Origin of the sequence: Streptomyces sp. NPDC090499 (assembly GCF_044769305.1) — a bacterium.
Classification (GTDB): Bacteria; Actinomycetota; Actinomycetes; order Streptomycetales; family Streptomycetaceae; genus Streptomyces.
In genome coordinates this window covers 445,593-500,167 of the sequence record NZ_JBIVXP010000007.1, presented here as the reverse complement: position 1 = coordinate 500,167, position 54,575 = coordinate 445,593, and the positions used below count along the sequence as shown (strand labels likewise).

52 protein-coding genes and 5 pseudogenes (1 of these 57 only partly in view) are annotated in these 54,575 nt (G+C 71.5%); 29 read left to right on the top strand and 28 right to left on the bottom strand.

Features of this window, described 5'->3' with window-relative positions; genetic code table 11:
• Positions 1-396 precede the first annotated feature (396 nt).
• Positions 397-546 (bottom strand): annotated as a pseudogene (locus ACIQVL_RS27575) (site-specific integrase); the annotation flags it as partial.
• 266 nt (positions 547-812) lie between these two features.
• Between ACIQVL_RS27575 and ACIQVL_RS27570 the strand changes: the two are divergent.
• The gene (locus ACIQVL_RS27570; RefSeq protein ID WP_403427147.1) at positions 813-1,208 is read left to right on the top strand and encodes a hypothetical protein; all 396 of its coding nucleotides are present in this window, start codon (positions 813-815) and stop codon (positions 1,206-1,208) included.
• A gap of 789 nt (positions 1,209-1,997) precedes the next feature.
• Complete coding sequence (locus ACIQVL_RS27565) at positions 1,998-2,522, top strand: hypothetical protein (protein WP_403476617.1); 525 nt, start codon at positions 1,998-2,000, stop codon at positions 2,520-2,522.
• Between the two features lie 657 nt (positions 2,523-3,179).
• Here ACIQVL_RS27565 and ACIQVL_RS27560 read toward each other — a convergent pair.
• Complete coding sequence (locus ACIQVL_RS27560) at positions 3,180-3,602, bottom strand: hypothetical protein (RefSeq protein WP_403476628.1); 423 nt, start codon at positions 3,600-3,602, stop codon at positions 3,180-3,182.
• 263 nt (positions 3,603-3,865) lie between these two features.
• On the bottom strand, positions 3,866-5,026 hold the full coding sequence (locus tag ACIQVL_RS27555; protein WP_403476616.1) for an NAD-dependent formate dehydrogenase: 1,161 nt from the start codon (positions 5,024-5,026) through the stop codon (positions 3,866-3,868).
• Positions 5,027-5,152: 126 nt separating this feature from the next.
• Here ACIQVL_RS27555 and ACIQVL_RS27550 point away from each other — a divergent pair, with 126 nt between their 5' ends.
• From ACIQVL_RS27550 to ACIQVL_RS27530, 5 genes and pseudogenes are all read left to right on the top strand, one after another.
• Positions 5,153-5,767: a fluoride efflux transporter FluC gene (locus ACIQVL_RS27550; RefSeq protein ID WP_403476615.1), complete on the top strand. Its 615-nt coding sequence runs from the start codon at positions 5,153-5,155 to the stop codon at positions 5,765-5,767.
• An 89-nt stretch (positions 5,768-5,856) separates the two neighbouring features.
• Positions 5,857-6,129 carry an FmdB family zinc ribbon protein gene (locus ACIQVL_RS27545; RefSeq protein WP_403427139.1) on the top strand — a complete coding sequence of 91 codons (273 nt, stop codon included), beginning with the start codon at positions 5,857-5,859 and terminating at the stop codon, positions 6,127-6,129.
• 194 nt (positions 6,130-6,323) lie between these two features.
• Positions 6,324-6,962 carry an AmiS/UreI family transporter gene (locus tag ACIQVL_RS27540; RefSeq protein ID WP_403427136.1) on the top strand — a complete coding sequence of 213 codons (639 nt, stop codon included), beginning with the start codon at positions 6,324-6,326 and terminating at the stop codon, positions 6,960-6,962.
• 24 nt (positions 6,963-6,986) lie between these two features.
• Positions 6,987-8,237: a formamidase gene (fmdA, locus tag ACIQVL_RS27535; RefSeq protein WP_403427134.1), complete on the top strand. Its 1,251-nt coding sequence runs from the start codon at positions 6,987-6,989 to the stop codon at positions 8,235-8,237.
• Between the two features lie 256 nt (positions 8,238-8,493).
• Positions 8,494-8,643, top strand: a pseudogene (locus ACIQVL_RS27530) (Uma2 family endonuclease); the annotation flags it as partial.
• A 142-nt stretch (positions 8,644-8,785) separates the two neighbouring features.
• Here the strand turns inward: ACIQVL_RS27530 and ACIQVL_RS27525 are convergent.
• Positions 8,786-9,544: a DUF6928 family protein gene (locus tag ACIQVL_RS27525; RefSeq protein WP_403476614.1), complete on the bottom strand. Its 759-nt coding sequence runs from the start codon at positions 9,542-9,544 to the stop codon at positions 8,786-8,788.
• A 342-nt stretch (positions 9,545-9,886) separates the two neighbouring features.
• Here ACIQVL_RS27525 and ACIQVL_RS27520 point away from each other — a divergent pair, with 342 nt between their 5' ends.
• Complete coding sequence (locus tag ACIQVL_RS27520) at positions 9,887-10,123, top strand: hypothetical protein (protein WP_403476613.1); 237 nt, start codon at positions 9,887-9,889, stop codon at positions 10,121-10,123.
• Positions 10,124-10,222: 99 nt separating this feature from the next.
• Here ACIQVL_RS27520 and ACIQVL_RS27515 read toward each other — a convergent pair whose 3' ends face one another.
• Both ACIQVL_RS27515 and ACIQVL_RS27510 read right to left on the bottom strand, forming a co-directional pair.
• Positions 10,223-10,891, bottom strand: coding sequence for a response regulator transcription factor (locus ACIQVL_RS27515; protein ID WP_403427131.1), 669 nt, complete (start codon positions 10,889-10,891; stop codon positions 10,223-10,225).
• Positions 10,888-12,099, bottom strand: a complete 1,212-nt coding sequence (locus ACIQVL_RS27510) for a sensor histidine kinase (RefSeq protein ID WP_403476612.1) — start codon at positions 12,097-12,099, stop codon at positions 10,888-10,890. Before ACIQVL_RS27510 ends, ACIQVL_RS27515 begins: the two co-directional genes overlap by 4 nt.
• A gap of 149 nt (positions 12,100-12,248) precedes the next feature.
• Here ACIQVL_RS27510 and ACIQVL_RS27505 point away from each other — a divergent pair, with 149 nt between their 5' ends.
• The 4 genes from ACIQVL_RS27505 (at position 12,249) to ACIQVL_RS27490 (ending at position 16,113) form a co-directional block, all read left to right on the top strand.
• Positions 12,249-13,187, top strand: a complete 939-nt coding sequence (locus tag ACIQVL_RS27505) for an ATP-binding cassette domain-containing protein (protein ID WP_403427127.1) — start codon at positions 12,249-12,251, stop codon at positions 13,185-13,187.
• Positions 13,184-14,710 carry an ABC transporter permease subunit gene (locus ACIQVL_RS27500; protein ID WP_403476611.1) on the top strand — a complete coding sequence of 509 codons (1,527 nt, stop codon included), beginning with the start codon at positions 13,184-13,186 and terminating at the stop codon, positions 14,708-14,710. The genes ACIQVL_RS27505 and ACIQVL_RS27500 overlap by 4 nt, the downstream gene beginning before the upstream one ends.
• Positions 14,707-15,519: an ABC transporter permease gene (locus ACIQVL_RS27495; protein WP_403476610.1), complete on the top strand. Its 813-nt coding sequence runs from the start codon at positions 14,707-14,709 to the stop codon at positions 15,517-15,519. Before ACIQVL_RS27500 ends, ACIQVL_RS27495 begins: the two co-directional genes overlap by 4 nt.
• A gap of 228 nt (positions 15,520-15,747) precedes the next feature.
• Positions 15,748-16,113 carry a hypothetical protein gene (locus tag ACIQVL_RS27490; protein ID WP_403476609.1) on the top strand — a complete coding sequence of 122 codons (366 nt, stop codon included), beginning with the start codon at positions 15,748-15,750 and terminating at the stop codon, positions 16,111-16,113.
• A 101-nt stretch (positions 16,114-16,214) separates the two neighbouring features.
• Here ACIQVL_RS27490 and ACIQVL_RS27485 read toward each other — a convergent pair whose 3' ends face one another.
• Positions 16,215-16,790 (bottom strand): hypothetical protein, encoded by a 576-nt coding sequence (locus ACIQVL_RS27485; protein ID WP_403476608.1) that lies wholly within the window; start codon positions 16,788-16,790, stop codon positions 16,215-16,217.
• Between the two features lie 531 nt (positions 16,791-17,321).
• On the opposite strand from ACIQVL_RS27485, the gene ACIQVL_RS27480 reads away from it, so the two are divergent.
• Positions 17,322-18,173, top strand: coding sequence for a hypothetical protein (locus tag ACIQVL_RS27480; RefSeq protein WP_403476607.1), 852 nt, complete (start codon positions 17,322-17,324; stop codon positions 18,171-18,173).
• Between the two features lie 402 nt (positions 18,174-18,575).
• Here ACIQVL_RS27480 and ACIQVL_RS27475 read toward each other — a convergent pair whose 3' ends face one another.
• Positions 18,576-18,803 carry a hypothetical protein gene (locus ACIQVL_RS27475; protein ID WP_403476606.1) on the bottom strand — a complete coding sequence of 76 codons (228 nt, stop codon included), beginning with the start codon at positions 18,801-18,803 and terminating at the stop codon, positions 18,576-18,578.
• A gap of 194 nt (positions 18,804-18,997) precedes the next feature.
• On the opposite strand from ACIQVL_RS27475, the gene ACIQVL_RS27470 reads away from it, so the two are divergent.
• Complete coding sequence (locus tag ACIQVL_RS27470; protein ID WP_403427112.1) at positions 18,998-19,594, top strand: fasciclin domain-containing protein; 597 nt, start codon at positions 18,998-19,000, stop codon at positions 19,592-19,594.
• A 33-nt stretch (positions 19,595-19,627) separates the two neighbouring features.
• Here the strand turns inward: ACIQVL_RS27470 and ACIQVL_RS27465 are convergent, their stop codons facing one another.
• Genes ACIQVL_RS27465 through ACIQVL_RS27450 form a run of 4 tightly spaced genes read right to left on the bottom strand, consistent with a single transcriptional unit; the run spans position 19,628 to position 23,507 of the window.
• Positions 19,628-20,998 (bottom strand): NAD(P)/FAD-dependent oxidoreductase, encoded by a 1,371-nt coding sequence (locus ACIQVL_RS27465; RefSeq protein WP_403476605.1) that lies wholly within the window; start codon positions 20,996-20,998, stop codon positions 19,628-19,630.
• Positions 20,995-21,792, bottom strand: a complete 798-nt coding sequence (locus tag ACIQVL_RS27460) for an amino acid ABC transporter ATP-binding protein (protein WP_403476604.1) — start codon at positions 21,790-21,792, stop codon at positions 20,995-20,997. Before ACIQVL_RS27460 ends, ACIQVL_RS27465 begins: the two co-directional genes overlap by 4 nt.
• Positions 21,789-22,556, bottom strand: coding sequence for an amino acid ABC transporter permease (locus tag ACIQVL_RS27455; RefSeq protein ID WP_403427106.1), 768 nt, complete (start codon positions 22,554-22,556; stop codon positions 21,789-21,791). The genes ACIQVL_RS27460 and ACIQVL_RS27455 overlap by 4 nt, the downstream gene beginning before the upstream one ends.
• A 9-nt stretch (positions 22,557-22,565) precedes the next feature.
• Positions 22,566-23,507: a substrate-binding periplasmic protein gene (locus ACIQVL_RS27450; RefSeq protein ID WP_403476627.1), complete on the bottom strand. Its 942-nt coding sequence runs from the start codon at positions 23,505-23,507 to the stop codon at positions 22,566-22,568.
• A gap of 200 nt (positions 23,508-23,707) precedes the next feature.
• On the opposite strand from ACIQVL_RS27450, the gene ACIQVL_RS27445 reads away from it, so the two are divergent.
• Together ACIQVL_RS27445 and ACIQVL_RS27440 are read left to right on the top strand one after the other, a co-directional pair.
• On the top strand, positions 23,708-24,943 hold the full coding sequence (locus tag ACIQVL_RS27445; RefSeq protein WP_403476603.1) for a CdaR family transcriptional regulator: 1,236 nt from the start codon (positions 23,708-23,710) through the stop codon (positions 24,941-24,943).
• A gap of 485 nt (positions 24,944-25,428) precedes the next feature.
• On the top strand, positions 25,429-27,831 hold the full coding sequence (locus ACIQVL_RS27440) for a DHA2 family efflux MFS transporter permease subunit (RefSeq protein ID WP_403476602.1): 2,403 nt from the start codon (positions 25,429-25,431) through the stop codon (positions 27,829-27,831).
• Positions 27,832-27,987: 156 nt separating this feature from the next.
• Here the strand turns inward: ACIQVL_RS27440 and ACIQVL_RS27435 are convergent, their stop codons facing one another.
• The 8 genes from ACIQVL_RS27435 to ACIQVL_RS27400 all read right to left on the bottom strand — a co-directional run bounded on the left by ACIQVL_RS27435 (position 27,988) and on the right by ACIQVL_RS27400 (position 37,226).
• On the bottom strand, positions 27,988-28,419 hold the full coding sequence (locus ACIQVL_RS27435) for a hypothetical protein (RefSeq protein ID WP_403427098.1): 432 nt from the start codon (positions 28,417-28,419) through the stop codon (positions 27,988-27,990).
• Positions 28,416-29,840: a hypothetical protein gene (locus tag ACIQVL_RS27430; RefSeq protein ID WP_403476601.1), complete on the bottom strand. Its 1,425-nt coding sequence runs from the start codon at positions 29,838-29,840 to the stop codon at positions 28,416-28,418. The genes ACIQVL_RS27435 and ACIQVL_RS27430 overlap by 4 nt, the downstream gene beginning before the upstream one ends.
• A 9-nt stretch (positions 29,841-29,849) precedes the next feature.
• Positions 29,850-31,100 carry an OmpA family protein gene (locus tag ACIQVL_RS27425; RefSeq protein ID WP_403476600.1) on the bottom strand — a complete coding sequence of 417 codons (1,251 nt, stop codon included), beginning with the start codon at positions 31,098-31,100 and terminating at the stop codon, positions 29,850-29,852.
• Positions 31,097-32,008, bottom strand: coding sequence for a hypothetical protein (locus ACIQVL_RS27420; RefSeq protein WP_403476599.1), 912 nt, complete (start codon positions 32,006-32,008; stop codon positions 31,097-31,099). The genes ACIQVL_RS27425 and ACIQVL_RS27420 overlap by 4 nt, the downstream gene beginning before the upstream one ends.
• 64 nt (positions 32,009-32,072) lie before the next feature.
• Complete coding sequence (locus ACIQVL_RS27415) at positions 32,073-34,424, bottom strand: hypothetical protein (protein WP_403476598.1); 2,352 nt, start codon at positions 34,422-34,424, stop codon at positions 32,073-32,075.
• Positions 34,421-35,032, bottom strand: coding sequence for a toll/interleukin-1 receptor domain-containing protein (locus ACIQVL_RS27410; RefSeq protein WP_403476597.1), 612 nt, complete (start codon positions 35,030-35,032; stop codon positions 34,421-34,423). The genes ACIQVL_RS27415 and ACIQVL_RS27410 overlap by 4 nt, the downstream gene beginning before the upstream one ends.
• 365 nt (positions 35,033-35,397) lie before the next feature.
• Complete coding sequence (locus ACIQVL_RS27405) at positions 35,398-36,711, bottom strand: helix-turn-helix domain-containing protein (protein ID WP_403476626.1); 1,314 nt, start codon at positions 36,709-36,711, stop codon at positions 35,398-35,400.
• A gap of 65 nt (positions 36,712-36,776) precedes the next feature.
• Positions 36,777-37,226: an HIT family protein gene (locus ACIQVL_RS27400; protein ID WP_403427087.1), complete on the bottom strand. Its 450-nt coding sequence runs from the start codon at positions 37,224-37,226 to the stop codon at positions 36,777-36,779.
• A 603-nt stretch (positions 37,227-37,829) separates the two neighbouring features.
• Here ACIQVL_RS27400 and ACIQVL_RS27395 point away from each other — a divergent pair.
• The 3 genes from ACIQVL_RS27395 to ACIQVL_RS27385 are packed head-to-tail and all read left to right on the top strand — an operon-like array spanning position 37,830 to position 40,930.
• Positions 37,830-38,567, top strand: coding sequence for a hypothetical protein (locus tag ACIQVL_RS27395; RefSeq protein WP_403427085.1), 738 nt, complete (start codon positions 37,830-37,832; stop codon positions 38,565-38,567).
• 57 nt (positions 38,568-38,624) lie between these two features.
• Positions 38,625-40,235 (top strand): hypothetical protein, encoded by a 1,611-nt coding sequence (locus ACIQVL_RS27390; protein WP_403476596.1) that lies wholly within the window; start codon positions 38,625-38,627, stop codon positions 40,233-40,235.
• Positions 40,236-40,237: 2 nt separating this feature from the next.
• Positions 40,238-40,930: a TIR domain-containing protein gene (locus ACIQVL_RS27385; RefSeq protein WP_403476595.1), complete on the top strand. Its 693-nt coding sequence runs from the start codon at positions 40,238-40,240 to the stop codon at positions 40,928-40,930.
• 66 nt (positions 40,931-40,996) lie between these two features.
• Here the strand turns inward: ACIQVL_RS27385 and ACIQVL_RS27380 are convergent, their stop codons facing one another.
• Entirely contained in the window at positions 40,997-41,914 is a 918-nt protein-coding gene (locus tag ACIQVL_RS27380; protein WP_403427080.1) for a macro domain-containing protein, read from the bottom strand.
• Between the two features lie 81 nt (positions 41,915-41,995).
• Between ACIQVL_RS27380 and ACIQVL_RS27375 the strand changes: the two genes are divergently transcribed.
• The 5 genes from ACIQVL_RS27375 to ACIQVL_RS27355 all read left to right on the top strand — a co-directional run bounded on the left by ACIQVL_RS27375 (position 41,996) and on the right by ACIQVL_RS27355 (position 45,761).
• Positions 41,996-43,387: a macro domain-containing protein gene (locus tag ACIQVL_RS27375; RefSeq protein ID WP_403427078.1), complete on the top strand. Its 1,392-nt coding sequence runs from the start codon at positions 41,996-41,998 to the stop codon at positions 43,385-43,387.
• 313 nt (positions 43,388-43,700) lie between these two features.
• Positions 43,701-43,949 (top strand): hypothetical protein, encoded by a 249-nt coding sequence (locus ACIQVL_RS27370; protein ID WP_403427076.1) that lies wholly within the window; start codon positions 43,701-43,703, stop codon positions 43,947-43,949.
• A gap of 12 nt (positions 43,950-43,961) precedes the next feature.
• Positions 43,962-45,179, top strand: coding sequence for a flotillin family protein (locus tag ACIQVL_RS27365; RefSeq protein WP_403427075.1), 1,218 nt, complete (start codon positions 43,962-43,964; stop codon positions 45,177-45,179).
• Between the two features lie 104 nt (positions 45,180-45,283).
• The gene (locus ACIQVL_RS27360) at positions 45,284-45,484 is read left to right on the top strand and encodes a hypothetical protein (RefSeq protein ID WP_403427073.1); all 201 of its coding nucleotides are present in this window, start codon (positions 45,284-45,286) and stop codon (positions 45,482-45,484) included.
• Between the two features lie 58 nt (positions 45,485-45,542).
• The gene (locus tag ACIQVL_RS27355; protein WP_403427070.1) at positions 45,543-45,761 is read left to right on the top strand and encodes a hypothetical protein; all 219 of its coding nucleotides are present in this window, start codon (positions 45,543-45,545) and stop codon (positions 45,759-45,761) included.
• 165 nt (positions 45,762-45,926) lie between these two features.
• On the opposite strand, the gene ACIQVL_RS27350 is transcribed toward ACIQVL_RS27355, so the two are convergent.
• Genes ACIQVL_RS27350 through ACIQVL_RS27340 form a run of 3 tightly spaced genes read right to left on the bottom strand, consistent with a single transcriptional unit; the run spans position 45,927 to position 48,120 of the window.
• Positions 45,927-46,952 carry a hypothetical protein gene (locus ACIQVL_RS27350; protein WP_403476594.1) on the bottom strand — a complete coding sequence of 342 codons (1,026 nt, stop codon included), beginning with the start codon at positions 46,950-46,952 and terminating at the stop codon, positions 45,927-45,929.
• An 11-nt stretch (positions 46,953-46,963) separates the two neighbouring features.
• A complete protein-coding gene (locus tag ACIQVL_RS27345) occupies positions 46,964-47,875 on the bottom strand; it encodes an XRE family transcriptional regulator (protein ID WP_403427068.1) in 912 nt (303 codons plus the stop codon).
• On the bottom strand, positions 47,872-48,120 hold the full coding sequence (locus tag ACIQVL_RS27340; protein WP_403427066.1) for a hypothetical protein: 249 nt from the start codon (positions 48,118-48,120) through the stop codon (positions 47,872-47,874). Before ACIQVL_RS27340 ends, ACIQVL_RS27345 begins: the two co-directional genes overlap by 4 nt.
• Positions 48,121-48,429: 309 nt before the next feature.
• Here ACIQVL_RS27340 and ACIQVL_RS27335 point away from each other — a divergent pair, with 309 nt between their 5' ends.
• Complete coding sequence (locus tag ACIQVL_RS27335) at positions 48,430-49,365, top strand: slipin family protein (protein WP_403427064.1); 936 nt, start codon at positions 48,430-48,432, stop codon at positions 49,363-49,365.
• Here ACIQVL_RS27335 and ACIQVL_RS27330 read toward each other — a convergent pair.
• Positions 49,310-49,552: pseudogene (locus tag ACIQVL_RS27330) on the bottom strand (MFS transporter); the annotation flags it as partial. The gene ACIQVL_RS27335 and the pseudogene ACIQVL_RS27330 sit on opposite strands and share 56 nt — an antisense overlap.
• Here ACIQVL_RS27330 and ACIQVL_RS27325 point away from each other — a divergent pair.
• The 3 genes and pseudogenes from ACIQVL_RS27325 to ACIQVL_RS27315 all read left to right on the top strand — a co-directional run.
• Positions 49,544-50,185: pseudogene (locus ACIQVL_RS27325) on the top strand (ArsR/SmtB family transcription factor); the annotation flags it as partial. The pseudogenes ACIQVL_RS27330 and ACIQVL_RS27325 overlap by 9 nt on opposite strands.
• A gap of 9 nt (positions 50,186-50,194) precedes the next feature.
• Positions 50,195-50,701, top strand: coding sequence for a glutathione peroxidase (locus ACIQVL_RS27320; protein WP_403427058.1), 507 nt, complete (start codon positions 50,195-50,197; stop codon positions 50,699-50,701).
• Positions 50,702-50,820: 119 nt separating this feature from the next.
• A pseudogene (locus tag ACIQVL_RS27315) lies at positions 50,821-51,682 on the top strand (MerR family transcriptional regulator).
• A 145-nt stretch (positions 51,683-51,827) separates the two neighbouring features.
• Here the strand turns inward: ACIQVL_RS27315 and ACIQVL_RS27310 are convergent.
• From ACIQVL_RS27310 to ACIQVL_RS27300, 3 genes are all read right to left on the bottom strand, one after another.
• Positions 51,828-52,019 carry a DUF397 domain-containing protein gene (locus ACIQVL_RS27310; protein WP_089102095.1) on the bottom strand — a complete coding sequence of 64 codons (192 nt, stop codon included), beginning with the start codon at positions 52,017-52,019 and terminating at the stop codon, positions 51,828-51,830.
• Between the two features lie 190 nt (positions 52,020-52,209).
• Positions 52,210-53,067 carry a helix-turn-helix transcriptional regulator gene (locus ACIQVL_RS27305; protein ID WP_217554965.1) on the bottom strand — a complete coding sequence of 286 codons (858 nt, stop codon included), beginning with the start codon at positions 53,065-53,067 and terminating at the stop codon, positions 52,210-52,212.
• A gap of 278 nt (positions 53,068-53,345) precedes the next feature.
• A complete protein-coding gene (locus tag ACIQVL_RS27300) occupies positions 53,346-54,098 on the bottom strand; it encodes a GPP34 family phosphoprotein (RefSeq protein ID WP_403427052.1) in 753 nt (250 codons plus the stop codon).
• Between the two features lie 144 nt (positions 54,099-54,242).
• Between ACIQVL_RS27300 and ACIQVL_RS27295 the strand changes: the two genes are divergently transcribed.
• Positions 54,243-54,575: the beginning of a serine hydrolase gene (locus ACIQVL_RS27295; protein ID WP_403476593.1), read on the top strand. Its footprint extends 2,523 nt past the window's final position; only the first 333 of its 2,856 coding nucleotides appear in the window; the start codon lies at positions 54,243-54,245; its stop codon lies beyond the right edge, outside the window.

Genomic DNA, 54,575 nt, shown 5'->3' with positions numbered 1-54,575 from the left:
GTGGACGAACTGCGGCTGGGATTCGAGGTGCCGGCGGACCCGATCGCTGCCAGGTGGGCCTTGGTCTGCTGGCTGGCTACTCAGCTCGTCGACGGCTCCCTGGACCCGGCGACCGGTGCCGACCTCATATGGGTCGAAGCAGCAACACAACTCGGCTATCCCGATCGCCTACAACCGATCGTTCGCTGTGGCATTGAGCTGGACGACTGGAACGCCAATTGGAGCACTCCGATAAAGCAGCTCGCAGCTCGAGGAAGAAGTCCTTGTCGCCGCCCGCGCGCTCATCGAAGGCGGCGGACTCGAGTCCGCGCTCTGAAGACCATGAAGCCCCAAGACTGTGACGTCTTGGGGCTCCGCGTCTCGGTTAGAGGGGGACGGCGTTGGTCGGCCTAAGCGGGGACGCCTCTGCAACAGCTTGTCCATGTGGCTCATGGCCTCGCGCCGGGGGTCCTGGACGACGTGCGTGTACACGTCCATGGTGATGCTGATCTGGGAGTGCCCGAGGATCTGCCTCACGACGCGGGGTGGGACTCCGGCCGCCGTGCGGTGGTGCCGTCGCGGGTGTCGCGCTGACGTACAGGCGGAAGGCCGGCCACGGCTTCATCTCACGTATTCCGGTTCGAGGTGGCTCGACGAGCAGGGGTCTGTCCGGAGCAATCCGACTCCACGTACCCCGCCCCGTACCGGGTCAACGTCCGCCTCACCTCGCAGGAAACGACCTTAAGCGCACATTGGCCGGTATGTGTCTCATATTTCCATATGGCCGATAAATATCTCCTGAACCTTACGCTCCACCACCAGGCTGCTGCGTCATGAACACAACCAAGCGAATCGCCGCCTTCGGCACAGCGGCTGCTGCCGTCGCCGTGGCCGCACTGGCTGCGGCTCCCACCGCCTCCGCCGACTCCGCCAACGGATGCGTGTACCCCCGCGTCTGCTTCTACCTCACCGACAGTGACTGGAACAGCGGGAGTCCCACCGCCGCGTACCAGGACGTCACCACCTCCTACCAGACGCTCGGCTCCAGGAGCCGAGGCGCGGACTGGGTACGGAACACCCGCAACGACGACCGGGCGTACCTCCGTTACATCCGCAACAGCACCGGCGGGACCGAGTACATCTGCGTCCTGCCGAACCAGACTGCCTACTTCTCCTCGGCGTACACCGTGACCGGCATCAGGATCGATACCGCGGCCACCTGTCCTTGAGTCCGCCCACGACCGCTGGAAGAGCCCGGACCGTGTGAGCGCGGCCGGGCTCGCGCCATGAGGCGGCGCCGTACCAGGGCCCACCCTTTCGAAGGTGCAGGCACCGCCCCGGCCGACCTCGAAGACGGGGCAGATGAGCACCCCCTACGACCGGATCGCCGTCCTGCTCGACGGAGCCGAGGAGAAGCGCCCCGTCGAGATGGCCGAGGACCTGGCCGGCAGGCTGCGCGACGCCGCGCGTACGCCCACCGGGCATCGCTCCAGGACGGCGACCAGCTCGCCTCTCGGACCTCCGGGCGGGATCTCGACCTGCTCGGCGTTGAGCAGGCCGTGGCCGGCCGCGCCGTGCTCCAGCTGCCGATCGGCCGCACCATCACCGTCACGCTCGACGAGGAAGGCTTCCGCAGCCCGAAAGAGGACTGAACCACCGTATGCAGCAACAGCGAGCTGCTGGACACCACGATCAGCGGCGCCGACGACCTGGCTACCACGACGCTCTCGACACCCTCGCGGAACTCCTCACCGCACACCCGCAAGAGGCCGCCTTCGATACCGGCTGAACCCGTGACCGTTCTCACCGATAACAGCTGTGGTGGGGCCCGCAAGTCGCCTGGGTGGCCCAGAGCTTGACGCTGAGGTCGTGGTTCCGTCATCTTCGTGCGGACTGGTGGTAAGGCGGTGCATGTCAGCGGTATTGGACCCGGGGGTGGTCGGCTTGCCGAGGCCCGTTCGGTGTGCACAGTGAGTGCTGCGTCCGTCCGGGGCGGGCGCGGGCGGAGGGGGAAAGCCGTGATGCGCTACGTTCACTGTCAGTGGGCAGCCGTCGTCGAGGCGGGGGTCGCCGTGGCCGTCGCCGCGCCTGTGGTGTTCGGCGTTCGTGGGCTGCCGCAGGTCGAAGGCGCCGCGGTGGCTGTCTTGCTGGCCTTGGCAGGGTCCAGCGCGTTCTTCGGGCTGGTGGCGGTTTCGACCCGGTTGACCTGGCTGGGCGGCGAGAAGCGCGATTTCGAGAGCGCACTCACCTTGAGCAACCCCGAGGCGATACTCCCCACGCGACGTGAGTCCCTGCGCCGCAGCTTCGACGGATCCTTCGTGGTCATCGTCGCAGTGCCGTCGCTGCTCTTCGGCCTGTTCTGGGATCCCTGGGCCATCGGTCTGGCGGTCATCTTCGTACCGGAGCGGATCGTCAAGGGTGTGTACCTGTTCTTCTGGGAGCGGCGCCACGGCGTACTGCTGTGGCGCGGCAAGGTCGAGGAACAACCTCTGGGCAAGGAGCAGTCCCTCTATTCCTCACCGCGGGGCGCGACGGCCGATTGACCTCGCCCTGTGTGTCGTCGCGCCTTGAGCATGCGGCGGAAGTGCCGGTCCTGGCCGTAGGCGTGATCGGCCGTGATCCATGTAACGGGCGGGTCGGAGGCGTGGGCGCGTAGTGCCAGGAGGCGGGCCGGTTCGCCCCGGGTCGCGAAAGCGCGCTCGTCGGGGACGTTCACGGCCCGGCAGTTCTCGGTGCGGCCGGCTGTGCCGGAGCGTGCCGTTCGACCCTGGCGGAAGTGTCCTCAGTGGGCGAGGCCCCGCTTGTGGAGTGCCGCGTTCGCCTTCGTGGTTGCACCACATGACGCCCGCAGGAGCGCGGAGGTCGACCAGGGACCAGATGAGCGGTGCAGCCCCGGTCGTAGATCAGCACCAGGCCGGCCGGGATACGGCCAGACGGATCCGGGCCGTCCTGGTTCAGCTGTCGGGGGCACAGTGAAAGGACTGGTCAGAGGCCCTTTCGTCCAACGGGCGGGAGGGCCTTCGTCCGTACCCCGCCCTGCCGACCGGCGTCTGCGGCGGTGACGGTATCGGCCGGCGGAGGGCGCCGGATGGCGGCGTTGTGGTTGCGGTCGGTCCGGATCGCGGTGAGGAGGAATGTCAGGACCGTACGTGATCAGATGGTGTCTCGATCCGGCTCGGCCATGGGAGCGCCGGGGCTCGTCAGAGCTTTCCGCCGATCTCGCAGGCGCGGCACGGCGGTCCACCGCAGGTGCACTGCATGATGGCGTCGAGGACCTGGCGGTCGTGGTAGAGGCACTCGTCCTTGCAGGTGTGGCGCGGGATGAATCCTGCCGGGATCTCGCCGGGCCACGGCTCGTGGCCGTCCCGGCAGCGGACGAACCGTTCGGGGTCGGCGGAGTGCAGCTCGTGCATGCTCGACCGTGCCTCGTCCTCCAGCTCACGCACTCGCTCCACCAGAGCCTTGAGCTCGGCAGCGATCCCGGAGTACCGGTCGGCGCCGGTCCTTACGTGCGCGGCCCGCAGCGCCATCGCCGCGTTGCCCAGAAACCTGCCGGCGTCCTGAAGATCGGTCACGTGGTGCATCTGAATGCCGGTCACGCCCCGGACCCACACTGCGTCCATGCTCACTGATCCACCTTCCCGGCGTTCGCCTGGTTTTCTTAAGAGAGATTAGGCGCGACGCCGGGATCTCTGCATAAGGAAAAGCAATATATTTATGGACGCTAAGGGTTTCCCCCGGGCCCGTCCAGTAAATCTTGGGTGAATCGGCTCACAGCCGGGTGGTGGATCTTCTATTCAATCTGCTGCTGATTTCCTGCCCGCCGGACGTCACCCCGCCCGTGTCGGTGACCCCGCCCGTGTCGGTCATCAGGCGACCGTGGTCATCAGGCGACCGTGTAGGAACTCGCTCCCGTCCCGGCGAGCGCACCCCCTTCGACGATCAGGTACTCGGGGCGGATGGGGCGGCCGTCGAGCCAGCACTCCAGGATCTCCCGCGTACCGGCCGCGTAGCGCGCCTGCGCCGAGAGGGTCGACCCGGACACGTGCGGCGTCATCGCCTCGTGGGGCATGGTGCGCCAGGGATGGTCGGGCGGTGGCGGCTGCGGGTACCAGACGTCACCGGCGTAACCGGCCAGTCGGCCGCTGTCGAGGGCCCGTACCACGGCGTCCCGGTCGACGATGAGCGCCCGCGCGGTGTTGACGATGTACGAGCCGCGCCGCATGGCCCCGATCAGGTCGTCGTCGAAGAGGTTCAGCGTCAGCGGATGCAGCGGAGTGTGGATCGAGAGCACATCGACCGAGGAGGCCAGCGAACGGGCGTCGGGATGCCAGGTCAGCTCCAGCTCCTCCTCGACCTCCCTGGCCAGCCGGCGCATGTCGTAGTAGTGCAGCCTGACGTCGAACGGCTTGAGGCGGCGCAGCACCGCCTGGCCGATGCGGCCGGAGCCCAGGACGCCGACGTCCATGCCTTCGAGGTCGTAGGCGCGCGAGACGCTGTCGGCGATGTTCCAGCCCTTCTTGGCGGTCACCCACTCGTGGGCCGGCATGTAGTTGTGCACCAGGGTGAGAATCTGCATCACTGCGTGCTCGGACACACTGATGCTGTTGCTGAACGTCACCTCGGCCACGGTCATGCCGTGGGCGATGGCGCTCGGCAGGTCGACGTGGTCCGACCCGATCCCCGCGGTGATCGCGAGTCTGAGCCGGGGGGCCGCGGCGATGCGTTCGGTGGTCAGGTAGGCGGGCCAGAACGGCTGCGAGACGACCACGTCGGTGTCGGGAAGCTCGCGGTCCAGGGTGGAGTCCGCCCCTTCCTTGTCGCTCGTGACGACAAGGGTGTGACCCCGGTCCTCCAGGAACCGGCGCAGTCCCAGTTCTCCTGAGACGCAGCCGAGGAGGTGCCCCGGGGTGAAATCGACGGCCTGCGGGGTCGGCGCGGTCTGACCGCCCGGATAGCCGCTGATGGTGGGAATCTCGTCGCGGGCGTAGTCGGGAGGATAACCGCCCACGGGGTCCGGATAGAGCACCGCAAGGATTTTTGCCATGACGTCCTCCATCGGTGGAACACCGATGATCTTGAATTTTAGTCGAGTGTGCGTCGCCACTGCAATGCCCTGGGATAATGGGGAGGCGTTCCGGCGGACAGGGATGCGGCTATTTCGATGAGGTCGGTGACGGAAGTCCGGGAGCCGTTCCGCGCCCGTCTGCGCGGGGGCGTCCTCGCGGCGGTCGCACCGGGCGGCCTGCTGGGCGGGACGGCCCGTTACGCACTGGTGCAGGCCTTCCCCGCCCCCGGTGGGGCGTTCCCGTGGACGACGTTCGCCGTCCATGTGTCCGGGGCGTTCCTGCCGGCACTGCTGCTCGTGTACGTGTTCGAGATCCGGCCGCCGACCCGGTACGTGCGGCCGTTCGCCGCCGTCGGCTTCCTCGGCGCCTTCACCACCTTCTCGACCTGGACGGTCGACACCGATCGGCTGCTGGGCCACGGCCACTGCGCGGCCGCGGCGCTGAACATCTTCGGGAGCCGCTTCGCCGGCCTGGCCGCCACCGTTCTGGGCCTGGCCGTCGGGGTTTTACCACTTTCTCCACGTTCAGTTACGAACTGGTCCACCTGCGCGACAAAGGGCTGGTCGGCACATCCCTGCTGTACGCCGTTTCGAGTATTGCGGTGGGGCTTGCGGCGGCTGCGTCGGCGTTCGCCGTCGGGTCGCTGTGAGACGGCCACGAGAAGATCCACGCCCGGTCGTCCGGTACTTGACACCGGGATGTGCGAGACGTCTCCTTGACAGTAGGAAATGTGCTGTGGTGTGCGCTGGTCGGGTGTGCGGACGGGCACCCGGATTTACCGGCGTCCACCGGCATCCGGAGGCTGCTGATGGCAACCTACGAATATCTGTGCAGCCGATGCGGGCCTTTCGACGTGAGATTGGCGATCGGGACGGCACCCAGGACATACGGCTGTCCTGACTGCGCAGGCGCTGCGAGACGCGTGTACTCCTCGCCCGGCATCACGCTGACCTCGAAAGCGGTCGCCGCCCTCCATGTCCGGGAGGAGCAGGCGCGTGAGGCCCCGGCAGTGGTCTCCCAACTGCCGCCGCGCAGAAAGGTGCAACCGCACCCCGCGCTCTCGCGGCTGCCGCGTCCCTGAAGGCGGTGGTCGGCAAGGCAGAACGTCTCATGCGGGTTCGGCACCTGAACACGACGCCGTTCCCGTAGCGGTGTGCGGATTGCGGAATCACGCAACGCGGGCCGGGAGGAGCCGGGCCGTGTCCTCGGCGGCTCATCAGCGGCTCCGGCGCCACGCGATTCCACTCCCCACGCGGACTGAGGAGGTGTGTCCCCGTGGGAAACGTGGGACTGCTCTTTGTCGGTGCGGTGCTCTTCATGAACGGACTGCTGCTGCTCGGGAAGGTCGACACCCGAGCCGGCGCGGTGTTCAACCTTTTCATAGGCGCACTGCAGGTACTGACGCCGACTTACCTCATCTTCACCGCCAACGACGACCCCCTGAAGATCCTGGCGGCGTCCGGGATCTACCTCTTCGGGTTCACCTACCTCTATGTAGGTGTCAGCCTGCTCGCCGATCTCGACAGCACCGGCGTCGGCTACTACTCGCTGTTCGTGGCAATTGCCGCCCTGGGGTATTCGTTCGTCAATTTCCGGCTCTTGAAGGATTACCCCTTCGGGGTCATCTGGCTCTACTGGGCCTACCTGTGGTTCCTGTTCTTCCTGCTGCTCGGTCTCAAGAAGGACGACCTCAAGGTCTATACCGGCTGGGTCACGGCGATCGAAGGCTGGGTCACCGGTGTGATTCCCGCCGGGCTGCTGCTTTCCGGCTACTGGAAGCACCCCACCGAGACCGCCATCGCACTGGCGGTCTTCGGCGTCGTGGTGTTCGCGGGGCTGTGGCCGCGCACCCACAGAACGCCCCGGCCGACCTCGGCGGCTCCGCGGGTCGGAGGTGCGGGCGCGCCAACGTGACCGGATCAGAATCTAGGAGTTCTCATGCCTGAAATTCTCTTCAGCGTGGACCACAGCAAGTCGATGCGTGAGCAGGCCGTGCCCGGCCACAACAGGTGGCACCCGGACATCCCCACCGTCGCCATGGTGAAGCCGGGAGCGGAGTTCCGCATGGAGTGCCGCGACTGGACCGACTGCCAGGTCGGCAACAACGACACCGCCAACGACGTACGCGACATCGACCTGACCATCCCCCACATGCTCAGCGGCCCGATAGGCGTGGAGGGCGCCGAACCCGGCGACCTGCTCGTCGTCGACATCCTCGACCTCGGCCCCGTGCCGCAGCAGACCGGGGACGCGGCGGGACAGGGCTGGGGCTACACCGGCATCTTCGCCAAGGCCAACGGCGGAGGCTTCCTGACCGACTACTTCCCGGACGCCTACAAAGCGGTATGGGACTTCCACGGACAGCAGGCCGTCTCCCGCCACCTTCCCGGGATCCGCTTCACCGGAATCACCCACCCCGGGCTCTTCGGAACCGCCCCGTCCACGGAGATGCTCGCCCGCTGGAACGCCCGCGAGCAGGCGCTGATCGACACCGACCCGAACCGGGTCCCGCCACTCGCCGTACCGCCGGACAGCACCAACGCACTCGCGGGCACGGCCACCGGCGACCTCGCCACGCGCATCGCCGCGGAGGGCGCACGCACGGTGCCGGCCCGTGAGAACGGAGGCAACCACGACATCAAGAACTTCACGCGCGGTTCGCGGGTCTTCTACCCCGTGCACGTCAAGGACGCCAAGCTCTCCGGAGGCGACCTGCACTTCAGTCAGGGCGACGGAGAGATCACCTTCTGCGGTGCCATCGAGATGGGCGGGTTCATCGACTTCCACGTCGACCTGATCAAGGGCGGCATGGAGACCTACGGCATCTCCACCAACCCCGTGTTCATTCCGGGCAACGTCGAGCCGAGGTACACGGAGTTCCTCACCTTCATCGGGATCTCCGTCGACCACGACACGGACACGAACTACTACCTCGACGCGACGCTGGCCTACCGCCGGGCCTGCCTCAACGCCGTCGAGTACTTCAAGAGGTTCGGCTACAGCGGAGAGCAGGCCTACCTGCTGCTCGGCTCCTCTCCCATAGAGGGACGTATCAGCGGCATCGTCGACATCCCCAACGCCTGCTGCTCGTTGTACGTGCCCACCGCCATGTTCGACTTCGAGGTCCGTCCGAGCGCCGCCGGACCGATGAAGGCCGACCGAGGCCAGTGCGCGGTGGCCACCGCCTGACCTGATCCCGCTGCAGCCCCGCGGCCCCGGCCGCGGGGCTGCAGCCGCATCAGCGCCGTTCACCGGATCCGAGACGGCGTCCGCGGCGTCGGCGCCGAGTGTGAACTCCCCGACCAGCGATATGCCCCCGCCGCACGCCAGCAGGACATGGTGCACAGCGTGTGGCGGCACGGCGCAGGCGTGGAGTGCGGTCGGTCCTGGCCCGGGTCCCGGGGCGCCGCGCCGGCGGACCGCCCGGCGGCGAGCCGCTGATGGGCGGATCGAGCAGGCCGCGACGGGCGTCCCACTCGTGTACACCTACGTTCTCGACCCCGCAACGAGGACCTACCGGGACGGTGACGTGTTCACCGGCGTCGTCAAGGCAACAGCCCCCTTCCCTGTGGAGATTGACCTCGGCCAGGTCTGACCTGTTCGGTCCCCATAGCCCGACAGATCGCAGACTGCGTACGCCGACTGCGACGCGAAACCCACGCCCGGAACAGATGAGTGCCACACCGGTCCAGGGCAGAGCCCTCGCTCAAGTTGCTTCGGGATGAAGGGGTCGTGAGTCAAAGGCCGTCGCGCTTGATCAGCGAACCGTCAGCGCTCAGTGTGTAGACGCGTGGCGGGGCCATGGCTTCCACGGCTTCACGCAACGCCGCTTCCTGCTCTGCGGGATTCGGCCCGTGGGGGTCCCGCGTGTGAAATCCGAGCAGCTCGATGGCGTCTGCGTCGACGTCGTCGGGCTCGGGGAGCCCCTCCTGGATGAAGCCGCAGAGCGCCCTCAATGCGTCCTCGCCCAGTTCCAAGGGGTGGAAAGGAAGGGGATACGGCTCTTCCTCTTCGTCAGGCCAGGACACGGTGTCAGCCGGACGGTTTCCGGCCCAGTAGGGCACTTCGAAAGGGAGTGGATCGCCGATGTTCTCGACGATGCCGCTGTCCGGGGACAGGCTCAGTGAGCGGATCAGGTGCCCGTCCTCCCACACGGCGAACGCCAGCCAGTCGACGACGCTGTGCATGGCGTGCAGGACGAGCCGTCGGCCGGCGCTTGCCGCCACCAGGTGCTCCGGCAGCTGGGAGGGAAGGTCGATCATCACCCTCTGATCACCGATGACGTCCACGCCGGGCCAGCTGGCCGCGTACGCCGTTCCCTTCGGGGGGTACACGCCGTCCCAGAGAGTCGAGCCTTCGCACTCCTCGATCTCCCAGCCCGGATACAGCCGCCGCATCATGGCGGCCGTCTGCTCCCGGCCCGCCGGCCCCACTCGGCGCAGCAGCCCCGGTATGTCGCCGTCGGCGTACACCAGCAGTCCCGTCTTGGCTCCCAAAGCCCCTCCCAGAGCGATACCCGTCTGACTGGCGCAACATAGCCGCACGCACTGACAACAGGGCTGCCACAGCCCCGTACCCGGCCGGGCCGTCCCCGGACCCTCCCGTGCCTTCCAAGGACGGCCAGGTGCCCAGTCCGCACCGGGGAACGCACCACAAACGCACCGTATTGAGCGGGGAACAGCGGGGAATCACGGAGAGTGCCGCCGAGACGAGGCCGGTTCCATTTGGTTCGTTCGTGCAGGTCAGCGCACGGACCTGTTCCAAACGACCGCGGCTTCCCAAGCTGAGGGCACGTCGTCGGCCTTGACCTCCTCGCCTCGCCCTGATCGGCTGGTCCCATGGCCACGGACCCCAGCGAATACGACGAGGCGATCCCGGCCCTGGCGGCCCACTTGGCGAAGATCGAGCGGGCAGTCAGCCGGACCCGGTCCTCTCACGCCGGCCGGGCGTACGCACTGGTCCGGCCGGCCCTCGTACAAGCCCTGGGGGACGAAGGCGCCCAACGAGTCGTACCGCAGGTCGTTGACGAGTTCGCCAGGCGGATCTCTGAGGACCCGGACAACCTCCCGTTCTGACATCCACACCTGAACTGCTCCGGGCCATGTGAGCCGATCAGTGCGCCTGCGTGGCCGAGGTTCCGGCGGGTCGGAAGGGTTCCGTGGCCTCCGTGTCGGTCAGGCCTTCGGGTCGGTGATCCGGTAGCCGACGGTGGGGGTCGTGGTGATCACCGGTGGGCTGCCGAGCTTGCGTCGCAGCCGGCCGATGGTCACTGTGACGGTGTTCGTGAACGGGTCGGCGTTCTCGTCCCATACCTGTTCCAGCAGCGACTCTGCGCTGAGAGGGGCCGGGCTGGCCCGCAGGAGGGCAGTCAGGACCTCGAATTCCTTGGCGGAGAGGTCGAGGTGTTGCCCGTCGCGGGTGGCTGTGCGGTGCACGGGGTCGAGTTCGATGCCCGCGGCGCGGAGTGTGCGGGCGCGGGCGTACGGGCGGCGACGCGCCAGGGCCCGTAGGCGGAGCACGAGTTCGGGGAAGTGGAAGGGCTTGACCAGGTAGTCGTCGGCGCCCAGGCTCAGGCCGCCGACGCGGTCGGCCGGCGTGTCCGCGGCGGTCAGCATCAGCACCATGGGGCGGTCGTCCCGGTCGGTGACCATCCGGCAGAGCGTGTCGCCGTGGATGCCCGGCAGGTCCCGGTCCAGGACGACCGCTTCGTACGCGTTGGTGTCCAGCTTGGCCGCGGCCTCCAGGCCGTCGTAGGCGACGTCCACTGCCATGTCCTGGTCCCGCAGGCCCTCGGCCAGGACGTCGGCGAGTGACCTGGCGTCCTCCACCACCAGCACCCTCATGCCATGTCCTCCACGTCGGCCGCGTCGGCCGCTCGGGAGAGGGTGACCGTGGCCTTGAGGCCGCCCGCGGCACGGGCCCGCAGGTCCAGGGTGCCACCGTGTGCGTCGGCGACAGCCGCGACGATGGCCAGGCCGAGGCCCGACCCCGAGCCGTTGCCGCCGCCGGTCCGCTCGGCGCCGAGCCGGCGGAACGGGAGTGCCAGCTGGGCGACCTGGTCCTGGGTCAGGACAGGACCCCCGTTCTCCACGACCAGCCGCACGTCCGGGCCCGCGGTGCTGGTGGCGACGCGGATCCAGCCGCCGGGCTGGTTGTGCCCGATCGCGTTGTCGACGAGGTTCTCCACCATCCCGCGCAACAACGTCCGGCTGCCGCACACCCGCACGCCGGACCCATCGCCCGTGCGGTCGGCCTCCACGACGAGGCCCTTCGCGGAGGCCGCGGAGGCACGGTCGGCGAGCGCGGTCGCGGCGAGCAGATCCAACGGGATGGCGTCAACGTCCGGCAGCGGCACTCCGTGCTGCGCACGGGCCAGTGCCAGGAAGCCGTCCAACAACCGGTCGATCTGGTCCAGTTCGGTCCTCACCCGGCCCGCGAGGGTGCGCGTCTGCTCCGGGACGGGGCCCGGTTTGGCCAGCGCGACGTCCACCGAGGCCCGCAGGGTGGCCAAGGGGGTGCGTAGTTCGTGCGAGGCGTCGGCGACGAAGCGGCGCTGCGCGGCGAACGCCTGCTCAAGGCGCTCCAGCAGCTCGTCGATCGTGTCACCGAGATCCTTGAGTTCGTCGTGCGGGCCCGGTACGGCGAGCCGTTCGTGCAGGCTGTCGGCGGAGATGCGGCGGGTCGCTCCGGTCATCGCGCGGAGCGGCCGCAGTACGCGTCCGGCGGCGTACCAGCCCAGCGCGACGGACAGCAGCCCCATCACCACCAACCCCGCTGCCGAGCCGAGCAGCAGTTGGTCGACCTGCCGGCTGTGGGCTTCGGCGAGCTGGTGCTGAAGACTGGCGATTCTCTCCTGTGCAGCGGACGAGAAGGTGCTCGGCGTGCTTCCCGGCGCCGGGTCCGCCCGGTAGGTACCGCCGGCCACCAGTCCGACCACCGCCAGCATCGCGACGGCCGAGCCCAGGAACAGTCCGGCGTACAAGGTGGTGAACCGCCAGCGGACGCCGCGGCGGTGCACCGACCGTACGAGAGGCCTTGGTTCCGCTGCCATCGGTCCCCCTTCTCCCTCACTGCCCGCTCAGGCTAGGCGAACCGGCCTAACAGCGGCATGACAGCGCCCGTCGCGCCCGCGTTACGGCCACGAGCGCAGCGTGTTGCCCCCAGGACGGGACAGGACGAGCGAGGGGCGGAGCAGCGTCGATGACGGACGATTCCAGGATCGAGGTGGAGGGCCTGCGTAAACGCTTCGGGGCGACGCAGGCGCTCGACGGCATGACATTCACCGTCCGGCCGGGACGGGTGACCGGATTCGTGGGCCCCAACGGCGCCGGCAAGTCCACCACCATGCGGACGGTGCTGGGCCTGGACGCTCCCGACCAGGGGCGGGCGCTGGTCGGCGGACGGCCGTACCGGACCCTGGGCAGCCCACTGCGCCACCTGGGTTCGATGCTGGACGCAGGCGCCCTGCAACCCAGCCGGACCGCCCGCAACCACCTGCTGTGGCTGGCCCACTCGCAGGGCCTCACGGCCGGCCGGGCGGACCGGGTGCTGGAGCAGGTCGGGCTCGCCGAGGCGGCGCGGCGCCGGGCGGGCGGTTTCTCGCTGGGCATGCGGCAGCGGCTCGGCATCGCCGCGGCGCTCCTCGGCGATCCGCCCGCGCTCATGCTGGACGAGCCCTTCAACGGCCTGGACCCCGAAGGGATCCGGTGGATCCGCAGCCTGCTGTCGTCACTTGCGGCGCAGGGGCGGACGGTGCTGGTGTCCAGCCATCTGATGAGCGAACTGCAGGATGTCGCGGACCACCTCGTCGTCGTCGGACGCGGCCGTGTGGTCGCCGACACGGGCGTGCGGGAGTTGCTGACGAGGCTGTCCGCGGGCCAGGTCACGCTGCGCACCTCCGCACCTGTCGCAGCGGCTGAGACGCTGGTCCGGGCCGGCGCAGTCGTGCGTGCCGCGGGCTCGGACGCACTCAGCGTCAGCGGGCTGCCGGGCGAGGCCGTCGTGACCGTGCTGAACGCGTCCGGGGTGCCGTTCGCCGAGCTGGCCCCGCACCGCGCGACCCTGGAGGAGGCGTACCTGGAACTCACCCGGGACGCCGTGGACTACCGCGGTGCGGGCGTCGAGGAGACCGCACGATGAGCGGGCTTCGGGTTCTGCACGCGGAGTGGACCAAGTTCCGCACCGTACGAGGGTGGGTCCTCGGCACATTCGGCGCGATCCTGGCGTCCGTCGTGTTCCTTCTGGCCGGGACGGCGTCGACGGACCAGTCGTCGGACGACCGCACGCAGGACGCCGTCTCGTTGCCGGTCGGCCCCGGCGGCGAGGCGGTCAACGACAGCTTCTACTTCATGCACCAGCCCCTGACCGGCGACGGCAGCATCACCGTCCCCGTGACCGCGCTGACCGGCGTACTGGCCCAGGAACCGGGGCGGACCACGCCGGGGATCACTCCGTGGGCCAAGACCGGAATCCTCGTCAAGCAGAGCCTCGAACAAGGCTCGCAGTACGCCGCGATGATGGTCACCGGCGCACACGGAGTGCGGATGCAGGACGACTTCACGCACGACCGGGCCGGCCTGCCCGGTCACCCCTCCGCCGCCTCGCCGCGCTGGCTGCGCCTGGTCCGCGCCGGGTCGACGGTCACCGGCTACGACTCGGCGGACGGCGTGCACTGGACCGAGGTCGGCAGCGCGCGCCTGACCGGCCTGGCCGGCACCGTGCAGGTGGGCCTCTTCACCGCCTCCCCGGCGGCCGTGCGGACGAGCGGCTCGCAAGGGGGCAGCAGTCCTGCCGTGGCCACCGGAACCTTTGGACATGTGGCACTCGGCGGCTCCTGGGCCCACGGCGGCCGGCCGGACGGCTGGCAGGGCGTTCAGGTGGGCGGCGACGCCGGCACGTCCGACAGCTACGCGGAGAACACCTCAGGCGGCTGCACACCGGCCGGCAGCGGCTTCTCCGTCACCGGTGCCGGAGACATCGCCCCGGTGGTCGGCGGCCCCGCGCTCGGCCCCGCGTACACCGTCGAGAACTTCCTTGTCGGCACGTTCGCCGGGCTGATCGTCCTGGCGGTCGTGGCCGTGCAGTTCGTCACCGCCGAGTACCGCCGCGGACTGATCGGCAGCACCCTCGCCGCGATCCCTCGGCGCGGGCGGCTGCTGGCCGCCAAGGCCGCCGTCGTCATGGCGGTCGCTTTCGTCGTCGGCGTGGTCGCCGCCGCCGTCAGCATCCCGCTCGGCCGGCAACGTGCCCACGCCACGCACTTCTTGGTGTTCACCGTGCCACGCGGGGTGGAACTGCGCGCGGTCGTCGGCACCGGGCTCCTGCTGGCCACCACCGCCGTCCTCGCACTGGCCCTCGGCGCGGTACTGCGGCGCAGCGCGACGGCGATCACCACCGTCGTGATGGCGACGGTGCTTCCCTATCTGCTCGCGGTCAGCGGCGCGCTGCCGACCTCGTCGGCGCAGTGGCTGCTCCGCCTCACCCCGGCGGCGGGCTTCGCCGTCCAGCAGACACTTCCGCACTACGCCCACGTGCTGAGCGTCTACACGCCGTCCTCCGGCTACTTTCCCCTCTCGCCCTGGGGTGGTTACGCCGTGCTCGCCGGCTGGACCGTCCTCGCGCTGACGGCCGCGACGCTGCTGCTGCGCCGGAGGGACGTATGAGTGCCGGCAGCCTGCGCCCGAGTGCCGGCAGCCTGCGCCGAACGGTCCACGCCGAGTGGACCAAGCTGCGAACCGACGCGGGTCACCTGTGGCTGCTGCTGGGCCTCGTCGCCGTCACGGCGTCCGTGAGTGCGGCAGCGGCGGCGACCGCGCGGTGCCCCACGGGCGGCTGCGGCCAGGACCCGGTCAGGCTCAGTCTGACGGGCGTGACGCCGGGTCAGACGATCGCCGCGATCGTGGCCGTGCTGGTCGTCGGCCACGAGTACGGCACCGGCCTGATCCACACCACGCTCGCGGCGGTACCGCGGCGCACCACCGTGCTGGCCGCCAAGGCCGCCGTCGTGAGCGGGACGGTCTTCGCCGCGGGAACGGTCGCGGTCCTGGCGTCCGTACTCGCCGGGCGCAGCCTGCTGCCGGGCAACGGCTTCACGCCCGCCCACGGCTACGCCGCCCTCTCCCTCACGGACGGGCCGACCCTGCGGGCAGCCGCAGGGTCGGTGCTCTACCTGGTCCTGGTCGCACTGCTCGCCCTCGGCATCTGCACAGCGGTCCGGGACACGGCGGTGGCGATGGGCGTCGTGCTGGGGCTGCTGTACCTCTTCCCCCTCCTCAGCCACGTGGTCACCGACCCGGGGCTGCGTCGGCACCTCGCGCAGATCGGCCCGATGCCCGCGGGACTGGCCGTCCAAGCCACGACGGACCTACGTCATCTCCCCATCGGACCGTGGGCAGGCCTCGGCGTGCTGGCCCTGTGGGCGGCGGGCGCGCTCCTCGTCGGCGGCACGGTGCTGCGACTCCGCGACGCCTGAAGGCGCAGGCGCCGTTGGCCCCGCAACGCAGCCGGCACACATGAGGCCGGGAAACCTCCTGAACACGCGAGAGCCGATCACGGTCCGGGCCTGTGGCATGCCGCTCGTCTGCACGAGCGGGCATGCCGGGGGCGCGAGTTCAGAAGAACGGCCGCACGGTCGGAGCAAGGCGTCCGCGGGGGCTTGCCGAGGGCCGCCGTTGTCAGACCCCTCCGGCATGCTCTGCCCATGCTGATTGCGACGAACGGCCGAGGGCACGTGGTGAAGCACCCTTCGAAGCCGACGATAGGCACGATGCTCGCCGACCTGCGGCAGGGCGACCACTTGATCCTTGAGCGGCGGGACGAGGGGCCTGAGGGGGACTGGTACATCCAGGTACTGTTCCGTGACGACAACACCTACCAGCTGGAGTACCGTGACGGCGTCGCCACGGAGCACTACCAGACGCTGACCGCCTCTCAGGAGAAGGCCGGTCAGGCCCTCCTCGGCTGGGCGACCGGTCAGCCGGACTGGCAGGAGGGCTTCCAGTGGAACAACATCGGCGCCATGTTCGCCGTCCCGATCATCAAGGCCAAGGACCTGCCCACCGCTTAGCACCGCGCCCCCACCCACCGCGCGACCGAGTTGCCGGAAGCCGGCGAGGTGGAGTGTCCTGACCTCGGAGGGCGACGAGTGCCGGGAGTCCGGGGCTCCTCCTACCGCCAGCCGCCGGTGAAGTCGCTGCTGAGCTGGACGTTGCAGATGTTGTAGCCGCCCGACGCGTGCCCGGACGTCGTCTGTCCGGGCACGGTCACGCTGCAGTTGATGTCCCCCGAGCCCTGCAGCTGGGCGTTCAACGTGTAGTACATCGCCTCCTTGCTGAAAGGCAGGGTGGCCTCGAACTCGCCGTCCTTGAAGGTGCCCTTGCGGGTGTCGTTGTCGGAGCCGTAGTTGATGTCGAGCCCGCCGAGGACTCCGGCCGGGGCGGTTCCCCAGACCTTGAAGACGACGGTCTTCGGGGCGTCGGCCTTCTTGCTGTCGGCCTTGCCGTCATCGGCGGCCGTCCCGTTGCGGGTCGTCGTGGTGGACGTGGACTTCGAAGCGCCGCTGCCGCCGACGACCGCGCCGGCGATGCCGAGGACGACGGTCACGCCGACGAGGCCGAGACAGCCGAGGCCGATGACCTTCCCTGCGCCGGGTCCCCTTTTCGGTGGCTGCGGCTGGAACGGGGGCTGGCCGTAGGGCGGCTGCGGGCCGGCCCATCCGGAGTGCTGCGGCTGCTGGTTGCTCATGGGTCCCCCTGAGGTGTCTGCCGTCGAAAGCAAGATGTGTGACATGTGAAGATGGCGCGCGGTTGCCGTATAACTGCTGGATTCACCCCATCGTGGTAAATCCAGCAGGCGTCGAGTCGCGCCCGGTTGATGGCGGTGCCGGGCGGCAGCGGCCGGAGCCAGGAGCCTCAGACCTCCGGACGACGCCCTGCCGTACGGCGGTCCGCCGCATCGCCGGTGGCAGAGCCCCTCCGAAGCAGCGCGCGGTGACCCGGAGGCGGTACGGCACGGGACGGACGGGCGCGGAGCGAAGCAGGCTTCGGGGCTTCTCCGTGTGGTGTGGGCCTGGTGGACCGTCGGCGGGGGGTGCGTGGCAGGATCAGCGCGGACTCGAAGGGTCAGGGGGCGGACAGGGTGGGGATCTTCAAGCGACGGCGCGCGGACACGGCGGCCCTTGAGGCGGCGGCTCTCGTACAACGCATCGAAGGGGCCGTCTCCTCGGGCGGGGCGAACGCGACCACGGAAGAGGCTCAGGCGGAGCTACGTGAGTGTGTGGCAGAAGCTGAGAGCCGCCTCGGTGACGGGCATCGCGCGACACAACTGGCCCTGCACCACCTGAGCGTCGCACTCCTCCTCCACACCAGCCACATGGCCGAGGCGGAGGCGGGTTTCCGGCGGCTTCGGAGCATCCGGGGCCGGACCGTGACCGACCGGGCCACCCCGTCCCTGCTGCGGCTGCACGCCACCAGCCTGTCCCGCCTGGGCCGCCACGAGGAGGCCGCTCGCGAGTACGAGGCCGTCGGCGATCAGCTCGGGGAACTCGTCGACGAGCTCAGCTCGGCGTGGCTCGGCGTGCGGGCCCTGCGCGCCCCCGAACTGTGTCATCTGCGCCGGTTCGCGGAGGCCGAGGCCGATGCGCGTGCCATCATCGAGCGGAGCGTGTTCACACGCGCGCCCACCGGCCTCTTCGTGCGGTGGATCGCGACACACGCACTGTCCTACGCCCTCACCGGCCAAGGGCGCCCGAAGGAGGCGGAGTCGGCCGCGCGCCAAGCCCTGGCGGCCATGCGGGCACGCCAGGACGACAGAGGCGACCTTGTCTTCTCCCTGGAGCTGAGCCTCGCCCACGCACTCAGCGCCCAAGGCCGCTACGCCGAGGCCCTCGACTGCGTGACCGGTGCCCGCCGGGCCTACAACCCCGCTCTGTACGTCGACGCCGCCGAAGTCCACACGGCCGGCATCCCCGAGGCCGAGGCTCTCCTCGGCCTGGAACGCCAGGACGAGGCGGCCCGGGTCGCCCGCGACACCATCGCCGCTCTCACGGAACTGTTCAGCCCCGAACACGCATGCGTCCGCGATGCCCGAGAACTGCTGGAGCGGGCCACGAACCCTACGGCGCCCTGACCCGGTCCGGGCCGGTCCCGGTCGGTTCGCTCACTCGGGACGATGGTGCTTGCCCTCCGGATGATGGCAGTACCACGTCTCGCACTTGTCGTGCGGCCCCGGATCGTACTGGGGGCACTCGCACTCGGTGCAGAACCGGCTGTCGGAGGGCCCGCGATGGGTGCCCGGAAGTGCCGCCACGCGCTTCCGAGCCGTTTCGTACACGCCACGCAGATCGTCGACCGCTTGCCGCAGGTCGTCCGCGGCGGTGTCCCGCCACGCGGTCCGAAGGGCGGCGCCCTGTCCTTCTGCCGACGCCATCACCGCATCCCTCCTCACGCCCAGGTGTGCCGGTTCCCATGGTCGTTCGGTGGAAACAGGGGCGCGAGTCGATCAGCCGACGACCGGCCGGGAGGGCGGGCCTCACAGCGGTGGAAGGCTGCGTTTCTTCCCTCTCCGTCGCGGGTTGCGGCGGGCTCCCGCGAACAGGGTGCCGGCGTTGGCGAGCAGGATTCCGCCCAGCAGCAGGTGCGGCAACCGGGACCACCATGAGCCGGGACCGAGCAGGGGAGCCGTGATCTCGAAGGCTCCGAGGAGGAACGACGCCGCCGTGCAGGCCCACGGCCACCACGGCGCACGGCGGTCGATCATGCTCCCCCCCCCGGATTCGTCGAGACAGCGTGGCACAACCACGTATGCAGCGCAGCCCCCCCCGGCAGGGCACACGACGGCCCGACCGTGCGTCTGCCGCGGCCCGGGGCTTCGAGATGCGGTCATCGGCTGCCGCTGGCTACGCTCGCTGAAGGCCTCTGCAGTGTTCACGCCTCCACAGGAGGAGGGTTGCGATGAGGTTCACCCGCATGCACATGCGTACGCGCACCGCGAACGCAGCGGCGGCGGCCCTGGTCGCCGTTCCGCTGGCGCTGGTGGGTGCGGCGTCGCAGGGTCACGCGCAGGACGCGTCGCCCGGTCCGTCGGCCACGGGCACGTTCGGTTCCGGCTGTGCGGCGCTCGCCCAGAAGGTCGGCACGGCCAAGGACAGGGTCGTGGAGGCCGCGGCCGCGTATCCGCAACTGAGCCATCTGGTCTCCGCCGCGGTCCGGGCGCATCTCAACGGCACCCTCGACGGGAAGTCCGGCATCACCGTCTTCGCCCCCGACGACCAGGCCTTCCAGGCGGCGACCGTGGCGCAGTTCGCCGCGATCCTCGCCGACCAGGGGCAGTTGAAGAAGCTGCTGACCTACCACGTCGTGGACCGGCAGATCACCCCGGACGAACTCTCGCACGGCTCCTTCAAGACGGTGGAGGGCAGCAAACTGACCACGTCGGGCTCGGGCACCGACTTCAAGGTCAACGGCACGGCCAACATCGTCTGCGGCAACATCAAGGCCGCGAACGCCACCATCTACGTCATCGACCAGGTCCTCCAGCCGCCGTCCTGAGCTCGCTCCGACTCCGTTTCCGCGGCTTGGTGTTCAACGGCGGAGCCGGTCGAAGCGGAAGGGGGTGAGGGCCTCGGGGCGGCGGCCGGTGAGGACGTAGCGGGTCAGGGTGTGGCCGGTGACCGGGCCCAGGGTGACGCCGAGCATGCCGTGGCCGGTGGCCGCGTAGGCGTTGCCGTGCCCCGGGACGCGGTCGATGACGGGGAGCCCGTCGGGGAGGAAGGGCCGTCCGCCGACCCAGGGGTCGCGGATGAGGCCGACCAGGTCGTCGGGGTCGTCGAACCAGCGGCCCAGGTACTGGCGGCTGGCGAGCGCGACGGCGACGACGCGGCGCCAGTCGAGGCGGTTGTTGTTGCCGCTGAGTTCCATCGTGCCGCCGATGCGCGTGGTGGTGCCGATCGGTGAGGCGACGGCCCGGCGCTCGCCGAAGTAGAGCGGGTGCCGGGGCGCCGGGTCCAGGTCGACCGAGAAGCTGTAGCCCTTGCCCGCCTGGAGGGGCAGCGGACGGCCGAGGTGGCCGAGAAGGGCCGAGGAGCGGGTGCCGGCCGCGACGACGACGGCCGCGCACGGGATGTCGCCCTGGGTGGTGCGCAGGGCGGTGACCTGGTCCCCGGAGGTGCGGAAGCCGGTGGCCTCCGCGTTCTCGTGGAGCTTCACCCCGGACGCGGCGAGCTTCTCGCCGAGCGCGCGGGCGAACGCCTCCGGGTCGACCACGCCCTCCCCCTCGACGAGGTACGCCGCACGCACCCCGTCCGACAGCGCCCCGTCCAGCAGCCGCGCCGCGGAGCCGGTGACGACGTCGTCGGGGAGCGGGTAGCGGCCGTCGGCCATCTCCCGCTGGACGGAGAGGTGGTGGCGGGCCTCGGCGGCGGACAGGAAGGCGTGCACCATGCCGGGGCGGGTCAGCGTGGTGTCGACCCCGGCCGCGCGCAGGCCGTCGAAGAGGCCGAAGGTGTCGCGGTTCAGCTCGGCGATCGCCGCGTAGCCGCGCCGGAAGGCGGCCGGTGTGCTGCTGCGCCAGAACCGCCACAGCCACCGCGCGAACGCCGGGTCGGGCAGCGGCCGCAGGTAGAGGGGCGAGTCCGGGCGGCCGAGCGAGCGCAGGGCGTAGCGGACGACGCCGGGGGCCGGGACGGGGGTGGAGTGGCTGAGGCAGACCCAGCCCGCGTTGCCGCGGGAGGCTCCCGAGGCCAGGGCGCGCCGCTCGACGACCTCCACGGGCACGCCGGCTTCGGCCAGGTAGTAGGCCGTGCAGAGGCCCACCACACCGCCCCCGACCACCACCACGGGGCCGTCGCCGACAAGACCGCGCGTGCCGGACGTAACGGGCCTGCTGGATGTGACGGGCGTGCCGGACCTGCCGGGCGTGCCGGGCGTGCCGGGCGTGCCGGCAGCGTCGCTCATGACGCGGGTCCGTACGCGGTGAGGAACTCCCGGGTGCGGGCCTGGGCGGGACGGTCCAGGACGTCCTGCGGCCTGCCCTCCTCCACGATCCGGCCGCGGTCGACGAAGACGACGTGGTCGGACACCTCGCGGGCGAAGGGGAGTTCGTGGGTGACCAGCAGCATCGTCATGCCGTCGGCGGCGAGTTCGCGCATCACGCCGAGCACCTCCCGGGTGGCCTCCGGGTCGAGGGAGGACGTGGGCTCGTCGAAGAGCAGCACCTCGGGCCTGAGGGCGAGGGCACGGGCGATGGCGACGCGCTGCTGTTCGCCGCCGGAGAGCTGCTCGGGCCGGGCGAGGGCGCGGTGGGCCACGCCGACCCGGCGCAGCAGTGCGACGGCGCGCTCCAGCGCCTCCTCCTCGGGGACACCGGCCTTGCGCTGGGCCAGGACGACGTTCTCCACGGCGGTGAGGTGCGGGAAGAGGTTGAACCGCTGGAAGACCATGCCGACGGTGCGCCGCAGCCGGGGCAGGTCCCGGCAGACCTTCCGGCCGCCCTCGTGCACGACCTCGCCGGCCACTTCGACCGTGCCCGCGTCCGGGGATTCGAGCAGGTTGACGCACCGCATCAGCGTCGTCTTCCCGCCGCCGCTCTGCCCGATGACGCTCACGATGCGGCCGCGGCCGACCTCCAGGTCCACCTCGTCGAGGACCACGCGGCCGTCGAAGGACTTGCAGAGGCCCTCGATGCGTACGACCGCCTCGGCGGGCGACGGCGACAGGGGGGTCTGCGTGGTGGTGGCGGGCTCGGTCATACGGCCGCCTCCTTCCGGTCGGTGCCCGCGCCGAGGCCGGCGGCGGGCTCGGCGGCGAGCAGGGCGCGGGCGGCACGCAGCCGGCGCCGGCGCCGGGGGGACAGCGCGACGCCGGCCCGTACCTTCCGTTCCAGCAGCAGGAGCAGTTGGGAGAGCGGGTAGCACAGGACGAAGTAGACGGCGGAGATGACCAGGTAGACCTCCAGCGCCCGGAAGGTGGCCGAGGTGATGAGGCGGCCCTCCGACATCAGCTCGGCGGCGGAGATGGTGACGAGCAGCGAGGTGGACTTCAGCAGGTCGACGAGCATGGTGTTGGTGCCGGCCAGGGCCAGCCGGACGGCCTGCGGCAGGACCACGTGGCCGAAGATGCCCGCCCGGCCCAGGCCCAGCGCCTCGCCCGCCTCCGTCTGCCCGGCGGGCACCCCGCTGATCGCGGCGCGGAAGATCTCGGAGAGGTAGGCGGCGTAGAAGACGACGAGGCTCAGGCAGCCGGCGGTGAAGACGTCGAGCCGGATGCCGGCCGAGGCCAGGCCGAAGTAGGCGAGGAAGATGATGGCGAGGAGGGGGACGTTCTTGAACACCTCGGTGTAGACGGCGGCCAGCATCCGCGCGGGCCACAGGCGGCTCAGCCGGAGCAGTGCCACCGCGAGGCCGAGGACGACCGCGCCGGCGAAGCTGACCGCGGTGTACGACACGGTGCGGCCGAGGGCGGCGGTCAGGTCGGGCCGGTAGTCGGACCAGGGGACCTGGAAGAAGCCGGACATGTCATCCCCTCACTGGCCGGTGGAGCCGATGGTCGGCGGGGTCCAGTCGGCGGGCCGGTCGACGCCCCGGCGCGCGGCGGCCATGTCGGCCGAGGGCTTGAGGAACTGCTCGGGATCGCCGCCGTACTTCTTGATGAGCTTGGCCAGTTCGCCGTTGTGGTACATGGCGTCGATCTGCGCGGAGAGGGCCTGCTCCAGCTTCGGCTCCTGCTTCGGGAGGTAGAAGCCGGTCTGGTACGGCTGGAAGTAGGAGTACGCGGGCTTGGCCTTGACCTGCGCGGCGGTGGGCGGGGTGAGGTACTCGGTGCTGATCTTGAGGTCCGGGCGCTGTTTCTGGGCCGCGATGATGAGCAGCGGGTCGAGGAAGCCGACGTCGACGCGGCCCGCGCCGAGGTCGTCGAAGACGCCGTTGGCGTCCGGGTAGGCGTGCAGCTTGGCGCCGGGTACGGCCTGGATGGACTTGACCCAGACGTAGCCCTCGACGGTGCCGAGGTTCAGGTGCTCCAGGTCGTCGACCGTCCGGTAGGTCCTGCCGTCGCGGACGGCCATCGCCGGGGGCGAGTAGTAGGGCGGGTCGGTGAACAGGCCCTGCTTCTGCCGGTCGGCGGACCAGGCGACGCCGCCGACGGTGATGTCCACCCGGCGGGACTGCACTCCGGCGAGCATGCCGGCGAAGTCCGTCACCTCGGGTTTGATCTCCAGGCCGAGCCTCTTGGCCGCGTAGGCGAGGATGTCGCCGTCCAGGCCGACGATCTTGCCGTTCTCGACGGTGGTGTAGGGCGCGTACGGCTCGACGGCGACCTTGATGACGCCGGGGGTGAGGGTGCCCAGGGCTGCGGTCTTCGCGGAGACGTTCTTCGGGGCGTCGTTGCCGCCCGAGCCGCAGGCTGCTGCGGAGGAAAGCAGGAGGAATGTTGACAAAGAGGCGGCGATGGAGCGCACACGGATCATCGGCACGAGCCTTCCGTTCCGGCTGAGGGAGCCCGCCGTTCACCGCGTTGTGCCCCCGGCGGGGAGGTGATTGGGGCCATACGCTAAGGAGCGGCCCGTCGTACGTCACCGGTCACTTCGTACACAGTTGTGGCCGGAATCGTTTGCTCCCCTGTACGGTGCGTCCAAACCCGGCCCGCCCCGCGACGGGAGGAACGCCCGTGCTGAGCCCGTCACTCGCGCAGGAGATCGCCGGGGACACCTCCGCCGTCATCGGCTTCAACGTGCTGATCACCGACGCGGAGGGCATGGTCATCGGCAGCGGCGACAGCAGCCGCGTCGGCACCTTCCACGAGGCGTCCGTCGAGGTCGTCCGCTCCCAGGAGCCCGCCACGCACGACGCGTCCCAGGCGCAGCGGCTGCGCGGCGTGCGTCCCGGGGTCACCCTGCCGCTGATCGCGGGCGGGCAGGCGGTGGGGACGGTCGGGATCACCGGGACGCCGACCCAGGTCCGGCGGTTCGGGCTGCTGGTGAAGCGGCAGACGGAGATCCTGCTGCGGGAGTCCGTGATGCTGCGCTCCCGGCTGCTGGCCGAGCGCGCGGGCGAGAAGCTGCTGGCCGACATCGCCGCCTACGACCCCGAGGTCGTCGAGGGCGACTTCCTCGTCTTCCGGGCCGCCGAACTCGGCTTCGACCTGCGGCTGCGGCGGGTCGCGGTGGTGTTCGAGGTGACCGTCCCCGCCACGGCCGCCCACGGCCAGGGCACGCACCGCCAGGGCGGCCACCGCCAGGCCTCCCCCACCCTGGCCCTGGTCCGTTCCGAACTGCTGCGCACCGTCGGCGAGGTGTTCGCCGACCCCCAGGACATCGTCGCCGCCACCGCCCCCGGCTGGATCGGCGTCCTGCACCGGCTGCCGGCCGGCCGCTCCGCGGAGTCCCTGGCCGCCGACTGCCGTCGCGTCACCGACGTCATCGCCGTCCAGGACGGCCTGGCCGCGCGTGCGGGCATCGGCGAGGCCGCCGCCTCCGTCGGCGGGCTGCACGACTCCTACCAGGACGCGTGCGAGGCGCTGCGCCTCGGCACCCGGGTGGCGGGCGGTGCCGCCGTCCACCTCATCACCGATCTGCGGGTCCACCAGGTGCTGACCGCGGTGGGCCAGTCCGCCCGCAACCGGCTGGTCGACCGCACCACCGCGGACCTGCGCGCCCAGCCGGACTGGCCGGCGCTCCGCGACACGATCACCGCCTGGTGCGAGAGCGGGTTCAACCTCGTCAGGGCCGCCGAGGCGCTGCACGTCCACCGCAACACCGTCGTCTACCGGATGAACAAGATCGAGCAGATCACCGGCCGCCCGCTGCGCGCCCACCGGACCACCATGGCGCTCTACCTCGCCTGCCTGGCGGACCAGTTGGGCGGCGGCGACGCCACCGTGCGACGGCGCCGCAGAGTGCGTTGAGCGGGACCGACGGAGACGCCCCTTCTTCCCCGAACAGCAAGCGGAGAGCAAAGCCGTAGCAAAGGGAGTGACCCCTTGCGTCACCGCGCTGATCAGCGTCGAATGTGACGTCGGCCAAATGCTTTGCATTTCGCTCGCGGAATGCCTAGCCTCCAAGTGTACGAAACGGTTTCGATCAGTTAGTGGGCCGGCGGCCCGAGGCCCAGGAACGAGGTGTCGTCGGATGGGGGCTCCACGGGCAGCCGCGGAAACCGGGGCGACGCCCCGCCGGGGCGGGCCCGCTCCCGAACGCGAGGGCGGGCTCCACGACGCCGTCCCGGCCATGAACAACGTCAGCGCCCGCGCGCACCGCGGCCGGGCAACGCTCTGCCGGCAGCGGCAGGGCGGGCCCCGGCCGACCGGCGCCACCCCACGCACGTCCTGGACACCGTGATCCTTCCGGTGCTCACCAGCACATGATCCACACGCTTCCGGAGAGCCCCCTCATGTCATCCACTTCTGTCGACTCCGTCGACGCGCACCCCGGCGTCGCACCGGCCCAGTCCTCGCCGGTCCGCGGCGCCAGACACCAGGCACCGCACCGGTGGATGGTGCTGGCCGTGATCGGCCTCGCCCAGCTGATGGTGGTGCTCGACTCGACGATCGTGAACATCGCCCTGCCGTCCGCCCAGCGGGACCTGGGCTTTTCCAACGACGGCCGGCAGTGGGTGGTCACAGCCTACTCGCTGGCGTTCGGTTCCCTGCTGCTGCTCGGCGGCCGGCTCGCGGACTTCTTCGGCCGCAAGACCACCCTGCTGATCGGCCTGGTCGGGTTCGCCGGCGCCTCCGCGATGGCCGGCGCCTCGCAGAACCTGACGATGCTGATCGTCGGCCGGGCGGTCCAGGGTGTGTTCGGCGCGCTGCTCGCGCCCGCCGCGCTGTCCCTGCTGACCACGACCTTCACCGACGCCAAGGAGCGCGCCAAGGCGTTCGGCGTCTACGGTGCGATCGCCGGCAGCGGCGGTGCCATCGGCCTGCTGCTGGGCGGTGTGCTGACCGAACACCTGAACTGGCGGTACACCCTCTACGTCAACCTGCCGATCGCGGTCGTCGCGGTGATCGGCACGATGGTCTTCGTCCGCCGGCCCGCGAAGGCCGCGCGTCCCCGGCTGGACGCGCTGGGCACCGTACTCGCCGCGGGCGGCGTGTTCTCCCTGGTGTACGGCTTCGCCAACGCCGAGACCCACCCGTGGGGCAACTGGATGGTCTGGGCCTTCCTGGCCGCCGGTGGCGTGCTGCTGGCCCTCTTCACGTTCTGGGAGACCCGGACCGACCATCCGCTGCTGCCGCTGCGGGTGCTGGCCGACCGCAACCGTGCGGCCGCCTACCTCTCGGTGTTCGTCACCGGCGCGGGCATGTTCGGGATCTTCCTGTTCCTGACCTACTACCTGCAGGAAACCCTGCACTACTCACCGGTCAAGACCGGTCTGGCCTTCCTCCCGATGATCGGGGCGCTGATGGTGTTCGCGCAGCTGGCCACCATCGTCGCGGTGCCCCGGATAGGCGCCAAGCCGATCGTCCCGGTCGGCGCACTGCTCGCGGCATCCGGCATGGTCTGGCTCACCCGGCTCGACCTGCACTCGGCCTACACCTCGGACGTGCTGGGACCGCTGCTGATCATGGGCGCCGGTATCGGCATGGTGATGCCGCCCGCGATGAGCCTGGCCACCCTCGGCGTCGCACCGCAGGACCAGGGCGTCGCCTCGGCGACGACCAACACCATGCAGCAGGTCGGCGGTTCCATCGGCACCGCGCTGTTCTCCACCCTGGCGGCGACCTCGGCCACCGACTACGTCAAGGACCACCACCCGGTGACCCCGCTGGTGAAGGCCGACGCAGCGCTGCACAGCTACGCCACCGCCTACTGGTGGGCGGCCGGCTTCTTCGTCGTGGCGGCCGTCCTCGCGGCGGTGCTCTACCGCAAGGGCAGCCCGACGGCCCAGGCGCAGGCCGTGGACAGCGCCCCGCGCGCCGCCTTCGAGGAGAACGGCACGGACGGGACGGTGCCCCTGGTCCAGCCGCGGACCGCGACCACCACCAGCCTGCCGGAACCGGCCGGCCTGACGGTGAGCGGCCGGGTCCTGGCGGCCGGCGGCGGGGTGCCGGCACCGGGCGCCGTGGTCACGCTGATCGACCCGACGGGGCGGCAGCTCGGCCACGCCGTCACCGACCTCGCGGGCCACTACACGGTGGCCGTCCCGGCCGCGGGCTCGTACGTCCTGGTCGGCTCGGCCGCCGGGCGCCAGCCGCAGGTGGCCACCCTCACGGTGGGCGGCACCCCGGTCGAGTACAACCTGGTGCTGGCCGGCACCACCGGCATGACCGGCAGCGTCCGCTCCGGCGGCCTCCCGGTGACCGGAGCCCTGGTGGTCGCGACCGACCCGTTCGGCGAGGTGGCGGACTCCACGGTCACCGGCGCCGACGGCGGCTACCGGCTCGGCGAACTGGTCGCCGGGGAGTACGTCCTGACCGTGAGCGCCGAGGGCCACCGGCCCACCGCCGTCGCGGTGACCGTCGGGGACGCCGGGGCCGCCCAGGACATCCTCCTCGCTCCGGCCGCCGCGGTCCGCGGCACCGTCCGGGGCAGGAACGGCTCGCCCCTGACCGACGCCCGGGTGGCCCTGCTGGACTCCGCCGGCAACGTGGTCGCCTCCCGCACCACCGGCGAGGACGGCGAGTACGCCTTCCCGGACCTGCCCGGCACCGAGTACACGGTGGTCGCCTCCGGCTACCCGCCGGTGGCCGCCCCGGTCCGGCTGCACGGCACCGGGCAGGACGGCTTCGACCTCTACCTCGCCCACGAGGAGACCGGGCAGCAGGGCACCCCGCAGTCCGGACCGCTGGTCTGACACCCGGCCGGCGGAGCCGGGCGGCACGGGTACGACACCCGCGGCGCCCGGCTCCGCCGCATCGCCGCAGCGCGGTACCGCACGGGAGCCGGTGGCCGGATCCCGGTGCTGTCCCGGCGGCCCGGGAAGGCGGTCGCCCCGGGGTCGGGCCACCGTTCAGGACGTGGTGACCAGGACTACGGCGGCTGCCGCGTCGGCCAGGGCGAACGTGCCGTAGAACAGCCTCATGGTGCGGGACAGGGCGACCACGCGCCACGGAACGGACTGTGCGTAGCGCTCCACGTCCATGCTGAACAGGGGGACTTGGCCGGGCTCCGGCGCCAGGGAGCGGTCGTACAGGGAGCGGAACAGCCGTTCCTGCTCCAGGTAGTAGGTGTCCAGCAGCCAGAAGCCCAGGGTCGTCACCAGGGCGATCACCGCCACGGCCCATCCGGCGCCCCCCGCAGCGACGGTGACCAGGCCCCCGCTGACGGCCATGGCCCAGCTCTTGACCAGGAACGAGTTCGTGCCGAAGCGGGTGATGACGGCCTGGAGCAGTTCGAGGTACTTCACCCTGGCCTCGTCGGGGACCTGCGACACGGTGCTCATTCGGCTGCCTCCGTGTCGTCGGCCGGGTCGTCGGAAGGGGCGTCGGAAGGGTCGTCGTCTCCCCATTGGCGGTTGAGCTTCCCGAGGGAGTCGTCCAGGCGGCGGGAGAAGTCGTCGGGACGATGCCGCTCCAGCACCTCCCGTGCCTCGGCGAGCAGGTCCAGCCGGATCCTCGGCCCGTCCCCGGACGGTTCCGCCACGAACAGACCCCGCGGAGCGCAGCGGATCCTGGGAACCCGCTCCGGAGGCCACTCGGCCGCGCGCAGCGGGAACTCGAACGTGCCGGCCATGCCCGTGCGCGCCCGTTCCTGCACGAGGCCGGTCGCCGCGTCCTCGACGTGCCTGCGGGCGCCCAGTTCCGCCGCGTCGAGCGAGGCCTTGAGCGCGAACCAGGCCGCGACATGGGCCACCAGCGCCTCCCGTGCCTCGTCGCCCAGCCCGTCGGCGGCCTTCATGCGCTTGCGCAGCGCCTTCTCCGCCGTCTCGGCGCGTACCCGCCGTTCCGTCACCGCGGCCCGGTCCCGCTTGCGCCTCGCCTTCTCCGCCTTCCGGGTGAGCCTGGCCTCCTCTGCGTCGGCCGCCGCCTCGGGATCGTGCGAGAGCAGCTTCGTGGCCACGGCAGCGGCGCCGAGAAGCAGCAGCAGCACCACGACGACCGGCTGGAACAGCGCCAGATAGCTGTCGTCGGACTCCTCGGTCGCGATCAGGACCCGCACCACTCCGCAGACGACGATGAGTCCGAGGAGGGCCAGGGTGAGCAGCCACGGGACCACCAGCGGACGCCACCGGTACCGGCCGCCGCGGTCGGCCCCGGCGTCCGCACGGGCCTCCCGCACCAGGGCCGTGCGCTCGGCGAGGAACGTTCCGGCGGCCAGCAGGCAGACCGCGATGGCCACGCCGGGCAGGTACGCCAGCCAGTACTGCACCGAGCCCGAGCCGACGTCCAGTATCTGCTGGATCACGGAGCCCATGAACGCGGCGTCGAAGACCGCCCCGGCACCGGTCACGGGCCAGACCAGCCGGCGCCACATCCCCGCGACCCGGGGCCGCCGGGCCGGCCCGGTCCGCTCCGGCGCGTCCTGCGCGCCGGCGGTCTCCGGCAGCACGGCAACGGGTGTCTCCGGTACGGCCGGCAGCGCTCCCCCGATGCGCCGGAACCGGTCGACCGCCGCGATGGCGCTCTCCACACGCTGCGCGGACCCGACGACGGTCGCGCAGCCCGCGCCGAGGCCGGCCCGGTCGTCGACCAGAAGGGCGTTACCGGAGCTGAACGCCCCCATCAGTACGGCTCGTTCGCGGCTGTCCGTACGGTCGACCAGGCGGACGGGCGGTGCCTCCTGCGCGTCCTGCCCGCCCGGACAGTCCTTCGCCGCGCCCAGCACCACACCGTTGCGTGCTGCGCGGCCGTTCTCTTCGTTCATCTTCCCCCCTCACCGGACGACCACGATGTCGACCCGGCGGTCGCACTGCAGTTTCTGTTCCGTCCCGAGGTCGTCCGCCGCTCCTGGGCACCCGACGGGGACGCCCTTGCCGACGGCGGTCACCCCGCTCACCCCGAGCCGTTCGAGTTCGTCCTTCACGGCGTCCGCGCGGGCCTGCGACAGTGTCCGGTTGTTGGCCGAGCCGCCGCGCGGATCGACGTAGCCGAGAACCCGGACACGTACCCCGTGCAGGCCCCGGACCTGGACGGCGATCCTGGCCAGCCGGGGCAGGGCGGCGGACCGCAGGACCGGGGAGTCCGGGTCGAACAGCGCCCTGGCCCCGGCCTGCTGCCAGGTGCGCTCCGGGAACTCGACGGTCGGGTCGCCCGGACGCCGCGGGGACGTCTTCGCGCTGGCCGACCGGTCCGCCGCGGCCTGGGTCACCGCGCAGTCGGCGGGCTCGCCCGGCTCGGGATGCGAGGCTGCGCAGAGCCGCTCCCAGAGTCCGTCGAGCCAGGCCTCCTGCGCGGGCGAGGCCTGCGGCTCGGTGCTCGCCGTCTCCCCCAGCCCCACGAACACGGTTTCCACGGAGGCGAGCGTCCGGGACGTCACCTCCTTGTCGGCCGAGCAGCCCTGCACGATCGCGTCGGTCTCCAGGCTCCCCTCGAAACCGGCGTCCCGCAGATCGGCACAGCCGGTCGTGGGCAGACCGTCGGTGAGGACGACCAGCCTGCGTGTCCCCTTGCTGCCGGCGAGGACGGTACCGGCCTCCCGCAGGGCCCCGAGCACATCGCTGCCCCCGCGGACGGGCACCGTGGACTGGGCCTCGGCCACCGCGTCCGCGACGCAGCCCGGTACGGACGCGGCGTGCCGCTGCCGGTTGGTCCCGTTGCCGCCGTCGGCGGGCTTCGCGGCCCAGTCGGTCGCGGTCCACCGGACGTCGTGCGCGGTGCCGCCGAACGTGGCGACGGACACCGTCCCGACCCCCTCCAGCCAGCCGGGTATCTGCCGTTTGACGGCGGCCGCCTGGTCGACGCCGCCGGACGCCGGGGTCGTACCGCGCACGGACGACGAGGCGTCGACGAGGATCACCGTGTGGCCCTGTTCACCGGGGGACGCGCCGTCCCCGGCCTTCCGCATCCAGCCGCAGGCGGCCTGCTCCCGGTTCGGGCCCGTCATGCAGCCGGACAGCAGCCCGGCCACGATCGCCGGCAGGAGGAGTGCGGACCCGAGGGTCCTGACCGGGTGTGCTCTCCTCACGACGTCACCTCCGGTGGTTCCGGCGTGCCGAGGATCCACGAGTAGGGGGTGAGTCCCATCTGCTGGCGGAAGCTGCTCGCGGCCTTGTCGTAGGCGTTGGCGAACTCGAAGAGTCCGATCTGCTCGTGGTTCTTGGTGGCCTGGTCGAGTACGTTGGCCAGGGCGACGGCCCCCGTGCGGCGCACGGTCCGCAGGGCGTCGGTCGCGGCGGCGAAGTCGCCGTCGGCGAGCACGGCGGCGAACGGGACCAGGAACTGGCGCTGCGTCGGGGTGAGTTCGCCCGAGTCCTCCAGGGCCACGATCACCTGGAGCCATTCGTCGGTGAGTTGCCTGGCGTGTGCCGCCTTCAGCAGTCCCAGGTCCAGGGCCTCCTTCATGGCCTGGGCCTCCAGCCGGGCGGGCCGCATGCGGTCGCGCAGGGCCGGGTCGATGCGGATCCGGACCGTGGGACGGCACTTGACGAGTCCCTCCTCGTCCTCGTAGCACCATCCGTCGGAGAGCTCGGAGTTGATCAGCTGCTCGGCCTTGACCGGGTCGACGGGGTCGCAGGTGCGGGCCAGCGACCAGGACCTCTTGAGGAGTTCGTCGCGGGCTTCGGCCGCCAGTGCGCCGGCCCGCCTGCGCAGTTGCCCGACCGGCATGTCGCGGCTGTGCCAGCGGAAGTGGGGCAGCACCTGGAACTCGAAGACGTCGCCCGCCGCCGCGAGCCGCAACGGCTCCGCCGCGGGCGCCAGTTCGGCGTAGGCCTCGGGCCGGACCGGCTCCACGGAGCCGAGTGCGGGCGTCTCCCATTCGGCCGCCTGCTCCGAGGCGGCGGTGGTCGCAGGCGCGTCGTGCCTGCGCCGGCGGCGGTCACACCACCAGTCACGCCACCGGGCGAACAGTCCCTTCCTGCGTGTGTTCGTCATCGACGTATCCCTTCGTTGCGGTCGGCGGTGGTTGGTCGAACGGCGCTGGATCGGGCGGCGGCCGTCAGAGGGCGGCCAGGACGCGCCGGAGTGTCATGGAGTTCTTGTGGCGCGGCAGCCAGACCCGGTGCAGGTGGAACCAGGCGCGTCCGGTCAGCGGACCGGTGAAGATCCGGGGGGCGAGGGACTCGTAGAGCGTGGCGAGGTCCTCGTTGTCCGTGCCGTCCGCGTCCGGCAGCCAGCGGGCCAGCAGATTCCAGGCCCGGGTGGAGGTCTCCCTGGAGATCAGGGCGCGCTTCAGGAGCGTGACGAGCAACTCGGCGTGTTTGTCGTCCGCCAGCGCGAGTTCGGCGAGGGCGGGCCGGCCCGTCCGGTCCGCGCCGACCGTGTACCGGCCCAGGGCGAGCATGGTGCGGACGGCATGCCGGGGCAGGTACTCGTCCTGTGCCGTCGCCCAGCGGTCGAGCTCGGCCATCACCTCGTCCACCCGGCCGGCCAGGAACAGCCAGGCCGTGGAGAAGGCGATCGAGCTGAAGCCGGCCTGTTCGGGCTTCCGGCCGAGCCTGCCCAGCTCGGCGAGGGTGGCCGGTACGTCGCGCAGGCCTATCGACGTCCCGTAGGCCTTGGCCGCGCTGTCCTGCAAGGCCATGCCGGGGCTGCGTGCCCAGTCCTGCACACGGGAGGCGACCCGGTCCGCCGCACCGCCCTCGGCCGCGGCCATCTCCAGTGCCAGGGCGGCGCACACCCGGCGCACACCGGAGTCCGACCTGGCCCACGGACCGACGCACCGCTGGTAGACGAAGTCGAAGTCGTGCCCCATCAGGAGGCCGACCAGCTGGGCGACCCGGACCCGGACGCGTTCCCGGCCGGGACCGCGTCCGCCGACCAGGAGATCGAGCCAGTCCAGGAGCGGTATGCGCAGCCGGCTGTAGGCGTCCCAGGTGCTCTCCAGCATGGTGTGCAGCAGCTGGTCGTGCACCAGCAACGCCTGCCGGAAGGTGCTCCGGGCGTCGGCCGCGGCCGGCTCGGAGGCCCGCATCTCCTGAGGTACCAGCCGGTTGATGTTCTGCTCGGCCATGTGGTGGACGAGGTCCTCGTCCGCGACTCCGAAGTGGGGCAGCATGATCCGGCTGAGCAGGTCGCCCGCCTCGACGACGTCGGACAGCGGGAGTCCGTTGAAGAACGCGTAGGTGATCCGGAACGCCTGGTGATGAGGGGCCGGCGTCCCGGTGTCGTCCCGCCCGGCGTCCAGCCCGAGCATCTCCCTGGCGAGCAGCCGCAGCCAGTCGCGCCAGCGGCCGATGACATCCCCGAGGTCCTCGTCCGGAGCGTGGACGTTCTCCGTCAGGACCCGGGCCAGCTGGACGACTCCGGTCACCGAACGGGCCAGCCCCAGTGTGCTGCGCAGCTGTTCGTCGCCGGTCACCCGGTCGAGGAACCGTGACACGCTGTCCGTGTCGCAGCGCGGCCCGCCGTCCTTCTCGTCGCGTCGGCAGCGGAGCCGGTGGCGGGTGACCAGGTCCCTGAGATGTGCTTCGAGCACCCGCAGGGCGTCGGGCCCGTGGTGTTCGAAGACGCGGGCGTCGCCCGCCGTGCCGGGGAAGCCGGACTGCGCGCCGGTGACGACCAGGTAGGCGCCCGCCTGGACCGCCAGCTGGGCCAGGCGGTCCAGCGTCTGCTTGGTGACGGGCCGGGCACCGGCCTCCACCAGGTACCCGTGGCCCTTCTCCAGCACGTCGGCCGCCTGTTCGCAGACGCCCTGGACCACGTCGGCGTCCTCGCGGTGGAGCGTGCTGACGGCGTACCGGGGGCGGCTGCACCGGGTGAGGGCGGCCGTCGCCGTGGCCCGTCGGCCGGTGCCCTCCTCGCCGTACAGCACGATCACGTGGTGCTGTTCGAGGCTGCTCTCCAGTTCGTCCTGGCCGGAGACGGGGACGTAGACCGCCGTGACGATGTCCTCGGGGAAGGGGACCGCCTGGACCTTGGTCCGGTGCGGACCGCCTTCCGCGCCGTACATGCTCTCGATGTAGACGGCGCTCCCGTTCGGGCCGAGGCTGACGGGACTGCGGTGGGACTTGATGAGGCTGTGGTGTTCCCGGACGGCGCTGGACTCCTCGAAGGAGACCGGCTGTTCGGGCACGGGTTTGCCGTCGGCCGGGGCCTGCGGGCCGTCGGCGGCGGACCGCTTGCCGCCCTGTTCGGCCGGCGGACGGCCGTCCGCCGGACCGGCGGGCGACGAGGCGTCGCCGTCGGGGGCGCGCTCCCCGCCTCCGGACGCGCCGGACAGCCCGGACACCCCGGCCGGTCCGGCCGGTCCGGCGGCGTCCGGGGCTTCCGGTACGTCCGGGGCGTCCGGCGCGGGCGTCGGGGTCTCCGGGGGTCCCGGCGCCGGCTCCTCCCCTGCCTGATCGTTCATGCCGGCCGCCTTCCGTCACCGTCCTGGTCACGGGAGGTCGCGTTCTCGTTGTAGACCGGGTTGATCCCGACCGGGCTACGGGAGAAGTAGGCGTGGGGACCCACGTTGAAGCCGGCCTCGGCGTCGCGCCCGCGCTCCGGTTCCTTCCCGGGCACGTGCCGCCGGAGTTCGTCGGCGAGGATGTCCAGGTCGTGATGGGCGTATCCCTCACGCAGGTGCATGACCTGACGGTTGGCCAGCCCGACCAGGGCCGACGGGAGTTCCGCCACCCGGGGCAGGGCCGCGTCCAGGAGCACCGGAATGACGACCTTGTTGAGCGCGAGGGCGGTCGCGATCTCGTCGTGCACGTAGTCCTTCGGCACGTCGATCCTGCGCATGCCGGTCTCCTCGTCGCGGATGTCGATCCAGCGCCGCCCGATCAGGCTGAGGAAAACGGTGCACGACTCCAGTTCCCGGCGGAGATGGTCGGGGAAATCCGTCCCCGGCCTCATCGCCCGGCGGTCCCGGAATACATTTCCCTCGCCGAAGACGCCCACAAGCCGTTCGTCCACGAGTTCAGGGGCCCGCTCCCCGTCACCCGTCCTGTAGTTGATGAAAATTTTGGCCATCGGGTGACTCCTCACTGGTGGTGCGCAGAGCGCTTTCCGGCCTGCTGCCGGCAGATCGGCGACAGGCCTGTGTCTGGCGAGATTTTCAGCATGGGAAGAGTGGGTCAATGCGTTTCCCCGGCCCCATTTCCCGGGGAAACGGAACACTCATCCGGCCCCGGAGACGGGGCAGGACGGCAGGCGGCGGCGTGTTTCCCGGTACGCCGCCGGACGGCAACGGTGCGTCACCGCTCCGTTCCGTGCCGTGGTGGAGACGTGCTGGAGAAGGGTGGAACCGGCCAGGGACCGCGCGTCCGGGCCGGGCAGGAGGTCGCGATCGGGCAGCGGGCCGCGGTCGGCCGCCCGTGGTGTGCGGAGGGCCGCGGTCAGCCGCCCGTGGTGTGCAGGGCCTCGGCGATACGGCCGGCGGCGAGCCGGGCGTCGGGATCACGCGGCCAGCGGTTGAGCCGGCGGGCCAGTCGCTGGAGATCGGCGCGGATGGTGGCCGAGTCGACCACCGACACCGAGGAGGTCACCGCCTCCACCACCGCGCAGGCCGGCTTCAGCTCTCCCGCCTCGGCGAGGGCCAGGGCGAGCCGGGCCGCGTACCGGGCCCGCGCCCGGCGAGCCCGTGTCGGGACGGCGTCGAGGCTGCCCTCGAGACGGCCCACGGCCTCGGTGGTACGCCCGAGGTCGTGCAGACACCATCCGGCGACGAAGTCGGCGAGCCCGGCGAGGTGCATGCTGCCGACCACCGGCTCGGTGCCGGCGGCGGGCGGGTCCGACTCGTGGTCGTGGGCCGCCCGTGTCATGAGTTCGGCGGCTCGGTCCAGAGCCCGGAAGCACGCGGCGTCCTCGCCCAGCAGAGCGTGCCCCTGGGCTCTGCGCTGGGCGGCGAGGCCCCGGATGCGGGTGCTGCGCGACCGTTCCTCGGCGGTGCGCGCGTACTCCACGGTGGCCCGCCCGTCCATCCGGTACAGCGCGACGTCGGCCCGCCGGACCAGGGTGTAGGCGGCGAACTCGGTGTCACCGCCCGCGTCGGCGAGCGCCACCGCGCGGTCGGTCCACCACAGTGAGGCCCGCTCGTCACCGGCCTCCTGGGTCATCCATCCGGTGTACTCGGCGTACCGGGCGGCCAGCCGCAGCGCCGCCGCCCGGTCGGCTTCGCACGGGGCGCCGCGGGCGAGGCCGCGCAGCGCGTTCATCGCGGCGACGAGGATCTGGGTGACGACCGCCGGGCCGAAGGACTGGCCGAGGTTCCGGCACTCGGCGAACAGCGACGAGAAGTGCGCGAGCGCCTCCCTGCACTCGACGTCGAACGCCGAGGGCGAGGCGAGCCGCCAGGACATCACCGCGGGGGTGCTGGAGGGATCGGCGAGGGCCTTCTCGTCGTAGGCCACGAAGTCGTTCCCCCGGTCGACCGACATGCGCAGCACCCAGGGCATGGACCATTCGGTCGGCGCCTCGGACGCGGGAAGACCGGCGGGGTTCCTGGCCGGGAGCAGGGCGTTCAGCCGGCCGTCCGCCCCCAGCGCCCGATCGCAGGCCCGCGCGAAATCCGGGCTGGGATTCTTCTGCCCGCGCTCGACCTTGCTCAAATGCGCTTTCGAATAATTGATCGCCCGAGCGAGGTCGTCGAGCGATCGACCGGATGCGACGCGGCACTTGCGTAACTCCGCGCCAAAAGAAATTGCCTGCATCATGTCCCCCTTCGGGATCGGAAGCTCTGTCCCGACTCCCGCACCCCCGCAGTAATACTCTCGTCTTATCCAATACCTGATGGCTGAAACACATGGGGCCCGGCGGAATCATGACGCTCGGGTCCGGCCGCCCACGGCAGGGCGAGTCCGTCCTGATGGCGACGCGGAAGGAGGTGCAGATGCAGATGGAATACCGACTGGGTGGCCAGTTCTCCGCGCGACGTAATGATGTTGCACGCGCCGAATTCGGCCGCCAGTTCGGCAGCGCGGCGCATGGTGGTCGCGGACACGGCCGGATCGACTCCGAAGTCGGCGACATGGGTCTTGGGAATGACCAGCGTATGGCCCGCCGTCACCGCGGACAGCGGCACGATGGCCAGGGAGTCCGGCCACCGCCGGACGACCCGGGCCGGGGCACGTCCGGCCACGATGGCGCAGAACGGGCACTTCTCGGGCGCCGCCCGGCCGGTGTCCACGAGTCTCTCGCCGGGGACCTCTGTCGCGTCTGTCGTCACGTTCCGCTTCCTCGGGCTTGCCTGTCATGACGGGGCACCGGCCCGGACTCCGCGCGGCGGGCCCGTCCGTCCGGCCGGCTCGGCAGCCGCACGGCGGGCGCCGTACGACCGGCCTCCGGCCGTGCCGCAAGGCATACCCCGGGCACGCACGACCGGACACGTCCCCGTCTCCGCGCCACCGGGACCACGGCACGGGGCCTGCGGCGACCGGCCCGGCCGGGCACTCGCCCGACAGGTCCAACGGGCGGGCGCCGACGATCCGTTCCCGGCACCGATGCGTTCCCGGCACCGATGCGTTCCCGGTACCGATGCGTTCCCGGTACCGATGCGACCCGCCCGAGCAGCAGCCGACGGCCGGTGGCCGGATCCCGCGCCGGCCGCGCGACGGGCGGGGAACGGGGGTATCACCGGGATGCCGGCGGTGGCCCGAAGGGGCGGGTAGCGGGCCGGAAGCGGATCGGAAGCAGCCCGGTTCTGGCCACGGAAGCGACGGCGCTGGTCACCTCGTGGATGTCAACCGCCTTGTCGCGCCCCGTTGTTCACCGCCCGCTCAGGGCGGCCGGGGCGGGGCGCGGTGCACTGCCGTCACCGCTGGAGAACCCCATGACCGATGCAGCGCCGACGCCGCCCGCCCGGCGTCCCGACCCGCTGTCCACCCATCGCGCGCCGCCCTCCTACCAGGCACCGGGGCTGATACCCCCGGGCGGACCCGCCCGCACCTGGGGGCTCGTGGTCATCGCCACGCCCCTGCTGCTCGCCCTGCTGCTGGCCCTGATCGGCGGCCTGGCCGGGGGGTCGTCCGGGTCCTCGTCGGGAGCGTCCGGCACCGGCTACGACTCCGGCCTCTTCGGTTCGGGCACCTCCGGTTCGGGCACCTCCGGCTCGGACGGCGGCGGTACGGCCGGCACGGACGACCAGCCGGCCTACACCGACCCGACGACGGCGTCCGCATGGCCGTACGGCGACACCGCCACCCCCGAGGCGACCGCGACCGACGGCTACTACGGCGACCCGACGGACACGGAGACCGCCACCCCGAGCGCGACCGCGAGCGGCGGACCCGGCGACGTCGTCACCGCCTACTTCGCGGCGATCAGTGCCCGCGACTACCGGACCGCCTGGTCCCTCGGCGGCAAGAACCTCGACTCCAGCTACGACAGCTTCGTCTCGGGCTACGCCACCACCGAGCGGGACACCGTCACCGTCGTGTCCGTGACGGGCGACGAGGTGCAGGTGGTCCTCGACGCCCTGCAGACGGACGGCACGACGAAGTCGTTCGACGCCACCTACACCGTCCAGGACGGCGTGATCACCAACGGCACGGCCACCCAGACCGGCTGACACCCACCGGGGCGTGCCCGCTGGGGTGCGCCCGCACGAGCGGAGCGCTGAACCACCATGGCCACACAGATACTCGACCCCAGTCCTCCCGGCCCGGCACCGCAGGACCCGCCGGAGCACCGCGCGTACGCGCGCACCCGGGCCACCCGGCTGCTGTCCGCCGGCACCTACCTGCACACCGGCTACCGGCGGGCCGTCATCCGGGAACTGCTGCACAGACGGTTCCGGGTCGTCGCGCCCTCCTACGGCTACGACGCCGTCTCGGTCCTCGCCCACGCCCTGGCCGCGCGCCGGCTGCGCCGCATTCAGTGGGCGGTCGCGGCCGGCGTGGACTTCGCGGTCCTCCTGCTGCTCAGCAACGGGGTGCTCAACGCGTTCGTCGGTGTCGTCCTGCTGTGCTGGGTGCCGTGGGCGGCGGCCTATCTGCGCCGGATCGCCACCCTGCACCTCCTGATGACCCGGGTGCGGGAGAGCGGCCCGGACGGCGGCTTCGACGGTGCCAGCCCGGCGCACGCCAAGCTGACCGACGCACTCGCTCGCAAGATCGACCACGAGCAGGCCGGCCGCAGCGGACTGGTCTTCTACGGCGGCTACCGGCCCTTCGTCGGCGCGGGTCTGCCGCTGCGCGACTGGTCCAACGCACAGTTGCTGCTCGGCGCCCCGAAGACCCGGATCATGGCGCGCAAGAGCGCGGACGGCACCCCGCCCGACCTCGACACCGTCGAGCGCAGGCAGGTCGTCCCGTTCACCGTGCACGAGATCACCAGCCAGGTCGCCGCCCGGCTGGCCGCCGACCTGCGGGACGAGACCCGCCCCGAGGAGCGGATCGACGGGCTGACCGTCGAGCAGCGCCGCTACACCACCGCGATCCGCAGCAACGACCGCACCCAGGGCGCCGGCTGGTCCCAGCTGCCCGGCGTGGACGACCTGCCCGGCATCCACTGGCGGGAGGACTACGACGCGGCCCGCGAGTACCTGTGCGTGCGGGTCGGGTCGTGGAACGAGGAGCTGGTGACCTCGGTCTTCGTCGGGTTCGACATCAAGGGCAACACGCTGCACACCGAGTTCTACACCTATGTGCTCGGGCCGCTCGTGGGCGACTTCCACCTGGTGGACCAGCTGCCCGCCGCCGTCGACGGGCGGCTGGCGGTGCGGGTGGCGTGGGACATGTTCACGTCCGCGGTGCGCTGGTGGGTGACGCTGTGGATGTGGCCTCTGCTGCTGGTCCCGGAGCGGTTCCTGCCGGGGTGGGCGGTCCGGTGGACCCGGCCCTGGCGGGCCAGGAGGGCCAGGCGGGCCGCGGCCGAGCTGCTGCTGTCGGACCGGGTGGAGGACACCAGCGAGTTCCGGCTGGGCCGTTACGTCAACCGCTGGGTCAACTGCGGTGCGTTCGCGAGCGTCCGGGAGCTGGCCACCAGCGAGACGTACCACCACTTCTTCCAGCAGTCCGACGCGGTGAAGTACATGCAGATCGTCCAGCGCCGGCTGCTCCAGAACATCCGCGCGTTCCTCGACGAGCACGACGTGGACCTCGCCGAGCACGACCGTGCGCAGACCAACATCCTGCTGGGCGACAACAGCCAGAACTTCTTCGGCGGCCAGCAGAGCAACTTCGGCTACAACTACACACCGTCGAGCGGCGGTTCGTCGGACAAGGCGGGGACGTGACCATGAGCCAGGGAAACACCGGCGGCGACCGCAGCCAGAACTTCTTCGGCGGCGAGCAGCACGGCTTCGGCTACAACGTCCACAACACCCCGCAGGAGGACGGGCAGTCCGCCGAGCGGGAGGCCGCGCGGGCGGCGCAGGCGCAGGCGGACTACGGCCGCAGGCGCAGCGTCTTCGTCGTGCACGGCCGTGACGAGGAGGTGCGCACGGCCATGTTCGGGCTGCTGCGCCGGCTCGACCTGCGCCCGCTGGAGTGGGAGCGGCTGGTGCGGAGCACCGGCGGGACCGCGCCGTTCCTCGGCGAGGTCATCGAGAAGGCGCTGTCCCAGGCGCAGGCGGCGCTCGTGCTGCTCACCCCGGACGACGTCGCCAAGCTCCACCCGCACCTGCTGGGCGACAACGAGCCGTCCTACGAGACGCAGTATACCGGTCAGCCCCGGCAGAACGTGCTGATCGAGCTCGGCATGGCGCTGATGGCCTACCCGGAGCGGACGATCATCGTGGAGGTCGGCCAGGTGCGGCCCGCCGCGGATATCGGGGGCCGCAACGTGATCCGCTTCGACGGTTCCGAGACCGCCGTCTCGAAGATCGTGGAACGGCTCAAGGGCGCCGAGTGCGACCTGGACGACACCCGGCCGGACTGGCGTGACACCTCGCACTTCGAGAACCTGGCGGCCTATCGCCGGCTGGCCTGACGGGCCGTACCCGAAGGGGGCGGGAGGCTGCGGGCCTCCCGCCCCCTTCGCTGTGCGCCCTGTGCGTCATCGCTCCGGGCCCGACGCCAGCGCGGCCAGGAACGCGGCCAGCTCGCGCATGTCGATGCCGTCCAGCTCCTCGGGCCGTACGACGACGCGCAGTTCACGGCAGATCGGGGCCTCCCGGGAGCGGGCCACGAAGGACATCAGGATCAGCCGGAGCAGGCTGTCCCGGTCGAGGTGGCCGAGGCGGGCCAGCCCGGACCCGGTCAACGGCATGGCCACCCGCTCCAGTTGGGCGTGCGTGCGCAGCGCGTCCCACAGCCCGGCCAGGCCCCGCCACAGGTCCTCGACGCCGGAGGCGGCCACGTAGTCGTTGCCGATCCGGCTGTAGGCCACGCCGAACACCAGCCGCGGCCGGGCGCCAAGGACCGCCACCGTGCCGACCGGGTAGCGGTCGAGCTTGCCGAGCGGCTTGTCCGCCCGCTGCTCGCGCGCGACCGGCTCGGCAGCGGCGAGCGCAGCGTCCAGTTCCGCGTCCAGGCGGTCCGCGTCACCGCCGTAGCGGCGGTCGAGGAGCTGGGCCTGCACGCTGTCGCCGTTGATGAGGCGGCCGCCGGCCGACAGGGTGTCGAAGGTGTCGCAGAAGCCGACGACCAGGTGGGCCGGCTGGTCGAACAGGTCGCCCGCCTCGACGACCACCGTCATGTCGGGCCGCCGGAACACCTGGCGTGCCCGGACCGCCGGGCGGGACCGCAGCAGCCCCCAGCCCAGGCAGGCCCCCACCGACAGCCCGACGACCGCGCCGGACGCGCCGTGCGGCACGAACGGGCCGACCACCTGGGACACGGCGGACAGCCCGCCGAACGCCACCATGGTGTCGCGCAGGAAGACCTGCCGGGCGCGCCTTGTACCACGCCGGAAGGCGTTCCGCGGCCGTATCGGGTCCATCGGGGCCAGTCCGGCGGAATCACCCGAACTCATGGATTCCCCAAGGCATCATGATAATCTTTCAGTCACTATGGCTGACGCAGAGTGACGCTGAACCGCCGGGGGGCGACGCGGATGGCCGGAGCGAGAGCACGTATCCGGGTGAAGGTACTGGGCCCGGTCCAGCTTGAGGTCGACGGGGTTCCGGTCCGGCTGACGCCGCTGACCGTACGGCTGCTGGTCCGCCTGGTGGCGGCCGGCGGCGAGGCGGTTCCGGTACGGCAGCTGCGGCGCGACGTGTGGGGGCTCGCCGACGAGCCGCGCCACCTGGACCAGCGCAACCGCAACGAGGTGCAGAAACGGGTCCTGGAGCTGCGCCGGGCGCTGGCCCCCGGCGCCCTGGGCCAGGACAGCGCGGGGACGGCGGTCCTGCGCACCGAGCAACAGGTCACCGTGCAGGGCCCGGAGACCGCCTACCGCCTGGTGCTGCGGCCCGAGGAACTGGACAGCGCACGGTTCACCGCGATCGTGAGCGACGCCCTGCTCGCACCCCCGGCCACCGCCGCGCACCGGCTGTCCGAGGCACTGTCCCTGGTGCGCGGCCGGCCGCTTGCCGAGGTGAACGGCGAGGGGTTCGCGGTGCCCTTCGTCCGCCGCCTGACCGCCCTCCAGGACGCGGCCCGCCGGGAACTGGTCCGCGTGCAGACCGACCTGGGCCGGCCCGAACTCGCCCTGCCGGTCGCCGAACTGATCACCCACGAGCATCCCGACGACGTCGAGGCCGCACGGACCCTGGACGCCCTGCGCGCGGAGCTGCGCGCCCGGCACGGGGCCGAACTGCTGCGGCACCGGGTGCCGTTGGAGGGCCAGCGCGCCGACGTGGTGCTGGTGCGCGGCGACCTGTTCGAGCAGACGGACTGCAACCTGGTGATCGGGTTCTCCGACACCTTCGACACGGAGACCGCCGAGGACCTCGTGATCAGCCGGGAGAGCCTGCAGAGCCAGCTCGTCGACCGGCTGTTCGCCGGGAAGCGGCGCCTGCTGGACGACCGGCTGCGGACGGGGCTGCGCCCGGTGAAGCCGGTGGGCACCGAGACCGTACGGGCCAAGCCGCTGGGCCGCCGGGTCCGTTATCCGGTGGGCACGACCGTGGTGGTACCGGTCGAGGGCCGCCGGGTGTTCGCCACGGCCTACTCGCGGCTCGGCAACGACCTGGTGGCCAGGTCCAACCACGCCGACCTGCGGCTGAGCCTGGAGAACCTGTGGGCCTCGGTCGCGGTCAACGGCCTGTTCAAGCCGGTCGCCGTCCCGCTGATCGGCTCCGGCCTGGCCCGGGTCACCGACCTGGACCGGGGCCAGCTGGCCGCCCTGATCGTGGACTCGTTCATCGAGGCCTGCCGCCGCTACCCGGCTCTCACCCCCGAACTCCGGATCGTCATCCTGCCCCAGGAACTGGCCCGGACCGATCTGGCCCCGGTGGAACGGCGCTTCGAGGACCTGGTGCTGGGCCTGCGCGCGGCCGACTGACGACGCATCCGCCTGCCCGCGGCCGACTGACGGCGAAGGTGAGACCGGGCGCGGGTCCGGACGTGTCCCCCGGGCCGGCGGGCTGCTCCGCATCTGTCCGTTCCCCCTTCGCGGCATCGTCCGCCGGCCGCGCCGCGCACCCGGGCGCCCGGCCTCACCGCCGTCCACGACACCACCCCGGCCGCTTCCGCGGGCACCCTCCGACCGCTTCCGATCCGGTTCCGAGCAGGACGGTCCCGACCGACCGTTGGGTCCCGCACGGATCGGGTCTATCGTCGGAATCATGGGGCCAGGACGAGGAGGACGGCCGGTGATGCCGCAGGACGAGGCCGTGATCGGCTGCACGGGGAAGGTACTCATCGGAACCCGAGGTGCCACCGGGCCCGGCGAGGTCCTGGTGCAGGTCAGGGGCGGCTCGGAGACCTTCCTCGCCTGGTCGGAGAAGCCCCTGCCGGTCGGCGCGACCGTGCTCGTGATCGAATCACGGGGATGTCGCGAGGTCGGCGTCATCGAGTGGGTGGATCCATTGGACGCGCTCGGCGACATCGCCGAGGCCGGCTGAGGAGAGACAGGAATGTTCGGATACCGCGTACCCGCTCCCGACGAGGCGATGCTGATCTCGGGGGGCAGGCGGGGACTGGGGGGCGCGCCGTTCCGAGTGGTCACGGGGCACGGCAAGTTCGTGCTGCCGGTCGTCAGGAAGGTCCGTTTCCTCACCCTGTCGATGTGCGAGTCCGAGGTCACCGAGACCTGCGTGACCAGACAGGGCATCTCGCTGCACGTCCGCGCGGTCATCGCCTTCAAGGTCGGCAACGACCACGAGAGCATCATCAACGCGGGCCAGCGGTTCCTCTCCGACCAGGAGCAGATGTCGGTGCTGACCGGCCGGATCTTCGCCGGTCACCTGCGGGCCATCATCGGCTCGATGACCGTCGAGGAGATCGTCACCGAGCGGCAGAAGCTCGCCGCGGAGGTGCTGGACACCTCGAAGACGGAGATGGCGAAGATCGGCCTGATCGTCGACTCGCTGCAGATCCAGTCCATCGACGACGGCGACACCGGCTACATCGACGCGATGTCCGCGCCGCACAAGGCCGCCATCCAGCGCCAGGCGCAGATCGCGCAGGCGCAGGCCACCCAGGCCGCGGTCGAGGCGCAGCAGGCGGCGGACCGCAAGCAGGCCGAGTACGCCCGGCAGACCGCCATCGTCAAGGCCGAGTACTCGGCCGAGGTGGACCGCGCCCAGGCACAGGCCGGCCAGGCCGGGCCGCTGGCGCAGGCGCACGCCCAGCAGGAGGTGCTCGCCGCCCAGACGGAGCTGGCCCAGCGGCAGGCCAGGCTGCGGCAGGAGCAGCTGGTGGCGGAGGTCGTCAGGCCCGCCGAGGCGGAGGCGGAGCGGGTCAGGATCCTGGCGGCCGCCGAGGCGCAGCGGATGAAGATCCAGGCGGAGGCGGCCGCGTCGTACGACCGGGTGGCCCTGGACCGGATGCTGATCGACCAGCTCCCGCAGATCGTCAAGGAGGCCGCGGGCGGCCTCGCCGGCGCCAACGTCAACGTCCTCAACGGCGCGGACGGCCTCGGCGAGATCGCGGCCGGCCTGGTGTCGCAGGGTCTGACGATCCTCGACTCGGTCCGGCAGAACCTGGGCGGCCAGGACGCCGACGGGCAGCGCCCCGCCGGACAGCGGTCCGAGGGCGCTCGCTCCGGGGAGGACGGAGGCGGCAGCAGCCTGCTCCAGCTGCCCACCGGCAAGGGGCGCAAGTCGGACGACGGTCCGGTGGACGTCGACTAGGCACTGCGCTCCGCCGTAGGCGCCGTGATTGCCGTCGGTCGGCCGCGGCGCCTTCGGGGCGCTGCCCGTGGACTCAAAAATCGAACACATGCTTGAATCCGGTCATGCGATCGTTTCCCGTGGACCTGACCCGGGCGCAGCAGGAATGGAGCGCCACCTACCGGCAGCTCGCCGCGCGGCCCGGACGTACCGAGTTGCGGCGGCGGCTGTACCGGCTGTCGGCGGAGGTGTACTTCCATCCCTACTGGCGGCAACGGCGGCCGAGCCCCGCCGCGTGGCGGGAGCTGCGGGAGCTGGGGAACTGAGGGGGCTCGGATGGCGGGCTGGAGTGCGGGACCGTACGTCCCGGATGATCCTGAAGGCATGTCCGGACCGATACGGGTGACCGTGCATCCGCCGTCGCCGACGGGTGGCCGGCGCGTGCGCGTGGACGGCGAGATCCTCGGGCTGGCGCACAACGTGACCGACGTCGCCGAGTTCCTCCGCCGGGCCGGGCTGGAGGTGGACCCGGCGGATGTGGCGAGGGCGCCGTGGATCGACTGGCGGGGCGGCGGGCCGGAGTGGTGGGGGCCGGAGACCTGACGGTCCCGGGCGACGCGCGAGGCCCGTCCGGTTACGGACGGGCCTCGGGATGGAGCGCCGGGCAGGCCTTGCACCTGCATTTCCCCGCAGGAAGCGGGGCGTCTTTCCTTGGACCACCAACGCAGTACCGGACGGACCGTACCGGGCCGACCAGCTCTGGGTTGATCATAGCCCATACGGGTGGGGCCGGGCGCCGAAGCGGTCCAGGTAGTAGGCGCGGCGGGTGCCCGGCTGCCCGTCCGGACCGGCGGCGGGCCGCGCCGCGGTGACGGTCCGCCAGCAGACCGCGACCGCCGCCTTGAAGAACGCGGACGCGGACTCGGGTTCGTGGTCGGCGGCCGTGACCTCGACCAGCAGCCGCTCGGGCTCCTGGACCTTCTCGGCGGTGGTCCCCGGCGCGGGCCGGTTGGGGAGGGACGTGCCGGGTTCGGGGCGCGGGCCGCGGGCGGTACCCGCGGGAGCGGTGGAGCCGGTGGCGGGGGGCCGGGCGGTCGCGGCGGCGATGATCTCCAGGTGTTCCGCGAAGTGCGGGCCCGGTACCGGGATTTCGAGGTCCGGGTGGAGGTCGTAGCCGATGGCCACGGCGGTGGCCACGAAGTCGATGACCGCGGCCGCGGCCGGGGTGGGCCGCCGGGGGGTGGCCCGGGTGAGGCGGCTGAGGACGCGCAGGACGGTGGCCAGGCTGGTGTCCGCGGTCACCAGGCGGTACGCGGGGGCGCCGTCCGGGTGGGCCGGGTCGTCGCCGTCCGGTGCGTGGGTTCCGGCCTGGGCCTGCCACAGGGCGGCGGCGTGGGTGTCGCCGCGGGCGAGGTGCTGGAGGTAGAGGCAGTACGACGGGGGCTGGTCACCGGCGCCGGCGGCGTACTGCCACCAGAAGCGGGCGCCGTCGTCGGCACCGGCGAGCTGGAGGGCGCAGCCGAGGATCCAGGCGGCCCGCGGCTCCGGCAGCTGGTCGGTGAGGAAGTCGGCGAGCTGGTCCGGCGTGCAGTGCGCGACGACGGCCTCGCACAGGGCGGCCAGGCGCTGCGCGGCACCGTCGTCGGCCAGGTCGGGTCCGTCGCCGTCCCACAGCAGCCGGCCGTCGTCGGTGAAGGCGGGGTGGGCCATGTCGTCGTACGGGACGACGTCGGCGGGGACGTGCGGGTCGGGCAGCAGCAGGGACTGGGCGAGAAGGTCGTCGATGATGCTCATGGCCGTGGTGATCACTCCAGGGTGTCGGTGGTACCGGTGCCGGTGCCGGTGCGGAGGTAGAGGCCGGTCAGCGCACCCCTGGCGTGGTGGTCCAGGGTGTGGGTCATGGCCGGGGTCAGGCCGACGATGCCGGGCACGGCGTCGGGACGGACGCCGCACAGGTGGCGCAGCACGATGACGTCCATCTGGTCCTGGGGCAGCCGGGCGATCGCGTCGAAGAAGTCCGCCATCGTGTCGATACGGCTCTTGCGCTCGTCCAGGTCGGTGATGCCCGCCTGGGCGACGGTGGTGAAGGCGGCCTGCCGCAGGTCGGGGTGCCCGTTCCGCTGGACGGCCCGGGACATGACGCGGGAGCGCAGCATCTGCCAGGCGTGGCGCGGGGTGTCGGGGCCGGAGATCGCGACGTCCCAGGTGAGCCAGAGGATGTCGAAGGTCTCCCCGACCGCGCGCTGGGCCCGGTCCTCGGACTGCAGGAAGGCCCGCGCGTAGGCGGTGTACGGCCGGCGCATGATCTGGGTGAAGCCGCGGTGTGCGACGGGCGGCTGTTCGGGGCCCAGCGGCTGCACGGCGCGGATGCGGTTCTCGATCCAGACCTGGTTCTTGTCCGCCTCTCGGGCGGCCGCGGTCCACAGGCGGCGCAGCGGCCACGGCGGCAGGTCCAGGGCCCGCACCACGCTGTAGGTGATCTCCCAGCCGGGATAGTAGCCCTTGCCGCGCAGGAGTTCCGAGAGCCGGGTCTTGGAGTAGCCGGAGCGGCCGACGAGCTCGTCGAGGGTCAGTCCGCTGGCGACGAGCCGGCTGCGGACCGGCTCCAGCCAGGTGCGGTGGGCGGCGCCGACCTCCTCGCCGATCGGTTCCGGCGGGCGGCCGCGGCGACTGTGCGGGTCTCCCCCGGGTTGTTCGGGCACCTCTGGCTTCTTCACCGCGACGGCTCCTCGCTCCCGGCCGGGGCCACCGGCGGGCGGGGCGCCGGGGCGGGAGCGGCCGGGCCCTGCCCGGGGTCCGTGCCGCCCGGGGCGCCGAGGGCCGCGCCGATCTGCTGGACGAGAAGTCCGAGCGAGGGCAACAGCGCGGCCACCGCCGCGAGTTGCCCGAGCACGGTCATCACCGTGCTCCACACGAGAACCGCCGCCAGCACGGCCACGGTCATCATCTGCCTGTTGGTCATCTCACCTTCCCTGCGAGGGAGAAGCGTCTGGAGGCCGCTCGCCCCGCGGCGCCGCCGAGGCGCTGCGAGGGGAGTTGGACGACAGCATGGTGGGACGACCGGGCACCACTCAATGTGATCATGATATTACGGAACAATCGCACCACGACGGCGCGCTCCGGGCGTGCCGTACGCTCCCGTTCCCCTCGGCGGACCGGACTTTCTTTACGCACTCCTGACGTCGGCACCCGCATCCCGGGCGGGCCCTCGCGTGTCCTCATCCTTGTCCGGATTCTTGTCCGGATCACGTCGAGAACGGAGTGTGTGCCCATGGACGGCGCCGTTGTAGGGGTCGTAGTGGTGGTCGTGGCGGCCCTGCTCGTGCTGCGCAGCGGGATGCGGGTGGTGAACCAGATCGAACGTGGGGTCGTGTTCCGCTGGGGCAAGGCACTGCCGGACTTCCGGCGGCCGGGGATCACCTTCCTCATCCCCTTCGCCGACCGGATGCGCAAGGTGAACGTGCAGGTGGTCACCATGCCGGTACCCACGCAGGAGGGCATCACCAAGGACAACGTCTCGGTCAAGGTCGACGCCGTCGTCTACTTCCGGGTCACCGACCCGGTCCGCGCGGCCATCGAGGTGCAGGACTACATGTTCGCCGTCGGCCAGGTCGCCCAGTCCTCGCTCCGCTCCATCATCGGCAAGAGCGACCTGGACGACCTGCTGACCGACCGGGAGCGGCTGCACGAGGGGCTCGCCCTGATGATCGACAGCCCGGCCGCCGAGTGGGGCATCCACATCGACCGTGTCGAGATCAAGGACGTACAGCTCCCGGAGTCGCTGAAGCGGTCCATGTCCCGGCAGGCCGAGGCCGAGCGGGAGCGGCGGGCCCGGGTCATCACGGCCGACGGCGAGTTCCAGGCCGCGCAGCAGCTCGCCAACGCCTCCCGGATCATGTCGGAGACCCCGGAGGCGATGCAGCTGCGCCTCCTGCAGACCGTCGTCGAGGTCGCCGCCGAGAAGAACTCCACGCTCGTGATGCCCTTCCCGGTCGAACTGCTGCGCTACTTCGAACGGGCGACCAAGCGGCTCGACCAGGAGGTCGAGAAGAACGAGCGCGAACTGGACGGCCCCGACGGGTCGGCGGCGCTCAAGGCCGGCATCGAGCAGATCGCGGCCGTCGCCGACAAGTTCGGTCCGGCGGGGGAGCTCACGGCGCCGAGGGAACCGGCAGCGGAGCCGTCCGCTCCCGCCGAGCGGCCGTAGCCAGCGTCAGCGTCACCGCGAGGGACGCTGCCGCGACGACCGTCATCGCGCAGGCGGGCGAGGTGAGTTGAGCCACCGAACCCGCCAGCGCGGCGCCCACCCCCTGCATGGTCAGCATGCCGGCCGAGTGCAACCCGAGTGCGTGGCCGCTGAGTTCGTCCGGGGTCAGGCTCATCAGCCGCTCCCGGCCGCCCTGGACCGCGACGACCTGCCGGGGCGGGCGGCGGAGGTGCTGACGTACGTGTGGGAGGAGACCGTGCGGCCGTACTGGGAGCACCGGCGGCGGATCCTGGAGGCGGACGTCGTGGCCCGTACCATGCGGGTGAGCCGGGGCGGCTGGGCCGAGGTGCTCGACTCGGTACGGCCCGGCCGGACCCGCTGGCTCGGGGACAACCGGCTCCAGGTCAACCTGCACGAGTACCCGCCCCGCGAGATCTCCGGGGCCGACCTCCTCCTCGTCCCGGTCACGCCGAAGAGCGGCTGGGTCTCCTGGGAGGAGCCGGACCGTTACGCCCTGGTCTACCCGTGTGCGGGCGCGCTCGCCGACCCCGCCGGGCGGACCGCCCCGGCCGCCCTCGGCGCGCTGCTGGGGGCCGCGCGGGCCGCGGTGCTGGTGCTGCTGGACGCCCCGCTGAGCACCACCCACCTGACGGCCGTGACCGGCCAGGGCCTCGGTTCCGTCGGGCGGCATCTGCGGGTGCTGCTCGACGCGGGGCTGGTGGAGCGGCGGCGGGCCGGGCGGTCGGTGCTGTACGGGCGGACGGCGGCCGGGGACGTGCTGGTCGAGGCCGGAGCCCGGACGGTCACCCGGCGGAGTTAGCATCCGCGTATGACGACTTCTGAGAACAACGGGTCCGTGCTCGACGTGGAGATCGGTGCGCTGCAGGGCGGCTCGGCCGGTCTGCCGGGCTACGGCGGCAAGGCCGTGCTCATTGTCAACGTGGCCTCCAAGTGCGGCCTGACCCCGCAGTACAACGGCCTGGAGAAGCTCCAGGAGCGGTACGCGGCGCAGGGCTTCACCGTGCTCGGGGTGCCCTGCAACCAGTTCATGGGCCAGGAGCCCGGCAGTGCCGAGGAGATCGCCGAGTTCTGCTCGGCGACGTACGGCGTGACCTTCCCGATGACCGAGAAGGTCGAGGTGAACGGCGCGGGCCGGCACCCGCTCTACGAGCGTCTGGTCGGGTTCGCCGACGGCGAGGGGCACACCGGGGACATCCGCTGGAACTTCGAGAAGTTCCTGGTCGGCCGGGACGGGCAGATCGTCGCCCGGTTCGCGCCGCAGACCGAGCCGGAGTCGGCCGAGGTCGTGGCGGCGGTGGAGGCCGCCCTCGCCTGATCGCGGGTCCGGCCGCAGGTTGACCTTGCCCCTGGGGCAGGGACGAGTCTCCTGGTCGCCGGGCGGAACGGATCCGCCCGGCGACGGAGGATGCGGCCGTGGAGGACAGGGTGGACGTCGTGGACGAGGAGCTGCTCACGATCGGCGCGTTCGCCGCGCGCTCCCGGCTCTCGGCGAAGGCCCTGCGCCGTTACGACCGGCTCGGGCTGCTGGCCCCGGCGCACGTCGACGAGGTGACCGGCTACCGGTACTACCGCGCCGGCCAGGTGGAGCGCGCCCGGCTGGTGGCGCTGCTGCGCCAGCTGGACATGCCGCTGGCGCGGATCGCCGGCGTCGTCGAGGCGGCGGAGGCGGCGGACGGTGACACCGCCGCCGGGTTGCTGACCGGCTACTGGGCGGACGTCGAGGCGCGGGTCGCCGGGCAGCGGACGCTCGCCGCATACCTCCGTGGACGGCTGTCCGGAGGGAGTACGGAGATGTACGGGACGTTCACGGTGGCGACGGTCGAGGTGCCGGCGCAGGTGGTGATCACCGCGACGCGGCACACGCTGGCGGACGAGCTGCCCGCCTGGATCGGCGCCTCGCTGGGCCGCCTGGAGGCGGCGGCCCGGGAGTGCGGGGGTGTGGCCGGGGCGCCGTTCGTGGTGTACCACGCCGAGGTGTCCATGGAGAGCGACGGGCCCGCCGAGGCCTGTGTCCCGGTGGCGGACGAGGCGGCGGCCCGGACCTGGGCCGAGCGGCACGGGCGGGCCTGGGAGACGGCGGTGCGGGTCGAGCCGGCGCGCACGCTGGCGTACACACGGATCAGCAAGGCGCAGGTGGCACATCCGCAGATCCTGGCGGCCTTCGGCGGTGGAGCGGTGGATCGCCGGGCAGGAGGGCCTGGCGTACGACGGCCCGTGCCGGGAGGTCTACTTCGCGGACTGGGACGCGGCCGGACCGCAGGACCCGGTGTGCGACGTCGCGTTCCCCGTGCGGTGAGAGCCGGCCGGCGGGGGCGGGCACAAGCCGAGCCCCCTCGGCAAGGACGGCGGGCTGGTCGAGAGGGCTCCGGTGACGCTTGTGCAGTTGTGGCCGTGCAGTTGTGTTCGTCGGGGACGTGAAGCGGTGGGTCAGCGAGTGCCCCCTACGCCTTGACCGAGGTCACGAAGGCGTTCCACGCGCCGGCCGGGAACGCGAGGACCGGGCCCTCCTCGACCTTGGAGTCGCGTACGGCGAGTCCCGCGGTCGTCGGCGACTTGACCTCGACGCACGCCCCGTTCCCTGCGGAATAGGAGGACTTCGTCCACGTCTCCGTGGCGCCCTGAAGCAGTGCCATGTCCACTCCTGTTGCGAGATTGCTGTGGTGCTTGCTGTAGTGCGATTCACGCCAACCTTTCTGACCGGTTGGCGTGATCGACGCTACTAGCCAACTTCCTCGCCTGGAGTACCCGTTCACTCGACCGGGTGGCATATTCCGTTGGAGACTTCCGCTGGACCGTGGCACCGGTGTACAGTCCGCCACTTCCTCAACGGGCGTACTCCTTGGCCGCGTCGGCGATGAACTGCCGGGACTGCTCGACGTTCAGCGACTGGGCGCGCAGGTGCTCGTACATCACGGCGTACTTCTGCACGTCGTGGGCCTTCTCCAGGTAGAGGTCGCTGGTCACGCCCTCCAGGTAGACGACGCTGGAGTCGGCCGCGTCGGCGAACTCCAGGATCGCGTACTGGCCGTTGAGGCCGGGGTGGGCACCGCACTCGAAGGGCAGCACCTGGACGGTGATGTGCGGCTGCTGGGACATCTCGATCAGGTACTCCAGCTGCTCGCGCATCACCAGCCTGTTGCCGACGAGCCGGCGCAGCGCGGCCTCGTCGAGCACCACCCACAGGCGCAGGGGGTTGTGCTCGGCGGTGATACGTTCCTGTCGCCGCATCCGGACCTGGACCCGCTTCTCGATGTCGGCGGCGGAGGTCTCCGGCAGCGCGCCCTGCACCAGGGCCTCGGCGTACGCCCGGGTCTGCAACAGCCCGGTGACGAGCTGGGGTTCGTACACCCGCAGCGACTCGGCGTCGGTCTCCAGACCGATGTAGACGCTGTACGGGATGTCCCCGAACGCGTGCCACCAGCCTTGCTGCCGCGAATCCCTGGCCATCTCCATCAGGGACTCGACGACCCGCTGGTCCTCGACCTCGTACACCCCGCACAGGTCGCGGACGTCGCGCTGGCTGATGCTCCGGCGCCCGTTCTCCAGTCGGCTGATCTTCGACTGCGAAACGAGCAACCGCTCCGCAACTTCCTCCGCCGTCATGCCCTTGAGCTCGCGGAGCCTGCGCAGCTCCTGGCCCAGCCGGCGTCGCCTGACGGTGGGATTGACATTGGACGCCACGGGACGTGCACCTCCGGCTGCCTGCCTGTAACTACCACTTTGCGTATCTGCTGTTGAGCAGACTGCCACCAAGGTGCTTCCTACCGCTGGGAAACTGCGGATATGCGGCGCGTACGCGTCAGTTCGGGCGCGTTCCGGATTCTCCGGACCTCCGGACGGAAATGCCGAGCGGGGCGGTGGAGGCGCGTACTGCGTACGCCTCCGCCGCCCCGCTCGGACCAGCGGCTCCCGAACCGGGTCTCAGGGGTGCTGTGTTGTCGCTGCCGTGGGACTGCGGCTCAGTGCACCACGGCGCGCGCCATCGCGCCCGCACCTCGGCGCGGTTGCATCGGAACACCGCGTGCGGGTTCCGGTGCGGCGGACCTGACGCCCGGTCCGGCCTGGGCCGGGGCGCGGCGCGGCTGGGCGGCCGCGCCGTTCTGCACGTCCATGACGGCGTGGGCCACGAGCCCGCCCATCGGGTCGTGCCGGATCAGGTCACGCAACCGGGAACGCGAGGAGCGGCCCTCGTTCCCCGGGTACAGGTGCTTGCCGAGACCGACCGCGTGGGCCAGGGCGGCGAGCGCCGCGGTCCGCGGGTCCGGCGGTACGCCGGTGCGGATCGCCGAATCCAGCCGGCCACGGATCTCCCGGGTGACGGCGTTGTCCGTCGCCTGGTAGCGAGTGGTCGGCAGCACCCCGCACATCTGACCCGCCACGGCGGCGACCATGCCGCACCGTTCCAGATGCGCGAGATAGACCTGGCGAAGGCCGAGACGTGGCCCGCCGATCCAGTGAACAGCCCGTACGGGAGCGCCGCGCCTTCGCAGCAACTCCAACGCACAGTCCAAAGTCGGATCTCCAGTCGGCCGTGGCTGCACCACGGCGATACGATCCCCGTCTGGGGCTATCCGTCCGGCCAGCGCCAGCTCTACTAGCTGTGCTCCGGCCAGACCGAGGTCGAGCGACTGCGGCTGTGCAGTGGTACCCGTGGCCGGGTCCAGTGCCAGCAGCAGAAGCTCCTCCGGAATTGTTCTGCGGCTCCTGCCCATCCATGCCTCCCCGCGTGGATGAATGACAGGGTGACCCCTCTCACATTGGTCTGTCGAGGGTGCGTGACCGGTTCGTAAGGGAACCGGCAGGTATGTCGTTCTCGTCTACCGCAGGGGCTAAGCCCGCACACAGGACACTGGTACATGGTTCGGACAGCGCACGGCAACGTGCGGAGCGTGGAGGAGGCATCGGTGGCGGGCGAGTCCCCCGACAGGTCGAAGCAGCGCGAGTCGTCGGCAGAACCGACGCCGGGGAGCGCGGAGACGGTTCCCGAAGCACGCGACCCACGACTGGCGGTGGCCACCGGGAAGGAGACCGCCGGCGGCGTGGACACCGCCACCCGGGTCTTCTCGGTACGGGACCTGAGGACGACCGACGAGACCGACGGGACCGGCGAGACCGCCGAACCGGGCGAGACCGACCAGGGCGACGCGAAGCTCCGCGACGCGGTGGCGGCGTGGGTCCGCACGGGCGAG

Bases quoted from the DNA above. Each gene is read 5' to 3' on its own strand.
- ACIQVL_RS27365 (WP_403427075.1), top strand. From the start codon at position 43,962: ATGTTCGGATACCGCGTACCCGCTCCCGACGAGGCGATGCTGATCTCG.
- ACIQVL_RS27495 (WP_403476610.1), top strand. From the start codon at position 14,707: ATGAGTGCCGGCAGCCTGCGCCCGAGTGCCGGCAGCCTGCGCCGAACG.
- ACIQVL_RS27455 (WP_403427106.1), bottom strand. From the start codon at position 22,556: ATGTCCGGCTTCTTCCAGGTCCCCTGGTCCGACTACCGGCCCGACCTG.
- ACIQVL_RS27335 (WP_403427064.1), top strand. From the start codon at position 48,430: ATGGACGGCGCCGTTGTAGGGGTCGTAGTGGTGGTCGTGGCGGCCCTG.
- ACIQVL_RS27350 (WP_403476594.1), bottom strand. From the start codon at position 46,952: ATGAGCATCATCGACGACCTTCTCGCCCAGTCCCTGCTGCTGCCCGAC.
- ACIQVL_RS27440 (WP_403476602.1), top strand. From the start codon at position 25,429: ATGTCATCCACTTCTGTCGACTCCGTCGACGCGCACCCCGGCGTCGCA.
- ACIQVL_RS27570 (WP_403427147.1), top strand. From the start codon at position 813: ATGAACACAACCAAGCGAATCGCCGCCTTCGGCACAGCGGCTGCTGCC.
- ACIQVL_RS27310 (WP_089102095.1), bottom strand. From the start codon at position 52,019: ATGGCACTGCTTCAGGGCGCCACGGAGACGTGGACGAAGTCCTCCTAT.
- ACIQVL_RS27410 (WP_403476597.1), bottom strand. From the start codon at position 35,032: ATGGCCAAAATTTTCATCAACTACAGGACGGGTGACGGGGAGCGGGCC.
- ACIQVL_RS27505 (WP_403427127.1), top strand. From the start codon at position 12,249: ATGACGGACGATTCCAGGATCGAGGTGGAGGGCCTGCGTAAACGCTTC.
- ACIQVL_RS27430 (WP_403476601.1), bottom strand. From the start codon at position 29,840: ATGAACGAAGAGAACGGCCGCGCAGCACGCAACGGTGTGGTGCTGGGC.
- ACIQVL_RS27395 (WP_403427085.1), top strand. From the start codon at position 37,830: ATGACCGATGCAGCGCCGACGCCGCCCGCCCGGCGTCCCGACCCGCTG.
- ACIQVL_RS27560 (WP_403476628.1), bottom strand. From the start codon at position 3,602: ATGGACGCAGTGTGGGTCCGGGGCGTGACCGGCATTCAGATGCACCAC.
- ACIQVL_RS27355 (WP_403427070.1), top strand. From the start codon at position 45,543: ATGTCCGGACCGATACGGGTGACCGTGCATCCGCCGTCGCCGACGGGT.
- fmdA (WP_403427134.1), top strand. From the start codon at position 6,987: ATGCCTGAAATTCTCTTCAGCGTGGACCACAGCAAGTCGATGCGTGAG.
- ACIQVL_RS27490 (WP_403476609.1), top strand. From the start codon at position 15,748: ATGCTGATTGCGACGAACGGCCGAGGGCACGTGGTGAAGCACCCTTCG.
- ACIQVL_RS27300 (WP_403427052.1), bottom strand. From the start codon at position 54,098: ATGGGCAGGAGCCGCAGAACAATTCCGGAGGAGCTTCTGCTGCTGGCA.
- ACIQVL_RS27415 (WP_403476598.1), bottom strand. From the start codon at position 34,424: ATGAACGATCAGGCAGGGGAGGAGCCGGCGCCGGGACCCCCGGAGACC.
- ACIQVL_RS27385 (WP_403476595.1), top strand. From the start codon at position 40,238: ATGAGCCAGGGAAACACCGGCGGCGACCGCAGCCAGAACTTCTTCGGC.
- ACIQVL_RS27360 (WP_403427073.1), top strand. From the start codon at position 45,284: ATGCGATCGTTTCCCGTGGACCTGACCCGGGCGCAGCAGGAATGGAGC.
- ACIQVL_RS27320 (WP_403427058.1), top strand. From the start codon at position 50,195: ATGACGACTTCTGAGAACAACGGGTCCGTGCTCGACGTGGAGATCGGT.
- ACIQVL_RS27370 (WP_403427076.1), top strand. From the start codon at position 43,701: ATGCCGCAGGACGAGGCCGTGATCGGCTGCACGGGGAAGGTACTCATC.
- ACIQVL_RS27500 (WP_403476611.1), top strand. From the start codon at position 13,184: ATGAGCGGGCTTCGGGTTCTGCACGCGGAGTGGACCAAGTTCCGCACC.
- ACIQVL_RS27470 (WP_403427112.1), top strand. From the start codon at position 18,998: ATGAGGTTCACCCGCATGCACATGCGTACGCGCACCGCGAACGCAGCG.
- ACIQVL_RS27380 (WP_403427080.1), bottom strand. From the start codon at position 41,914: ATGAGTTCGGGTGATTCCGCCGGACTGGCCCCGATGGACCCGATACGG.
- ACIQVL_RS27545 (WP_403427139.1), top strand. From the start codon at position 5,857: ATGGCAACCTACGAATATCTGTGCAGCCGATGCGGGCCTTTCGACGTG.
- ACIQVL_RS27460 (WP_403476604.1), bottom strand. From the start codon at position 21,792: ATGACCGAGCCCGCCACCACCACGCAGACCCCCCTGTCGCCGTCGCCC.
- ACIQVL_RS27510 (WP_403476612.1), bottom strand. From the start codon at position 12,099: ATGGCAGCGGAACCAAGGCCTCTCGTACGGTCGGTGCACCGCCGCGGC.
- ACIQVL_RS27515 (WP_403427131.1), bottom strand. From the start codon at position 10,891: ATGAGGGTGCTGGTGGTGGAGGACGCCAGGTCACTCGCCGACGTCCTG.
- ACIQVL_RS27485 (WP_403476608.1), bottom strand. From the start codon at position 16,790: ATGAGCAACCAGCAGCCGCAGCACTCCGGATGGGCCGGCCCGCAGCCG.
- ACIQVL_RS27420 (WP_403476599.1), bottom strand. From the start codon at position 32,008: ATGACGAACACACGCAGGAAGGGACTGTTCGCCCGGTGGCGTGACTGG.
- ACIQVL_RS27475 (WP_403476606.1), bottom strand. From the start codon at position 18,803: ATGATCGACCGCCGTGCGCCGTGGTGGCCGTGGGCCTGCACGGCGGCG.
- ACIQVL_RS27405 (WP_403476626.1), bottom strand. From the start codon at position 36,711: ATGCAGGCAATTTCTTTTGGCGCGGAGTTACGCAAGTGCCGCGTCGCA.
- ACIQVL_RS27375 (WP_403427078.1), top strand. From the start codon at position 41,996: ATGGCCGGAGCGAGAGCACGTATCCGGGTGAAGGTACTGGGCCCGGTC.
- ACIQVL_RS27520 (WP_403476613.1), top strand. From the start codon at position 9,887: ATGGCCACGGACCCCAGCGAATACGACGAGGCGATCCCGGCCCTGGCG.
- ACIQVL_RS27340 (WP_403427066.1), bottom strand. From the start codon at position 48,120: ATGACCAACAGGCAGATGATGACCGTGGCCGTGCTGGCGGCGGTTCTC.
- ACIQVL_RS27450 (WP_403476627.1), bottom strand. From the start codon at position 23,507: ATGATCCGTGTGCGCTCCATCGCCGCCTCTTTGTCAACATTCCTCCTG.
- ACIQVL_RS27555 (WP_403476616.1), bottom strand. From the start codon at position 5,026: ATGGCAAAAATCCTTGCGGTGCTCTATCCGGACCCCGTGGGCGGTTAT.
- ACIQVL_RS27390 (WP_403476596.1), top strand. From the start codon at position 38,625: ATGGCCACACAGATACTCGACCCCAGTCCTCCCGGCCCGGCACCGCAG.
- ACIQVL_RS27465 (WP_403476605.1), bottom strand. From the start codon at position 20,998: ATGAGCGACGCTGCCGGCACGCCCGGCACGCCCGGCACGCCCGGCAGG.
- ACIQVL_RS27435 (WP_403427098.1), bottom strand. From the start codon at position 28,419: ATGAGCACCGTGTCGCAGGTCCCCGACGAGGCCAGGGTGAAGTACCTC.